Source organism: Microbacterium sp. DWRC1-3, assembly GCF_049896645.1.
In the GTDB taxonomy this organism is placed as follows: Bacteria; Actinomycetota; Actinomycetes; order Actinomycetales; family Microbacteriaceae; genus Microbacterium; species Microbacterium maritypicum.
Map to the genome: position 1 here is coordinate 796805 of NZ_JAFCUS010000001.1, position 56462 is coordinate 853266.

The window sequence follows — 56462 nt, forward strand, 5'->3', positions numbered from 1 at the left end:
TGCAGCATCCGGCGGTCTTCATCGTCGCCGTGGATGACGACGACCGCATCTGTCTCGTCACGATCGACCGCTACACCGTGGGCACCACCATCGAGGTGCCTGCGGGAGGCAGCGACGGTGAGGCTCCGCTCGTCGCGGCCCGGCGGGAACTTCGCGAGGAGACCGGCTTCGAGGCCGGTGACTGGGTGCCGCTGGGCACCATGCACGCGCTGAACGGTATCGCCGAGGCCGCCGAACACGTCTTCCTCGCACGCGACCTCCGACCTGCCGCAGAAGACGAAGAGGCATCCGGCGAGGGCGACGCGCGCACTGCTGAGACTCAGGCCGAAGAGGGCATCCAGGCCGTCTCATGGGTTCCGTTCGAGACCGTGCTGGGCATGATCGCGGACGGCACGATCACCGATGGGGAGTCGATCGCAGCGATCGCGAAGGCGGGGATCCGGCTCGGCCGTTTCCGCTGACCTCTGCGGATCGCACGCGCCAGGGTCAGACGCGGCCCCGACGCGCCACACCCGATGTCAGCGAGCTCGGCAGGACGCGCGTCAGCGCCACGAGCACCTTGTAGCGCAGCGACGGCACCGAGACGGACTTGCCGCGGGCCGCATCACGCAGACCGACGCGGACGACGTCGCGCGCATTCAGCCACATGATGGCGGGAACACCCTCCTCACCGACCGCGAGCCCCATGCGCTCGTGGAACGACGTATGAGTGAATCCCGGGCACAACGCCGTCACGGAGACGCCGTCACGGCCGTACTCGGCGTTCGCCCAGCGGCTGAACCCGATCAACCACGCCTTGCAGGCGGAGTACGTCGACCGCGAGATGAACCCCGCGACCGACGCCACGTTGATGATGCGCCCGCCGCGGCCGCGCATGGACTGCAGCGCCGCGTGCATGAGACGCATCGATGCTTCGACATGCACCCGCAGGTGACGCACCTCGTCGTCGATGTCGTTGTCGGCGAACTGCAGGGGAAGACCGAACCCGGCGTTGTTCACCAGGAGGTCGACCGGGTCAGCCGCGTCGCGCAGCCGCTCGGCGACCTTCTCCACACCGCTCTCATCCGCCAGGTCGGCGGCGATGATCTCGACCGCGACACCGTACTCGCTCCGCAGTTGCGCACCCAGCTCCGCGAGAGCCTCCTCCGACCTCGCCACCAAGACGAGATCGGCGCGACGCCGCGCGAGCTGACGAGCGAACTCTGCGCCCAGTCCGGCGCTGGCTCCGGTGATCAGTGCAGTGGGCATCAGCGCTCGTATCCGAGGAAGCGGTAGCGGACGCCGGTGCGTGAGGTGCGCCACTCCCCCTCGTCGACGAGCCGCCAGCCCGTCTTGGCCGGTGCGTAGGCGTCGCCGGCGACGTCGAGATCGAGTTCGGTGACCTCCAGCCGATCCGCGTCACCGATCACCTGGCGGAAGATCTCCGCACCGCCGATGATCCATGCCCTGTCGAGCCCGCGCACGGCTTCCGCGACCGTGGCCGCTCGGCGCGCACCGTCCTCGGACCAGTCCTGCTGCCGAGTCACCACGATGTTGTCGCGGCCGGCGAGCGGTCGGAAGCGCTCCGGAAGCGAATCCCAGGTCTTGCGGCCCATCACCACGGGCGCGCCGAGGGTGACGTCCTTGAAATGCGCCAGGTCTTCCGGCACGTGCCAGGGCATCCCGCCCTCGGCGCCGATCACGCCGCCGTGGGCCTCGGCCCAGATCAGCCCGACCCAGGTCATACCGCCACCGCCGCCCTGATCGGCGCGTGGTGCTGGTAGTTCTCCACCACGAAGTCCTCGTAGCGGTAGTCGAGGATCGATTCCGGCTTCCGCGCGAAGCGCAGCGTCGGATACTCGTAGGGGTCTCGGCTGAGCTGCTCACGCACCTGCTCGACGTGATTGTCGTAGACGTGGCAGTCGCCGCCCGTCCACACGAAGTCTCCGGGCTCCAAGCCGACCTGCTGGGCGATCATCATCGTGAGCAACGCATACGAGGCGATGTTGAAGGGCACGCCGAGGAACATGTCGGCGCTGCGCTGGTAGAGCTGGCAGGAGAGCTTGCCGTCGGCGACGTAGAACTGGAACAGGGCGTGGCAGGGGGCGAGAGCCATGTCGGGGATGTCAGCGGGGTTCCAGGCCGAGACGATGAGCCGCCGGGAGTCGGGCGAGCGGCGGATCTGCTCGATGACCTCGGAGAGCTGGTCGATGCTCCCACCGTCCGGGGTGGGCCACGACCGCCACTGCACCCCGTAGACCGGCCCCAGGTCGCCGGACTCGTCTGCCCACTCATCCCAGATCGTGACGCCGTTGTCGCGGAGCCACCCCACATTGGAATCGCCACGCAGGAACCAGAGGAGCTCGTACGCGATGGACTTGAAGTGCACACGCTTGGTGGTGATGAGCGGGAATCCCTTCGACAAGTCGAAGCGGATCTGTCGACCGAAGACGCTCGTCGTGCCCGTTCCGGTGCGATCGGACTTGTGCGTGCCGCTCTCCAGCACGTCGCGGAGCAGGTCTTCGTAAGGAGTCGGGACGGCTGCGCTCATGAAAGCCACGATACCGCCACCCTCACCTCCCACGGGCGGATGAGCTCCCGAGCGTGGGACGTTCGTCATGGTCGGAAACATCGGCCCTGGCCCTTCACCGCACGACATATTCTCGACCTATGTCGCCCGCAGCCGCCCTGGGGATCGCCGCCGCACTCCTCGTGCTCGCGACGATCGTCGGCATCGTGCTGCGCCGTCGCGATGGACGACGACGCGACGGCGGCGCCCTCCTCTTCGACCCCGCAGATGCCGCCGCCGAACTCGGTTCCCGCGCGACACTGGTGCAGTTCAGCACGGAGATGTGCGCACGGTGCCCCCAGGTGAGACGGTTGCTCGGCGCCTACGCAGCCGAGCACGACGATCTCCGTCATCTGGAGGTGGATCTGACGCACCGCCCGGATCTCTCGGCTCGCTACCGAGTCCTGCAGACGCCGACGACCTTCGTGGTCGACGATTCCGGCGCCGTCCGCGCACGATTCCACGGTGTCCCCGACCGCCACGCGCTCACCGACGCCCTCGCCGCCGTGTGAGCGGAAAGACTGGAGCCCCATGAGCATTCCCGCAGGCATCGACCCCCGAGGCCCACGATTCGCCGCTGCGATCACCGCGGTCCTGCTGCTGCTGGCGACGTTCCTGGCACTGATCGGGATCTCGACGGCCAGGGGCGGCACCGGTTGGTTCGCCTACCAGCCGCTCGCCGATGCCACCTTCACGCCGTCCGGATGGGCGATCGCCTCGGTATCCCTCGCCCAGCGTGCCTTCGACCCCGGTTTCCTCCTGGCACTCGTCATCGCGCTGCTGTTCCTGTGGGGGCTCGTGTCGCCGCGGACGGCGCCCTGGGGTGCGCTCTTCCGCTCAGTGGTGCGACCACGCCTGACGCCGCCCACCGAACTCGAGGATCCGCGTCCGCCGCGGTTCTCGCAGGGTGTCGGACTCGTCGTCGTGGGAATCGGCCTCGTCCTGCACCTCCTCGGCGTCGCGTGGGCTCTCCCGATCGCGACGGCGGCCGCGTTCCTGGCCGCCTTCCTCAACGCCGCGTTCGCGTTCTGCCTGGGCTGCCAGCTCTACCTCCTGCTGCAGCGCGCCGGCCTCATCGGACGTGAAGCGCCCGCCTCCTGACGACTGTTCCCCGGCAGAGGGACGATCGCTAGGCTGACCACGAGTCGATGCTGCGCCCGCAGTGCGAGAACCGGAGGAATCATGCCCGTCACCAGCGAAGCCGCCAGCACCTGGACCGGATCGCTCATGGAGGGATCCGGCACGGTCGCGTTCTCGTCGTCGAGCCTGGGCACCTTCCCGATCAACTGGAAGGCCCGCAGCGAAGGCAGCGACACCACGACGACGCCGGAGGAGCTCATCGCCGCCGCGCACGCGTCGTGCTTCAGCATGGCGCTCTCGCACGCCCTCGCCGAGAACGGAACCCCGCCGGAGCGCGTTAACACGACGGCATCGGTCACCTTCAAGCCCGGCGTCGGCATCACCGGCAGCCACCTCAATGTCAACGCGACGGTCCCGAACCTCACGCCCGAGGCGTTCCAGGAGATCGCGAACGGCGCCAAGACCGGATGCCCGGTGTCTCAGGCGCTCGCCGGGATCGACATCACCCTCGAGGCCACGCTCGCCTGAGCATGCCGTCGGGGTCAGCGTCGCGCGAGGCGGATCGCCTCGCGGATGCTGGCCCTGGCATCCTTGCGGCGGCCGGCCGCATCCTGGACGACGCCGAGCCGGTAGCGCGCACGCCAGTCGTCGCCTGCGGCATCCGCCTCCGCGGTGTACCGCGCGATGAGCGGATCCGCGTCGGCGCGAGCGATCCTCCCGCTGGGGGTCAACTCGGTCTCGACCGGTGGCATCCCGCCTTCCGCGTCGAGAAGGCGCCCCAGCCGGTCGGCACCGAAGCCGAACATCATCTCGCGGACGAGTGCCCAGGCTCCGATCGGTGCCAGCACGAGAAGAGTGATGCCCATGCCGATCGAGACCGGGGTGCCGACCGAGATGAACATCACGGCGAGCCAGATCGCGACGGCGAGGTAGACCAGCAGCGCCGCCGCCATGAGCGCGACGCCGATACGCGACATCACGACCGGATGCCGATGTCGATCATGTGCTCGAGACCGACGAACACACCGGTGGCCTTCACCGCGAACGGCACGGCGAGCCGGATGCCGGGGGCGTAGGCGAGCGCCGAGTCGATCGTGTCGTGCGTGAACGTGAGCGATTCACCGGGGCCGGAGAGGATGACCTCCTGCTTGGCGACGACACCGGGACGCCGCAGCGAATGGATCGGCACGCTGCCGACCTGCTGTCCACGTGCGCGCTGATCGGCGTGCGGTGCACTGACCGGGCCTTGATCCGCGCGAGCGGCGGCGATCAGCTCGGCGGTGCGCACGGCTGTCCCGCTCGGTGAGTCGATCTTGGTCTCACGGTGTGCCTCGATGATCTCCGCGGATCCGAAGAAAGGCGCTGCGGCAGCAGCCAGTGCGGATCCGAGGACCGAGCCCAGCGAGAAGTTGGGGATGAAGACCGCGCCGGTGCCGGCGGCTTCGACGAGGGGACGCACGAGGGCGATGCGCTCGGAGGACCAGCCCGAGGTGGCGACCAGCACGTTGATGCCGTGCTCGACCGCGGCCCGCACGACCTCGACGCTCACCTGGGGCGTCGACGCGTCGACCACCAGGTCGGCGCCGTCGAGTTCGGAGAGATCACTCGAGGAGGTGAGCACGCGGCTCACCTCGAAGCCTTCGAGCTCGTCGATCACCGCACGGATGATCGAGCCGAGTTTCCCGGTTCCGCCGACGAGTGCTACCTGCGTGGTCATGCGCTCAGTCTATTTCGCGGGCGACCGAGTCAGGCCCGGGGCGCGCGGGTCCGTCACGCAGTCGTCCGCCGCGAGCGGTCGGCTCAGACCAGGAGTGCGTCGGGGATGCCCGTGCGCAGTTCGACCGGAAGATGCCCGGTGTCGTTGTGGGTGAGCAGCGTCCACGGGCGCCCCTGCTTCTGGGCGATGACGGTCAGGCCGCAGTGCGACTGGTTCAGCGTCATCCATCGCCATTCGGGGGCAGCCAGCACCTCGCGGACGAACCAGGAGATGACGAAGTTGTGCGTGATGAGCACCTCGTGCACGTCGCCGGTCTTGCGCACGAGGAACTCGTTCACGGCGTCGGACATCTGCGCCCGGCCCGCCTCGATCTCCGCCTCGGTGATGGAGCCGAAGAACGGCTCGAACACGGACGGGGTCTCATCGGTCATACCGGTGGGCACGCAGTCGAACAGCAGTGCGGTCGGCTCCGGGTCGACCGACGGCAGACGAGCCGCGATCGCCCGCGCCGTCTCGTTGGCGCGCAGCAGAGGCGAGTGCCAGACCGCATCGAGAGGAAGCCCCGACAGCCGGTCGGCGATCAACTCCGCCTGACGCTGTCCCCGAGGGGAGAGGGGTCCGTCGGCGAGACCATGCTCTGCGTCCTGATGTTCACCGTGTCTGACCAGATATATGTAGTGCGTCACAACTCGCTCGCTTCATCGCCAGCATCCGCCGGGCCTCCCTTCCACCCTATGTCACGGGTGGGACGATGCTCAGTTCCCTGCCCGGGTGAGCTCGGCGACCTGGCTGCGTGAGAGCGACACGCCGGCTCCCTGCATGAGCTCGTCGACGTGATCGCTCGCGAAGGCGTTCACGATGGGGGCGGCGATCGTGCGCTGAGCGAGCAGCCACGCGATGGAGACCGCCGCGACGGGAGCGCTCACCTCTTCGGCGACCTGATCGAGCGCCCGCAGGATCTTGATCCCGCGACGGTTGAGATGCCCGCGCAGCTGTTCGCCCCGCACACCGCGTGAGGTCAGCGCCTTGCTGCGGTGTCGCCCGGAGAGGAAACCGTGCTCGAGCGCATGGGAGGGCGTCACGGCGAGGTTCTGCGCACCGGCGACGAGTCGAAGATCGCCTTCGAACGGCTGGCGACGGACGAGGTTGTACGGCGCGTCGATCACCTGGATGCGCGGATAGCCGGCCGAAGCGAGGATACGGGCTTCCACCAGACGCTCCGGCGCGAAGCCGAAGGCACCCAGGGCACCGATCTTCCCGGCCTCGGTCATCCATTCGACGGTCGCCAGCGTGTCCTCGAGGTTGGTGGTCGCATCGAGAGTGGCGTCGAGATAGAGGACGTCGATGCGATCGACACCCAGCCTCGTCAGAGAGCCCTCGACCGCGCGCACGAGGTTGACCGAGCCGAGACCCGGGTTGTCGGCATGCGCGCCGACCCGAACGCTGACGACGCTGCGATCACGTTGCCCCCGCGAACGCAGCCACTGCCCGATGATGTGCTCGCTGCGCCCGCCGGAGAAGCCGTCGGCGGTGTGGATCGCGTTGCCGCCGAACTCCACGTAGCGGTCGAGAATGCCGTGGCTGGTCTCGAGATCGACGTTCCAGCCGAATTCCGCAGCACCCAGCATGAGCGGGAACGTCTCGAAGCCGGTTTCGCCGAGGGCGACACGGATGGTCTCCCCTATGCCGGGACCGACGATCGGGATGGGTGCAGAGGGATGCTCGGCGACACCCTGTCGGGCGCGTTCATCCGACGCTCCTGCGCCTACGCTGAACAACCGCATACTCTCTCACCCCCGCATCGATCGGTGCGTGCCGACCTGCGTACCTGCTGGATCTGCACCCCCCGGTGCGTACTTCGAGAGTAGGCGAATTCGCCGAACGTCCCGACCAATCCAGGGAACGGCGCGGAAACGTCCGATAACGATTTGATCACACCACGGCGCGACAGAACCCGGGCCCCTCCTGTGCGGAGGAACCCGGGTTCCGGTTCAGAGCGTGCGCTTACTCGGCGGCAGCGTCCTCTGCGGGCGCTGCGTCAGCGGCCGGAGCGTCGTCGAGGACGGGCTCGAGCGAGAGCTTGCCACGGTCGTCGATCTTCGTGATCTTCACGAGGATCTTCTGGCCGACCGAGAGCACGTCATCGACGTTCTCGACCCGCTTGCCACCGGCGAGCTTGCGCACCTCGGTGACGTGGAGCAGGCCGTCCTTGCCCGGGAGCAGCGAGACGAACGCACCGAAGGTGGCGATCTTCACGACGGTTCCGAGGAACTGCTCGCCGATCTCCGGATTGGTCGGGTTGGCGATCGCGTTGACCTGGGCACGAGCGGCCTCGGCCGACGGACCATCGGTCGCGCCGATGTAGACGGTGCCGTCCTCCTCGATGGAGATCTGCGCACCGGTCTCGTCCTGGATCGCGTTGATCGTCTTGCCCTTCGGGCCGATCAGCTCGCCGATCTTGTCGACGGGGATCTGCACGCTGATGACGCGGGGCGCGGTGGGCGCCATCTCGTCAGGAGCGTCGATCGCGGCGTTCAGGACGTTGAGGATCGTCAGACGAGCGTCACGGGCCTGGGTCAGCGCGCCGGTGAGCACCGACGTCGGGATGCCGTCGAGCTTCGTGTCCAGCTGGATGGCCGTGACGAACTCGCTGGTACCCGCGACCTTGAAGTCCATGTCGCCGAGAGCATCCTCAGCACCCAGGATGTCGGTCAGCGCGGCGTAACGGGTCTCACCGTTGACCTCGTCGGAGACGAGACCCATGGCGATACCGGCGACGGCCGCACGCAGCGGCACACCCGCGTTGAGCAGCGACAGCGTCGATGCACAGACGGAACCCATCGAGGTGGAACCGTTGGAGCTCAGCGCCTCGGACACCTGACGGATCGCGTACGGGAACTCCTCGCGGCTGGGCAGAACCGGCACGAGCGCGCGCTCGGCGAGGAAGCCGTGCCCGATCTCGCGACGCTTCGGCGAACCCACGCGGCCGGTCTCACCGGTCGAGTAGGGCGGGAAGTTGTAGTGGTGCATGTAGCGCTTGCTCGTGACGGGCGACAGCGAGTCGATCTGCTGCTCCATCTTGAGCATGTTCAGCGTGGTGACACCCAGGATCTGGGTCTCGCCGCGCTGGAAGATCGCGGAGCCGTGCACGCGCGGGATGACCTGCACCTCGGCGTCGAGCGGACGGATGTCCGCGAGTCCGCGACCGTCGATGCGAGCGCCCTCGGTGAGGATGCGTCCGCGGACGATCTTCTTCGTGACGGACTTGTACGCGGCGGAGAACTCGAGCGGAGCCGCAGCCGGGAGCGAACCCGCCTCTGTGGCCTCGATGAGCTCTGCCTTGACACGGTCCTTGATCGCATCGTCAGCGGTCTGACGCTCGACCTTGTCGGCGATCTGGTAGACGTCGCTGAGCTCGGCGAACGCGCGCTCGGAGACGAAGCTGTAGACCTCGTCGCTGTATGCGGGGAAGACCGGGTACACGCCCGGCTCCTTCGACGCGGTGGCGGCGAGCTCGGCCTGAGCCTTGACGAGCTGCGCGATGAAGGGCTTCGATGCCTCGAGACCCTGGGCCACGACAGCCTCATCGGGCTTGGTGGCGCCGGCCTTGATCAGGTTCCAGCTGCCCTCGGTGGCCTCAGCCTCGACCATCATGATGGCGACGTCTTCCGAGCCATCGGACTTGGTGACGACGCGACCGGCGACGATCAGGTCGAACACAGCCTCACTGACCTGCTCCGCGTTCGGGAACGCGACCCACTGGTCGGCGTGCTCGCCCTGGCCGGGGATGAACGCGAGGCGCACACCGGCGACCGGGCCGGAGAACGGCAGACCCGAGATCTGGGTCGACGCGGAAGCCGCGTTGATCGCGAGCGCGTCGTAGAACTCGCCCGGTGCGATCGACATGACGGTGATGACGACCTGGACCTCGTTGCGCAGTCCGTCGACGAACGACGGGCGCAGCGGGCGGTCGATCAGACGGCAGACCAGGATCGCCTCGGTGGAGGGACGACCCTCGCGGCGGAAGAACGAGCCCGGGATCTTGCCGGCAGCGTAGGAACGCTCCTCGACGTCGACCGTCAGCGGGAAGAAGTCGAAGCCTTCGCGCGGGTGCTTCCCTGCGCTGGTGGCCGAGAGGAGCATGGTCTCGCCGTCGAGGTACGCGGCGACTGCGCCCTGAGCCTGCTGCGCGAGGCGGCCGGTCTCGAAGCGGATGGTGCGGGTGCCGAAGCGGCCGTTGTCGAGAACGGCCTCGGTGGCGGTGATTTCAGGACCTTCCAAGAGGTCTCTCCTTCTTTGTTTAGACTCGCGAATCCATGTGACGCGCGAGCGTGTTCAAAGGAGCGGAACGGAAGGGTTCGGGCGCGCGGGCACTCCCGCGAATCTCGCCTGCGCTGGCCACCAGTAGAAAGCCACCCGACACGCGCCGAGGAACCCACCACAGGGGACCAGCTTCTCCGCCGATCGCTCCATGAGTCGATGTGAAATTGTGCAGTTGACACACGTCAACCTCATCCACCCTACCAGCGCGGACCTCGAATCCTGCGCGTCGTCACGCATCGCGGATACGACATCGGCCGGTCACAGCCCGTTCACCGCGCGGATGCTCCAGCGTGGGGAGCATCCGCTGTGGTGGAGCCATGCGCTTGTCAGTGATCGGCTGCGGGTACCTCGGTGCCGTGCACGCCGCCGCCATGGCCTCGATCGGACACGACGTCATCGGCATCGACGTCGATGAGCAGAAGGTGAGCGCTCTGGCCGCCGGATCGGCGCCGTTCTTCGAGCCGCGGCTCTCGGAGCTCCTCGCCGACGGCCTGAGCTCGGGACGACTGCGCTTCAGCAGCCGGATGGCGGACGCCTCGGGTGCGCAGGTGCACTTCCTCGCCGTCGGGACCCCTCAGATTCCTGGAGGTCACGCCGCGGACCTCCACTACGTCCACGCGGCGCTCGACCGCCTGCTCCCCCACCTGCGTGCGGGAGACGTGGTGGCGGGCAAGTCGACCGTGCCGGTGGGAACCGCCGCAGGACTGGCGGAGCGCGTCGTCGCCGCCGGAGCCGCACTCGTGTGGAACCCCGAGTTCCTCCGCGAGGGATGGGCGGTGAACGACACCCTGACACCGGATCGCCTCGTGGTCGGCGCCGAGGCGGATGCCGCCGGAGAGCGCGCCGTCGGTGTGCTCCGAGAGGTGTACACCTCGAGCATCGACGCCGGGACGCCCTTCCTGGTCACGGACCTCGCGACGGCCGAACTCGTGAAGGGCGCGGCCAATGCCTTCCTCGCCACCAAGATCTCGTTCATCAACGCGATGGCGGAGATCGCGGAAGCGTCGGGCGCCGACGTCGCTCTGCTCGCCGACGCGCTCGGCCACGACACCCGGATCGGGCGACGATACCTGGGCGCGGGCATCGGCTTCGGCGGGGGCTGCCTCCCGAAGGACATCCGAGCGTTCACCGCCCGGGCGGAGGAACTCGGTCGAGGGGAAGCGGTCGGCTTCCTGCGCGAAGTCGACGCGATCAACCTCCGGCGTCGCGACCGAGCGGTGCAGATCGTGGTCGACGCCCTGGGCGGACTGGTGTTCGGCCGCAGGATCGCCGTGCTCGGCGCCGCCTTCAAACCCTTCAGCGACGACATCCGCGACTCCCCTGCCCTCGACGTCGCCGTCCGCCTGCGGGGGCTGGGTGCGGACGTCGTCGTGACCGATCCGGCCGCACTCGACAACGCGGCGGCTCTTCACCCTCAGCTCGGCTACGCCCGCGACCGTGACGACGCCCTGAGGGAAGCCGATGCCGTCGTCGTCGTCACCGAGTGGGACGAGTACCGCCGCGACCTCTCCCCCGAACATGCCGGCGCTCTCGTGCGCGGACGGATCATCGTCGACGGTCGCAACTGTCTCGACTCCGCGGCCTGGCGCGCCGCCGGTTGGCAGTACCACGGCATGGGGCGACGCTGACCGCCCGCCCTGGCCGAGGTCACCCCACGAACGCGGAACGCGCCGCGGACGACCGACCGAGGTAGACGTAGTCGTCGTGCTTCGCGACCCTCCCGTCACCGGCTGCCCGACCGTGCAGACGACGCCAGACCCAGGGCAGCGCGTGCCGACGCCACCACACCCCCGCGCCGATGGGCTCGTGCTCGTGCATCGCGGCATCGAGCGCTCCGAGCGCGTCGGCATCGGGCACCCCGAGCATCTCACCGGCCCGGTAGGCGAGGAAGCGGTGGCCTCGGCTGCTCAGGTGCACGAGGTCTTCCCCCCAGTTCGGACGCTCGGCCAGCGAGGGGTGCAGATCCGTATCGATCAGGATCGCCCCGGTGCGGGTCGCGATCCCCGTCAGCGCGGTGGCGAAGGCGGAGAACCGCCGGGTGTAGAGGGCTGCAGCGCGTCGGCCGGGCAGGAACGGGGTGACCAGGAGCACGTCGGCGCCGATCCCCCGCAGCTGCCGCACCGCCCCTTCGACCTCGGCGGCGAGCGCGGCGACATCGACACGGCGCTTCACGAGGTCGTTGGCTCCGATCAGGATCGACACGAGGTCGGGCCGCAGCTCGAGCGCCCTCGCCAGTTGGGGGCCGGACAGGTCCTGCACGCGCTTCGAGCGGATGGCCAGGTTCGCGTAGTGCAGGCCTCCCCTGGCAGCGAGCAGCAGCGCGAGGCGGTCGGCCCACCCTCGCAGGGCTCCGTCCGGGGCCGGGTCGCAGAGTCCTTCGGTGAGGGAGTCCCCGAGCGCGACGTAGCGCTGCCATCGGCGGGCGGCGACCGGTGCGGGCGACTCGGGGCGCACGATGCGGCGAGCGCGAGCCCCGGTGTCCGCCGCGTGCAGCCGTCGTGCCTCCGCGAAGTGGTCGAGGAGCTGATCGCAGACGCTCTCCCAGCTGCGTTCCTGCACGGCGTCGCGGCCCGCCTCACCGAAGGCGCGTCGCTTGCGCGTATCTCCGGCCAGGTCGGCCACGCGCATCCGCAGGTCGTCGAGGTCTCCCGGCCGATACAGCCATCCGTCGATCCCCATGCGCACGAGGTCGAGCGGGCCGCCGCGACCCGTGGCGACGACGGGGACGCCGCTCGCGTGCGCTTCCTGCAGGGTCTGCCCGAAGGTCTCACTCTCTCCCGGGTGCACGAACAGGTCGAACGACGCCATCGCCGCCGGCAGCGCTCCGCCTTCGAGGTGGCCGAGGAACAGGGCATCGGGGAGCCGGCTCTCCAGCCGCGCTCTGCTGGGTCCGTCCCCGACGATCACCAGACGCGTCCCCGGGATGCCACGGAGCGCGGCGAGGTCTTCGACCTGCTTCTCGGGAGCGAGGCGTCCGACGTAGCCGATCACGACTTCGGCGCCCCAGCCCGCGCGGAGAGCGCTCTCTCGCCGGGAGGGGTGGAAACGCTCGGCATCGACTCCTCTCCCCCAGCGTCGGACGCGATCGATGCCGAGCGCGGCGAGTTGCTGGGCCGCATCCGCCGATGGCGCCAGAGTCATCGTCGCGCGCCGGTGGAGACGGGTGATGTGAGTGTGGGCGATACCTGTGGTGGCGGCGATCCCGTAGCGCTCGGTGTACGCCGCGACGTCGGTCTGATACGCGGCGACGGCGGGGAGGTCCAGGCGTTCGGCCGCGAGCACCCCTCGCCAGCCCAGAGCGAACGGAGAGGCGAGGTGCACCACATCGGGCTGGAAGCGCGCGAGCGAGGCGGCGACGCGGCGGGCGCTCGACGTGCCGACCCTGACGTGACGGTACCCCGGGAGCGGGAGGCTGGGAATCGCTTCGATCCTGGTCCCGCTGATCTCAATCGGTGCGCCGACGGCGGCGGGCGCGATCACGTGCGCCTCGTGTCCTCGCCGTTCGAGGTGGCGAAGGATCTGCAGCACCGAACCGGTGACGCCGTTCATGTGCGGAAGAAAGGACTCCGTGACGATCGCTACTCTCACAGCCCCAGGATGACGGGCCTCGGGGGCCGTGTTCGCCGCAGACGCCCCTGCGCACCAGATGTTCACCGGATGCTGGAGAGCGGGTCACCGGCTATCCGGTCTTTGGTTCCCGTTCACCCGTTGCAGGCACAGTGGGCGACGTGCCGATGGATCTGCTGACCGCATCGCTCTCGAGCCCGTGGAGTCTGGTGCTGATGAGCCTGCTGGTGGTCGGGGATGCCTTCTTCGTCGTGGTGCCGGGCGAGGTCGCGGTGACCGCACTCGGTGCCATCGCGGTGACGACCGGTTCACCACCACTTTGGGCCGTGGTGTTGTGTGCCGCGGTCGCCGCGACCGTCGGAGACGCGTGCTGCTACCTGATCGGGCGGTCGGTGGGTACGCAGCGATGGCGGTGGATGCGGGTCCCCCGCGTGCAACAGGCTCTGGCGTGGGCCCGACGCCGATTGGACGGCGGGATGGCGACGGTGCTGTTCACCGCCCGGTTCGTACCCTTCGCGCGGCTGGCGATCAACCTGGTCGCGGGGGCCTCGCGCATCCCTCCTCCCCGCTACCTCGCCCTCGTCGCCCTCGCTGCGACCGGGTGGGCGCTGTACCAGGCCGCCGTGGGGGCGGCCGTCGCGGCGATCCTCCCCGGTGGACCGCTCGTCGCGGTGCCCGTGTCGATCGTGCTCGCGATCGGGCTCGGGGCGCTGATCGACGTGTGTCTGCGACGCCGGCGAGGGTGACCCGCCAGAGCGCGTGCTCTAGGCTCGGGGCATGAGCACCGAAGAAGGCGCCTCCTCCTCCGAGGAGATGAAGCGCAAGTTCAAGGAAGCGCTCGAGAAGAAGAACGCGCACCACCGGCAGGGCGAGGCACACCTCGACGGCGACTCCGCCGTGCACAGTGCGAACGCCCCGCAGACCCGGCGCGAGTTCCGACGCAAGAGCGGTTGACCGCGCGGATGCGGGAGCCGGCTCAGCCGGTCTCCCGCATCCCTCACCCTCTCCTCAGGCGCGTTCTGCGCGAGCTCTGGCCCGTTCCTCCTTCGCCGCCATCTCTGCGACGGCCGCCTCACGGAGCTCCTGCACGTCAGCGGCCTGCGGGGCATCCACCTGCCCGTGGGCGTCCACGCCGTCGAGCAGCGACTCGTCGAAGGGGACTTCGCCGCTGAGCACCCGACGCACGCGGTCGCGGTCGATCTGCTTCGTCCAGGTGCCGATGAGGAGCGTCGCCACCGCGTTGCCCGTGAAGTTCGTGAGCGCGCGCCCTTCCGACATGAACCGGTCGATGCCCACGATCACGCCGACGCCGTCCACCAGATCGGGACGATAGGCCTGGAGACCACCGGCGAGGGTGGCAAGACCGGCACCGGTAACCCCCGCTGCGCCCTTGCTCGCGATGATCATGAACACCAGCAGACCGATCTGCTCACCGATCGTCATCGGCTGCCCCATGCCCGTGGCGATGAACAGCGAGGCCATCGTGAGGTAGATCGCCGTACCGTCGAGGTTGAACGAGTACCCGGTCGGGACGGTGATGCCCACCACGGGCTTGGAGACGCCGACGAACTCCATCTTCGCGATCAGTCGAGGAAGCGCCGATTCCGACGAGGAGGTGCCGACGATGAGCAGGTACTCCCTGGCCAGGTACTTCATGAGGGCGAAGATGTTCACGCGGGTCACCGTCCACAGCAGCACCCCGAGGATCACGACGATGAACAGGATGCAGGTGATGTAGAACGCGATCATCAGCGTGCCCAGGCTCCAGATCGCCGCGACGCCGGTCTTGCCCACGACGGCCGCGATCGCACCGAACGCTCCGAGCGGCGCGAGCCACAGGATCATCCCGAGGATGCGGAAGACCAGCTTCTGGAGCTGCTTGACGGCCTCCATGATCGGGGCGCCGCGATCCCCGAGCCCCTGGAGGGCGAAGCCGACGAGCAGCGCGATGAACAGCACCTGCAGCACGCTCTCCCCGGTGAAGGCCGAGAAGAACGTGGTCGGGATGATGCCGAGGATGAACTCCTGCGTCGTCTTGGCCTCCGCTTCGACCGCGTCGTAGGTGGAGGAGGCCATGTCCAGTCCCGCGCCGGGGTGGATGATGTTGCCGACGACGAGTCCGATCGCGAGCGCGAAGGTGGACATGATCATGAAGTACAGCAGCGCCAGTCCCCCGATCTTGCCGACGGTGGCCGCCTTTGCGATGGAACCCACCCCGACCACGATCGTGCAGAAGATGATCGGCGCGATCATCATCTTGATCAGCGCGACGAAACCCTTGCCCAGCGGTTCGAACGCCTGTCCGACCTCCGGCCAGACGAGGCCGACGACGGCGCCGAGCACGACCGCGAGGAGCACGGACACATACAGCCACGTGTGCCGATCCCACGATTGCTTCCCTCGGCGCCAATTGAACTTCGGCAGTGAGAATCCTGTTGTGAGCGCCATCGCGTCCTCCTCGATCTTCGACGTCTTCGTCCGGGTGGGCGGCTGCTTCGCCGCCGATCAGTGATCACGGTGTCCGACTTCACGCATCGGGGCGAGTTGTGGTCGTATTGGTCACGGCACCTGAGCATCGACGATCGGAGGAAGCGATGGCGCACACCTCCCGCAGCCGCAGCACCGCCTCACGCGTCTTCGTGGTGCTGCTTGTCGCGGCGGTCGTGATCGGCGCCCTCGTGGCGGTCTTCCTCGTCATCGAAGCGCAACGATCGATCCGCGCCGAGGCCGAACGGGTGACGGCGGCCACCTCGGCCTCCTTCGCCGCCTCGCCTCTGGTGATCGACAGTCTGCGCTCGAACGATCAGGGCGCGGCGACCCAGGTGCTCGAGCCGTACTCCCTCGACGTGATCGCCGGCGCGGGGCTCGACTTCATCACGGTCATGACCCCGGACGGCACGCGGATCACCCACCCCGACGCCGACCAGATCGGCGGGATCTACCTGGGCACGATCCCCGCGTCACCGCAGACTCTGACCGAGGAGTTCACCGGAACCCTCGGACCCTCCGTGCGCACGATCACTCCCGTCACCGCAGCGGATGGAGAACTGATCGGCTGGGTCGCCGCCGGTGTGACGACAGAATCCATCACCGATACCCTGATCCGCCGCCTGCCGCTCACGCTCGGTATCACGGTGGGCCTCGTCGCGCTCGGCGCCGGCGGCGCGGTGATCGCCCGTCGGGTGACCCGTCGCATCGCCGGCGACCTGCCGCCCGGGCAGGTGCGCGACGCGGTGTCCTCGTACGAGTCGATCCGCACCCTCGGAGAGGCCCTGCGCGCACAGACCCACGAGCACGGGAACCGGATGCACGCGGCGGTGGCGCTGCTCGAGCTCGGACGCCGTGACGAGGCGATCGAGATCCTCACGGAGACGTCTCGACAGAGCCAGTCGCTCGTCGATCAGGTGACCGCGCGACGTCACGGTGATCCCGCTGTCGGCGCGCTCCTGCTGGGCAAGGCCTCCCAGGCCAAGGAGCGCGGCATCGACTGGCGGGTGCACATCGAGCCGGACGCACCCCGCACGCCGCTGTCGCCCGTCGATGCCGTCTCGGTGCTCGGCAACCTCGTCGACAACGCCATGGATGCCGCCGTCGAGTCGGACGACCGCTGGGTGCAGGTCTCTCTCCGCTCGCACGAGGGTGCGGGGATCGTGCTGGAGGTTTCGGACAGCGGTCCCGGAATCCCGCCGGCCGTGCGTGAGCGGATCTTCGACCAGGGCTACTCCACGAAGCCCGCCGATGCGCAGGGACGCGGCATCGGCCTGGCGCTCGTGCGTTCCGTGGTGATAGGAGCGGGCGGCTCGGTGACGGTGAGCGACGACCCGACGACATTCCGGGTCATCCTTCCGGCCGCGTCACCGCGGAGGTCGCAGCAATGATCCGCACCCTCATCGTCGACGACGATTCTCTGACCCTCGAACTGCATCGCGACTATGTGGCACGTCTGGAAGGGTTCGAGGTCGCCGGCGAATGCACGGGTGCCCGTGCCGCCGTGACGGCCGTGCTCGAGCGCCCTGGCACGTTCGACCTCGTTCTGCTCGACATCACGATGCCCGACGGCTCCGGCATCGATGTGCTCCGCGCGCTGCGCGGCCGCTCCGCCGCCGTGGACGTGATCGCCATCACCGGCGTGCGCGACGCGGAGGCCGTGCGGCAGATGGCGGCGCTCGGTGTCTTCCAGTACCTCGTCAAACCGTTCCCCTTCGCGGTGTTCCGCGAGCGGATGGAGCAGTACCGCACGCATCGGGAGCAGGCCCGGGCCACAGACGGCGAAGCCACGCAGGCGGAGATCGACGCGTTGCTCGGCCGCTCCACCGGAACGATCGTGCTTCCCAAGGGGCTCTCGGCGGCCTCGTTGGACAGGGTCACCGCAGAACTGCGCACCGACGGTCCCCTGTCGGCGAGCGAGGCCGCCGAGCGTCTGGGCATGTCCAGGGTGGCGGTGCGCCGCTACCTGGAGCATCTGGTCGCGGAAGGCGTGCTCACCCGGTCCGCCCGGTACGGCACGCGCGGACGGCCGGAGACCGAGTACCACTGGAAGCGGAGCCGCGGACCCGCGACCTGATCCTCAGCGGGGCAGGCGCCCGTCGTGCAGGACGGCGTCAGGATCGAAGCGCATCCGCAGATCGCGAAGCCGGGCGATCTCGTCGGCCGACCCGCAGTTCTGGAGCGTCTGCTCCGGATCGAGGAAGGTCGCCACGGTCTGCGGGGCCTCGTTCGGTGCCAGCAGCTCCCGGAACGCGACCAGACTCGCCTCTCCCGGTTCAGTGGGCACTCCCGGGATGATCGGCACGAGAGCGTGCAGCAGCCACCCCACGGACTCCAGAGAGGCGAGGCCCTGGCGTCGCGGTGCGTCGAGCGCGCCGCCGAGCATGCGGATGCCGATGCCCATGATCGGCCACTGCTCCGGGAGCTCGCGGAATTCGAGCAGCGCGTCGATGGTCGCATCGTCGAGGACGCTCAACGCCATCGATGCGCCGCCCCCGGGCGTCGGGTCCGTGGGTTCGCCGGAGGCGGCAGCGAGAGCCGCCGGCGAGGTCGGACCGGTGACGTCGCTGCGCACCTCGCCGGCCCGGCGCACCGTGTCGATCAGCTCCTCCTGCGGCCCGTCCGTCGACAGGGCCTGCACGGTGAGGAAGCTGCGCCCCCTGATCTGCTCGGGGAGCTGGGGGGCATCGGGCATGCGCATCGAGTCCAGGAAGACGTTCAGCGTGGGCGGAGCGGAGGCGGCGAGGTCGCGGACGGCACGGACGACCGCCGGGGCATCCGCGAGGTCGAAGGTGAGATTCGCACCCCAGACGGCGGGCGCGCTGATGAGGTCGATCTCGAGTGCGGTCACCACGCCCACGAGGCCGCCGGCTCCTCGCAGTGCCCACATGAGGTCGGGGTCGACATCGTCATCGACGCGTTCGTGCGTGCCGTCTGTGCGCAGCACCCAGGCCGCACGGAGGTTGTCCGAGCCGAGACCCGCCGTGCGACTGAACCACGAGTGTCCGCCGCCCAGGGTGTACCCGGCGACGCTGACGACGGGGCTGGTGCCGGCCGGTGCGACCCATCCGGTGCCTTCCAGGGCCTCGACGACCGATCCCCAGCGCACGCCGGCACCGATCTTCGCGATGCCGCTCTCGACGTCGATCTCCAGAGCGTCGAACGCACCCATGCGCACCAGCACGGCGCCGCGCAGAGAGTCGAGGGCTCCGTGCCCGCCGGGCTGGATCGCGATCCGCACGCCCGACTCCCGGGCGGCGATCAGCAGTGCGCGGAGGTCTTCGACGTCGGCGGGCGTCGCGACCGCCTCCGGACGCTGCTCGACAGCGAGGTTCCACGGCCGTCGAGCCTCTTCGTAACCGGCGTCATCGGGAAGGAGGAGGGTGCCGGAGAATCGTTCCTGGAGCGCGATGATCGCGGGGGGCGTGGGCATGACGCCACCGTACGACATCCCTCGGACATCGTCGATGGCGTCATGCGCGACTCACTCGCCTGCGAGACCGCCCAGCAGATGACCGAAAGAGCGTCCCTCGCCCAGGTAGGTCGCGGGATCGTACGGATCGACGACAGCCGAAGCCTCACGACGCACGATCGCCTCTGCGAGCTCTCTGGCACCCTTCTCGACGCGCTTGGCCAGCGGGGCGACGTCGTCACCGGCGCCACCCCAGTCGCTCGACGCCGCGAACACGCCGGTCGACACGGCCTCCGCGTGAAGATAGGCGAAGAGCGGCCGGATCGCGTAGTCGATCGCCAGCGAGTGCCGCGCGGTGCCGGCGTTCGCACCGATCAGCACGGGTGTGCCGGTGAGAGCATCGGGGTCGAGCACATCGATGAACGACTTGAACAGACCCGAGTAGCTCGTCGAGAAGATCGGCGTCACCGCGATCAGAGCGTCGGCGGAGACCACCGTGTTGATCGCCGTCTCCAGCGCCGGGGGCGCGAACCCCGTGAGCATGTTGTTCGTGATGTCGTGCGCGTAGTCGCGCAGCTCGATCACGTCAACGCTCGCGTCGACGTCGTGCCCGGCGAGCGCGTTCACGGTCTCCGCCGCGAGTCGATCAGCGAGCATCCGCGTGGAGGACGGATTCGACAGGCCGGCCGAGATGACCGCGATGGACGCGTGGTCATCTCACGCCTCCTTCCGGGCGAGCCCGAACGCCGCACCGGCGGGGGCCGGGCTGTCCTGGTAGGGCGAGTCGCCGGTCAGATTGTCGCCGCGGTTCGCACCGGGACGCGCCTGTCGGGTCGGGCCGTCGCCGAACTCGGCCGTCACCCGCGCCGCGTGGGTCGGCGCGTCGGGCACGGATGCCGGGCGGTCCTTCGCCAGCTCCTTGCGGAGCACCGGAACGACCTCCGAACCGAGGATGTCGAGCTGCTCGAGCACCGTCTTCAGCGGCAGACCGGCGTGGTCGATGAGGAACAGCTGACGCTGGTAGTCGCCGTAATACTCGCGCATGGCGGCGTAGCGGTCGATGACCTGCTGCGGTGATCCCACCGTCAGGGGCGTCATCTCGGTGAAGTCCTCCATGCTCGGACCGTGACCGTAGACAGGTGCGTTGTCGAAGTACGGCCGGAACTGGTTCACGGCGTCCTGCGACTTCGCTGCCATGAACACCTGGCCGCCGAGCCCGACGATCGCCTGCTCGGGCGTGCCGTGTCCGTAGTGCGCGTAGCGCTGACGGTACAGCTCGATCAGACGCTGGTAGTGCTCCTTCGGCCAGAAGATGTTGTTCGCGAAGAAGCCGTCGCCGTAGTAGGCCGCCTGCTCGGCGATCTCGGGCGTGCGGATCGAGCCGTGCCACACGAACGGTGCGATGCCGTCGAGCGGGCGCGGGGTCGAGGTGAAGCCCTGCAGCGGCGTGCGGAACTTGCCCTCCCAGTCGACGACGTCCTCACGCCACAGCTTGTGCAGCAACGCGTAGTTCTCGATGGCGAGCGGCAGTCCCTGGCGGATGTCCTGGCCGAACCACGGATACACCGGGCCGGTGTTGCCACGACCGAGCATGAGGTCCATGCGACCGTCGGACACGTGCTGGAGCATCGCGTACTCCTCGGCGATGCGCACCGGGTCGTTCGTGGTGATGAGCGTCGTGGAGGTGGACACGATCAGACGCTCGGTCTGCGCGGCCAGGGCCGCGAGGAAGGTCGTGGGGCTGGAGGACCAGAAAGGCGGGTTGTGGTGCTCGCCGATCGCGAAGACGTCGAGCCCGACCTCTTCCGCGTGCACCGCGATCGCCGTCGTGGCCTTGATGCGCTCCTGCTCGCTCGGGGTGATCCCCGTGGTGGGATCGCGGGTGATGTCGCTGACCGACATGATGCCGAACTGCATCGCCTGCGCGCCTGACTGCTCGCTCATGATTGCTCCGTGTCTCCGAACCGGACGACTCGCATCCGCTTCTATTCATTTGAATGTATCTGTGTCAACGCGCTCACAGCAACTTTATTCCCGGCCTGTACCCTCGAACGATGAGCAGTGCCGGCGCCGACATCGCAGGTCCCCCCACAGGATCGGTTCCCCGCAAGCGCAGGCGCGTGCCGTTCTGGGACAACGCCCGCTACGTCTGCATCGTCCTCGTCGTCCTCGGTCATGCCATCCAGCGCCTCATCTACGACTCCGACATCGCCTTCGCCTTCTACCTGGCGCTGTACGCGTTCCACATGCCGGCGTTCGCGATCATCTCGGGCTACTTCTCGAAGTCCGGCTCCCCCACCAAGACGCAGATGGCCAGGGTGATCACCGACATCATCCTCCCCTACGTCATCTTCGAGACGCTCTGGACGCTCACGAAGTGGCTCGTGGAAGGCCAGGCGGACCCGAACCTCACCCGGCCGAGCTGGACGCTCTGGTTCCTGCTCGCCCTCGGCATCTTCCGACTCGTGCTCCCCTACCTCGCCCTGCTGCGCTGGCCCCTGCTGTGGACCATCGTGATCTCGGTCGGCGTCGGCTACCTGCCCAACATCGACAGCACCTTCTCGCTCTCGCGCACCCTGGGTCTGCTGCCGTTCTTCACACTCGGCTGGTGGCTTCGCGAGCACGACATCGTCGACAGGTTCAGACTCCTCGACTTCCGTCCGTGGTGGCTGCGCGCCGGTGCCGTCGCGATCTTCGCGGCGATCGGCTGGGCCGCCTGGAACTGGCTTCCCGTGTGGCAGGCCATCGACCTGCGCCACTGGCTCTTCTACGAGGACTCCTATGCGGACCTCGGTGGTGAGCAGTGGTGGGCCGGCGGTGTCCGTATCCTCCTGATGCTGCTCGCCGTCATCCTCAGCGCCGCCTTCTTCTGCCTGGTCCCCCGAGGCGCGCACTGGTGGACGACGTTCGGTCAGTACACGATGTACGTGTTCCTGCTGCACTCGTTCGTGCTCTACCCGTTCCGGGAGAGCGGGATCCTGCGCGACCTGGAGCCCACCTGGATCTGGCTCCCGCTCGTGACCATCCTGTCGGTCGTGATCGCGCTCGCGTTGGCGACGAGACCGGTGAGACGGGTGTTCCGCCCGCTGGTCGAACCGCGGCCGGGCTGGCTGTTCGCCGATCCGGAGCTCGCCTCCAAGGAGGGCCGCAGGAATGACCCGACCGGATCGCGGCGACCGCGCTAGAGGCGGGCGATAACCTCGAGAGCGTGACCCGCGCGCAGACCGTCCGAGACCGCATCGTCCAACAGGTGGAGTCCTCGGGATTCGGCGCCCACGGCCTGCATGTGCGCGTGGCGTCCGACACCGCCCAGCACCGGTGGACCGCCGATGTGCGCGAAGACGTCCACTCCATCGCGAAAGGCGTCTGCGTGCTCGCCGCGGGGATGGCCGCGGACGAGGGCGCCGTGTCCCTCGACGAACCCGTGTCGACGTATCTTCCCGGCTTCGAGCTCGGAGAGGGCAACGACGAGGTCACTCTGCGGCACCTGCTCTCGATGACGAGCGGCGTCGACCTGCCCTGGTCCGAGACGATGATGACCGACTGGCCCGACCTCGCGCGCGAGTTCCTGCGGCGGCCATCGCGCGGACGGACGTTCCAGTACTCCAATGCGAGCACCTACACCGCGATGGCCGCCCTGGCCGCACGCGTGGGCGACGTGGGCGACTATCTGGTCCCCCGTCTGTTCGCTCCGCTCGGCATCGACGACGTGGAGTGGGAGCGCAGCCCCCGCGGTCGCATCGTCGCCGGGGGCGGCCTTCCTCTGCGCACGGAGGAACTGTCCCGTCTCGGCCTGCTGATCCGCGATCGCGGCGTATGGGAGGGGCGCCGGCTGGTCGCTTCCGGGTGGATCGACCAGATGCACAGCGACTGGGGCGCCGCCGGCGAAGGTGCGATCTATGAGAGATACGCTCTCGCGGGGTGGGGCGGCCCCGGCCCGGCCTGGCGACTGCACGGCGCCCACGGTCAGCTGCTGATCTTCCTCGACGACGCTGTGGTCACGATCACCGCCGACGACCACTTCGGCGCCGACGACATCGCCGCCTTCGCGGTCGAGACGCTCACCCGCGCGTCTTGACCCGTCAGGCGAACAGGGCCTCGCCCACGAAGGATCCCGGCTTCGCCCCCGCCGGCACAGCCCAGATCCCGGAGCCGACGTGGCGGATGTACTCGTTCATCAAGTCGGTCGAGAGCCGCCGCTGCAACGAGATGAACTGCGCAGGGTCGCGCTGATAGGACAGGAAGAAGAGTCCGGCGTCGAGCCGACCGAGCGCATTGTTCCCGTCGACGTAGTTGTAGCCCCGGCGGAGGATGCGGATGCCGTCGTTCTGATCGGGATGCGCGAGGCTCACGTGGCTGTTCGCATCGATCGCGGTGGAGTCGAAGACCGGGGCGGTGAACTCGTCCCCGCCCGAGAGCGGCGCCCCCTCGCCTTTGTCGCGACCGATGATGTTGTCCTGCTCGGAGAGACGAACACGATCCCAGGTCTCGATGAGCATGGCGATCTTCCTCGCCACGAGATACGAGCCGCCGGCCATCCACGCAGGCTCGTCGTTCGAGGACACCCAGACGTGGTCGGCGAGCGCTTCGGTGTCGTCGGCCAGGATGTTCGCCGTGCCGTCCTTGAACCCGAAGAGGTTGCGCGGCGTCGCCTGCGCCGCTGTGGTGCGCGAGGTCTTGCCGAACCCGAGCTGCGACCAGCGCAGGCGTGCGCGCCCGAAGGCGATGCGACTGAGGTTGCGGATCGCGTGCACCGCGACCTGCGGATCGTCGGCGCACGCCTGGATGCAGAGGTCGCCGTGGGAGGTCTGCGGATCGAGATCGTCTCCGAGGAAGGCGGGCAGACGTTCGAGGCCTGCCGGACGCTGCGCGGCGATCCCGTAGCGGTCGCCGTCCTCGTTCTCGAAGAGTCCGGGCCCGAAGCCGAATGTGAGCGTGAGTCCGGCCGCCGGAAGCCCGAGAGCCTCTCCCGTGTCGTCCGGCGGAGCCTCGGCCGGCCCGCCCACCGCACCCGTCGCGCTCACTTCGAGGCCCTGCACCATGCGCGATGCGGCATAGGACCAGTCCTGCAGCAGCGAGATCAGGTCTTCGCGATCGGTCCGCGGCATCATGTCGAAGCTCGCGAAGTGCAGATGATCCTGCACCGGAGTGGTGATGCCCGCCTGGTGGGCGCCGAAGAACTCGTACGCGGAATGCGCGTCTTCCGCTGCGCGCGCCCGGCCGATCGCCACCCCACCGGTGAGCCCGGCGCCGGCGCCGACTGCAAGCCCTGCGACGCCCCCGCCGATGGCGAGGCCCAGAAGGCCTCGCCTGCTCAGCCCGGAGGGAGCGGATGCCGCGCCCGTCGATGATTCCTCGGGTGCGGCACCCGCTTCTGGTTCGTTCACGTCCGTGATCGTACTCGGTCGGTCCAGCGCGACGCTGGTCAGTCGAGGACCGTGCTGGTGAGCTGCGACAGCGGCTCGGCCAGGGCGTTGATCAGATCGGTGAACTCGCGCTTGTCCGCCTCGGTCAGCTCCGAGTAACCCACGAAACCGTCGGTCAGGGAACCATGGGCGGCGAGGGACTCCTCGAGGGCGGCGTAGCCCGACTCGATCTGAGCGACCAGAGCCTCGCCGTCATCACCCTGCGCGACGGCGAAGTCCTGCACCAGCGAGAACGCCATCTTCGAGCCCTCGACGTTCGCGGCGAAGTCGTAGAGGTCGGTGCCCGACCACCAGTCCTCCTCACCGGAGATCTTCCCGGTGGCCACCTCGTCGAGCAGCGCGATCGCTCCGTTCGAGATGCCGCCGATGCCCTGATCGTCGAGCGCGGTGGTGAAAGCGTCCGAGTGCACGTAGTCGTACAGCTCCTGCACGTCCGCGAGCAGCAGGTCGCCGTAGTCGGCGCGCTCCTGCGGCGTCGACGGCGCCCAGTCCTGCCATGCCGGGGTCTCGCCGTCGGCGTTCAGCGCATCCTGCGCCGGGACCCACAGGTCCTTCTCGATGCGGTGGAAGCCCGTCCAGTCCAGCCCCTCGGCCACCGCGTCGACCTCGCGGTAGTCGATGCGCGGGTCGAGGTCGCCCAGCGCCTCGGCCACGGGCTCGATGCGCTCGTAGAACGCGCGGGTCTGCGGGAAGAGCGTGCGCGCGGTCTCGTCGTCACCGGACTCGTAGGCGGCGACGAAGTCCTCGACGGCCGGGACGAGCTGACCCACCTGGTCCTTCACGAACGCGGCGTAGAGATCGACGGCCTTCTGCTTCTGCTCGGCATCAGGGCCGTCCACCGCGACGCGGTCTCCGGTGACGGTGAACGCCGTCTTGCCGACGCCGTCGCCGATCATGCCCGGCTTGCAGAGGGTGAAGTAGTCTCCCGGCTGCGCGACGACCGTGAGCGTGCGCGATGCCGCGGGGGCGATGTTCTCGACCTCTCCGACGATACGCAGCCCGTCCTCGGCCAGCAGGTAGAACTCCGAGACCTGATCGGTGTCGTTCTTGACGTTGAAGGTCAGCGTCCCGCTCTTCGCCGTCGCCGCGGACACGGCGCAGTCGGTGGCGGTCGACGAGACGTCGAAGGCCGCGGTGGCCTGCGCGTCACTCTTCGCGACGCAGCCGCTCAGGACGAGGACGGCTGCTCCCGTGGCGGCGAGCACCCCCAGGATCCGGTGCGAGGTGGTCATGCTGCTCCTTGTTGTGAGAGAGAGGGGGATTCGGATGAGGGTTCGGTCGAGCCGTGCGGCTTCGACGGACGCCTCGAGCGGAGACCGCGGATGTAGAGCCATCCGACGATCGAGATGTAGAGCACCCATCCGATGACCTGAAGCCACGTCATCGCGGGCATGAAGCCGACGGTCGCCTGCAGGATCGAGGCGAGCGGCCCACCGGGGGCGATCGTCGCCGAGACGTCGAACGCCCACCCGAAGGGGAACGCGGCCCAGCCCACGGCCACGCCGCCGGTCACGGCGTCGATGGGCGCCAGCGCCGTGAACGGCCCGGGAAGGGCCCCGGCCTCCTGCAGGTCCATCAACGCGTAGGCCAGGACGCCGGCCGCGACGATGACGAGGAAGCCGCCGGTCCAGGCGAAGAAGCGACGCAGATCGAGGCGCAGCGCACCGCGCGAGATCAGCCAGCCGATGATCACGGCTGCGACGAGCCCGAGCAGGGCGCCAAGGAGCGCCGAGGGGGCATCGCCGAACGACTGGACCATCGACCACAGCAGCAGGGTCGTCTCGATGCCCTCGCGAGCGACGGACACGAAGCCGATGGCGATGAGCGCCCACAGGCCGCCCGCGGTGAGGGCGCGGTCGATACCGCCCTCCAGGGTCGCCTTCATGCTGCGACCGGCACGCTGCATCCAGAAGATCATCCAGGTGACCATCGCGACGGCGAGCAGGGAGAGCCCTCCCCCGATCAGCTCCTGCGCCTGGAACGTGAGCTCATAGGCGCCGAAGGTCAGTACCGCGCCGATGCCCAGCGCCAGCGCGATCGCGAGGCCGACTCCGGCCCACATCTTCGGCAGCGCATCCTGCCGGCCGAGGCGACGGAGGTAGGCGACGAGGATGCCGACGACGAGCGCGGCTTCGAGACCCTCGCGGAGCCCGATGAGAAAAGTGGCGAGCACGGAAGAACACTCTCTGGCGGTGACTGAGGTAAGGCAGCCCTTACCTCAGAGACTCTAGCACCGTCACGACAGCGCTCCGAACGCACGCACCGGAAGTAACGGAGCGCAACAGAGGATCGCACCCCCGGGCGAGCGACGTAGCCTCTGTCCATGGCTGAACTCTCGCTCCCCATCCTCGACCTCTCGCAGCTCGACGAAGGCCCCGACGCCGCGGCACGATTCCGCGACGACCTCCGTGCGGCGACGCACGACGTCGGATTCTTCTACCTCACGGGAACGGGGATCTCCCCCGAACTCGAGGAGCGACTGCACCGGGCGGCCCTGGACTTCTTCGCGCTTCCCGACGAGGAGAAGCTCGCGATCGAGAACGTGAACAGCCCGCACTTCCGCGGCTACACCCGCATCGGCGGCGAGCGGACACAGGGGAAGGTCGACTGGCGCGAGCAGATCGACATCGGCCCCGAGCGCCAGCCCGTCGACGACGGCCCCGCCTTCAACCGGCTCATCGGCCCCAATCTCTGGCCGTCGGCGCAGCCCGAGCTCAAGGACGTCGTCGCCGAGTGGCACGAAACGCTGTCCGAGGTCGCGCGCAAGCTCCTGCGCGCCTGGGCGCAGACTCTGGGCGCGGACGAGTCCTACTTCGACGAGCATTTCGGTGAGCCGTCGACGCTCATCAAGATCGTCCGTTACCCGGGAACCCACGAGCCGGAGCCGCAGCAGGGCGTGGGTGCACACAAGGATTCCGGCGTGCTCACCCTGCTCTGGGTGGAGCCGGGCAAGGGCGGCCTGCAGGTCGAACGCGACGGAGCGTGGGTCGACGCTCCCCCGGTGCCCGGCGCGTTCGTCGTCAACATCGGAGAGCTGCTGGAGTACGCCACCGGCGGCTACCTGAAGGCCACGAACCACCGCGTGGTGTCGCCGCAGGCACCGGACGAGCGGATCTCCATCCCGTTCTTCTTCAACCCTGCGCTCGACAAGCGCCTGCCGCTGATCGAGCTGCCGGAGGAACTGGCGGCGGAGGCGAAAGGGGTGACCGAGGACCCGAGCAACCCCATCCACGCCCTCTACGGGGAGAACGCGCTCAAATCACGTCTGCGCGCGCACCCCGACGTCGCCGCCATCCACCACGCCGACCTCGTGGGCGCCCCGGTCTGACCGAAGGGTCACAGCATCTGTGCGCCGCCGAGGGCGACGATCTCGCGCAGCGCCTGGAGATGCGCCGCGAAGGCGTCACGTCCCGTCTTCGTCGACCGCACCCAGGTGCGCGAACGGCCCCCGACGGTGCCTTTGCGCGCGAGCACGTAGCCGGCTGCCTGCAGATGCGTGATGGCCTTGCTCAGGGGCGAGTCGCCACACTGGAGGATGTCGCGGAGCGCCGGGAAGTCGAGCTCCATGCCGTCACCGAGCGCGGCCATGAGCGAGAACCGGATCGGTGAGGCGAAGTTGTCGTCCAGCTGCGTCCGCGGATGAGGCCTCGGGGGCGACTCAGCCACGGCTCGCCCGCCCGGGGATGAAGGACGCGACGATGACGAGCACCATCACGACCGCGCCGCCGACGACGCCCGCGAGCCCCCGATCACCGAGCACGTCTCCGCCGAGCACGAGTGCCACGGGGACGCAGGCCGCCAGAAGGAAGGCCGTGACGTGCGGCCAGCGCCACGAGGCCCCGACGGCGGGCAGGCCCACGGGTGTGTTGAACACCACCAGCCAGGTGAACAGCGCCAGCATCACCAGGAGCGTGATCACGCTCCTGAGCACACCGTCGGGCGCTCCGGCGAGCATGGTCAGCACACCGAGCACGACGCCGACGAGAATGGTCCCCCACCGAAGGGCGGTGGGGAGCGCGAGGGGTGAAGGCCGCGGAGGTCGCGGATCACCGGCCGCGCGCACGAGCTGAACCGCGCCGTAACCTCCTATACCCACCAGGACCAAGCCCGCCGGGATGAGCACCATGCCGACGGGGAGCCTCGTATCCAACGCCACGAATCCGAACACGAGGACCGCGCCGACGAGAACGACGCCGCCACCCAGAAGAAGCGGCCACCGTGAAGCACTCCAGCGCCACTGCATCCCGTGGCGCTGAGCCATCCCGCTCGCCAGCTGCCCCCACACCAGGAACGTGAACAGGATCACCTGGGAGGCGAGGACGTCGTCCTGCCGGAGGACGAGCGCGAACGCCACGAGATACCCGGCCGTGACAGCCGCATTGACCATCTGGAGCCCGGCGAGCGCGCGTCGGTCGATGGCACGGTCCCGGCGCTCCACCACCGCATCCGCGGCCGCCAGATACTGGCGCGCGACGTCGGCATCGGGCGGATCGAGGGCATCCTGACCGGGAACCGGCTTCTGCTGCACGTCGAACCTCCTCCACTTTCCGTGTGGAAAGCTTTCTACTTTCCTATCGGAAACCCGGGAGGGGGTCAACCCCTCGTGACATGACGAAGGCCGCCCCACACCGTGGGGCGGCCTTCTCAAGAATGTTCTGCGCGATTGTACGCAGGTCTGCAGTGCCTTAGCGGCGGAGTCCGAGACGCTCGATCAGCGAGCGGTAGCGCGCGATGTCGATGTCCTGGAGGTAGCCGAGCAGACGACGGCGCTGACCGACGAGCAGGAACAGCCCACGACGCGAGTGGTGGTCGTGCTTGTGCTCCTTGAGGTGCTCGGTGAGGTCCTTGATGCGCTGCGTCAGCATTGCGACCTGCACCTCGGGGGATCCGGTGTCACCGGGGTGCGTCGCGTACTCTTCGATGATCGCCTTCTTGACGTCTGCTTCCAGTGCCATAGATTCGATCCCCTCTCTGCTTGTTGCGCGGCGCCCGACGCCTGATACGTGGGCTCTCTTTATCCGCGGCCGATCAAACGGCAACCTGACGAGTCTACCAGCCGGCGACTGCCTCCGGCGCCACCGGCCGGGAGGGAGGCCCGCACGGTTCAACTAGGCTCGAAAGGTGCAGAAGAAGTTCGACGAGTGAGCGCCCGCCGCGGCCACCTGATCGACCTCTCCCCCCTGAGGTCCAGCCCGGCATTCGCCCGGATGTGGATCGGATCCACCCTCGCCGGCATCGGCGGCCAGCTCACCATCGTCACGGTGATGCTCCATGTGTTCGCCCTGACGCAGAACACCTTCGCCGTCTCCATGATCGCGGTCGCCGGCCTCGTGCCGATGATCCTCGCCGGGTTGTACGGCGGCATGCTCGCTGACGCGTTCGACCGACGCCGTGTGGCCCTGATCGCGGCGACGATCACCTTCGCATCCACCGCCCTGCTCGCCGCGCTCACCTGGACGGGCATGGAGACGATCTGGTGGCTGTACGTCCTGAGCATGATCAACTCAGCGGCCAACTCGGTGGGCATGGCCACGCGCACCGCCATCGTGCCTCGCCTCATCCCTCGCGACAAGCTCGCGGCCGCATCCGCCCTCAACGGTGTGGCCTTCGGACTCACGGTGATGGCGGGGCCGGCGCTGGCCGGCCTGCTCGTCGCCCTCACCGGCTACGGGTGGACCTACACGATCGACGTCGTGCTGATGCTGTCGATGTTCCTCGGGCTGTGGACACTGCCGTCACTGAGGCCGGAGGGCGCGGTCGTCCGTCCGGGACTCGAGTCGCTCGTCGACGGCTGGCGATTCCTGCGCAAGGCCGGCAACATCCGGATGCAGTACATCATCGACATCATCGCGATGACGTTCGGACAACCTCTCGTGCTCTTCCCCGCCCTCGGCACGGTCCTCCTCGGTGGCGGTGCACTCACCACCGGTATCCTCACCGCCGCCGTCGCGGTCGGCACGTTCGCCTCGAGCCTGTTCTCGGGCCGCGTCGTGCAGTACCGCTGGCACGGCCGCGGCATCGCTCGGGCGGTGCAGGCGTACGGCGCGTCGATCCTGCTCTTCGGCCTCGTGCTGCTCATCGGAGCCTTCTCCGCGCCGGCGAGCGAGACCGCGCCGCACGTCGCGCTGATCGTCGCCGCGTGCGTCGCGCTCGCCCTGTCCGGCGCCTCGGACAACGTCAGCTCCATCTACCGCAACACGATGATGCAGGCCGCGGTCCCCGACGCGATGCGCGGACGCCTCCAGGGCCTGTTCATCGTCGTCGTCGCCGGGGGCCCGCGAGTCGGGGCTCTCTACGCCGGGACGCTCGCGACCCTGACCACCCTCTGGTTCCCGCCGCTTCTCGGCGGGGTCCTGGTCATCGCACTCGTCGCCATGCTCGCGCGCCGCAGCCGTCGGTTCCACGACTACGACGCAGAGAACCCCGAGCCCTGACGGGCTCGGGGTTCTGGCGACCGCGCGAACGGGGTCAGTCCTGCTGCAGCGCGCCCTGCAGGTCGAGGCTGATCGTGACGTCCTTGCCGACGAGCACGCCGCCGGTCTCCAGCGCCGCGTTCCAGGTGAGGCCGAAGTCCTCACGGTTGATGACCGTCTTGGCCGAAGCACCGGCCTTGTAGTTGCCGTACGGGTCGGTGCCGAAGCCACCGAAGTCGAGCTCGAAGCTGACCGGCTTGGTGATGCCGCGGATGGTGAGGTCTCCGTCGACGTACAGGTCATCGCCCTTGACGCGCGCACCGGTGGAGACGAACTCCATGGTCGGGAAGTTCTCCGTGTCGAAGAAGTCGCCCGAGCGCAGGTGCGCATCGCGGCCCTCGTCGTTGGTGTCGATCGAGGTCACGTCGACCGTCGCCTCGACCTTGGCCTCGAGGGGGTTCTCCGGGGCCACGAGCGTCGCGCTCTTGACGCCGAACGTGCCGCGCACCTTCGAGATCATCATGTGACGCACGCTGAAGGTGACCTCGCTGTGCGAAGGGTCCAGAACCCAGGTGCCGGGACGGTAGCCGGGGATGTCGATGCTGGTCATTGCTTCTCCTCTGGAGACTTCAGCCGCTGCTGCGGCAAGGGACAGGGGCCGCGTTGCCGCGACCACTGTGACAACTTACATTCAGTCGCATGTATTCCCCTGAATGGAGAATCTCTTCCGGAACGCCACGAGGCGCCCCTTTCCCGAAGGAGAGGGGCGCCTCGTGGAGAAGATCGAAGTCAGCCGACGGCGACGAGATCGATGATGAAGATCAGCGTCTTGCCGGAGAGGAAGTGCCCTCCACCGGCCGGGCCGTACGCGAGGTGCGGGGGGATGATCAGCTCGCGGCGCCCGCCGACCTTCATGCCGGGGATTCCGTCCTGCCAGCCCTGGATCAGGCCGCGCAGGGGGAACTGGATGGTCTCGCCGCGACCCCAGGAGGAGTCGAACTCCTCGCCGGAGTCGAACTCCACACCGGCGTAGTGGACCGTCACCGTGTCGCCGGGCTTCGCCTCGGCGCCGTCACCCTCGATGATGTCGCGGATGACGAGGTCCGCCGGAGCGGGGGTGCTGGGGGCGTCGAACTCAGGCTTTGTGCGTTCAGTCATGTCTCCATCAAACCCGAGGCCGACGGACGGGGTCAACGCGCGCGCACCTGCTCACAGCGAACACCTCATGCACGAACCGTCGAACCTCTCGTGCACGCACCGTCGAACCTCGGCAAGACGCTCTTGACACCCGCACGGGGCCGGGTGCACCCTGTTTACAGATCAACTCAGCGCCCGGGAGACTCGCAGGCATCGCCGCAGCACCGGGCGCTGAGTCTTGCCGGGGGCGGGCCCGCTGCCTCGCTCCGTGTCAGTAGGAGAGCAGAGCCGCCCTGGTCGCCCTGGTGCGGATCAGGAGAGCGCGCTCGTCGTCCACGGCCAGAGGATCCCGACCGGTGATCGCGCGCTGGCGCACGGCGGCGAGTGCGGTCGCGTCCTTTATGAACGCGCGCATCAGAGGCCGTCGGTCCCCGCGCAGCTGCGAGGCCCAGGCCAGTCCCACCTTTCGTCCGGCGGGGGTCGCGAGCATCGTGACCTCCTCGGGCGTGAACCACCCCGCGGCGGCGTAGTCCTCCAGGCGTGCTCTGGTGAGCCTGGCCTCCTCGCGACGCAGGGCGACGATGCACAGGATGAATCCGACGAACAGCGGCACCTGGAGGGTGAAGTAGAGCCCGAAGAAGTCCGCGAACGTCGCGGAGCCGTTCCAGAGCGCGTGCAGGAGGATCGCCCCGACCAGGCCCAGCGCCCCGGCGCCGAGCGCCGCCTGGGCCGAACCGTGCCGACGGGCGACGAGACCGATCGCGAAACCGGTGATCGCGGTGAACATGGCGTGCGCGAAGGGCGAGAAGAGCCCACGCACCACGAACGTGACGGTGAGCTGTTCACCGCCGCCCTCGATCAGGCTCAACCCGAAGTACTGGATGTTCTCGGTGAACGCGAATCCCGCCCCGACCAGTGCCCCGTAGACGATGCCGTCGACGGGGCCGTCGAAGGCTCGTCGGGCGAGCAGGAAGATGAGGAAGACGCCGAGCCCCTTCCAGAGCTCTTCCACGATGGGTGCCTGCACAACGGCGGTGAACTCCTCCGATCGGATGTCGAGCAGGAGGGTCAGTGCCGTGTCGACGAGAAGGGTGAGCCCGACCGCCGCCACCGCACCCCAGGCGATGGCGAACGCGACGAGTCGCTTGGGCTCGGGCTCCCACCGGTCGATCAGGCGTACGCCGAGGAACACGATCGTCAACGGAATGAGCGCGAGCACAAGGCCGACGACCGATGCGAAGGATCCGAGCGCCCAGACGAAATACCCCACGAGGGCGATCAGCAGGAACCCGAGCACTCCGAAGAGCCAGAGCGACACGGTGCGCCCCTTCCTGGTGGGCACGGGCAACGCGGGAAGCGACTCCGCCGGCGACGGGGCCACGGGAGCCGGTGGCGTGTACGGGGTCGGTTGCGCGAGAGACGAGGCGTACCCGGTGGAAGGCGCCCCGTTCGCAGGCGCGGGAAGGGGGCTCGCGGATGGCGCGGGCATGTAGGGCTGCCGCGACACCTGCGGCGATGCCGGCGGAGGGGCGTAGGGCGAGGGCTGCTGCGGCTGGGACGGTCCTCCGGAACTCATAGGCAAAGCTTATGGGCACAACGCAGACGGTCCGGATATGGCGACGCCCTCCACCCGGCGACCACCAGCCACCCGGTAGCGTAGAAGCATGCGGTTCGCTCACCTGCGCCGTCCTGACTCCCCTCTCGCGGTTCTCGCCGTGGTCGAGGGCTCGGACGCCATCCTCGTCTCTGACCTCCTGAACGACCCTCCTGCCACGCTGCAGCAGCTGATCGAGGGAGGAGACGACGCGCTCGAGGCCCTGCGCGCAGCGCTGGCGACCGGTTCCGCCCGGCGGCACCCTCTCGACGGCTGGGCGTTCGCCTCGGCCGTGCTCGCTCCCCCGGCTGTGCTGGCCGTCGGCCTCAACTACGCCGCGCATTCCAGCGAGCTGGGCCTGAAGACGGATGCCGCACCCACGGTGTTCACGCTCTGGCCGAACTCGCTCACCGGACACGAGCAGACCACGTCGTGGCCGCGCGCTCTCAGCGAAGCCGTCGACTACGAGGCCGAGCTCGGCGTGCTCATCGGCTCGCCCGCGAAGGACGTCGCCGAAGCCGACGCCCTGTCGCACGTCTGGGGGTACACGGTGGTCAACGACATCACCGCGAGGAACATCCAGTTCTCCGAGGCGCAGTGGTCCCGCTGCAAGTCGTTCGACGGCTTCACCCCGACCGGACCCTTCGCCGTGACCGCGGACGAGATCGCCGACCCGCAGGACCTCCACATCTGGACCGTCGTCGACGGTCACACCGTGCAGGATGCGAGCACCGACCAGATGGTGCGCTCGGTGGCGAAGCTGATCACGCACCTCTCGCAGTCGCTCACCCTGCTCCCCGGCACGCTCATCTCGACCGGCAGCCCCGGAGGTGCCGGCTACTCGCGCGACCCGCAGATCTTCCTCCGCGACCACTCCACCGTCACGGTCGGCATCGACGGCATCGGTGAACTCACCACCCACTGCCGGATCACCGACTGACCTCACCGGCACGAAGAGAGGGACGGATGCCGGAGCATCCGTCCCTCTCTTCGTCTCCGCGTGATCAGATCTCGATCAGGTCCTCCGACGCGATCACCGGGATCGCCGCCGTGATGGTCTCGAGCCCGGACAGGCGTGCGGGCGAGAGCTGCTTGACGACCTCTTCGCGGGACATCAGACCGGCTTCCACCACCAGATCGGCGACACTGCGGTTGGTCAACAGCGCGGTCTTCGCCAGGGCTGCCGCTGCTGCGTAGCCGATGAAGGGCGTCAGTGCGGTGATGACACCGACCGAGGCTCCCACCATCGCCCCCAGGCGGTCGCGGTTGGCGGTGATGCCGTCGACGCAGTTCACGCGCAGGGTCCACATGGCCTGACGCATCCAGGTGATCGACTGGAAGATCGAGTGCGCGATCACCGGCTCGAAGGCGTTCAGCTGCAGCTGCCCGGCTTCCGCCGCCATCGTCACCGTCATGTCGGCACCGGCCACGGCGAACGCCACCTGGTTCACGACCTCGGGGATGACCGGGTTGACCTTGCCGGGCATGATGCTGGAGCCCGCCTGCATGGCGGGGAGGTTGATCTCGCCGAAGCCCGCCTGGGGGCCCGACGAGAGCAGCCGGAGGTCGTTGCAGATCTTCGACAGCTTCATCGCGTTGCGCTTGAGCGTCGAGGAGAACGACATGAACGATCCGGTGTCGCTGGTGGCCTCGACGAGGTCGCCGGCGGTGCGCAGGTCGAGTTCGGTGATCTCACGCAGGTGCTTGAGCACAGCGGGCGCGTAACCGGGGTGGGTCGTGATGCCGGTGCCGATAGCCGTGGCGCCCATGTTGATCTCGAACATCAGCGAGGCGTTCTCGGTGAGGCGCGTGTGGTCGTAGCCGAGCGTCGTGGCGAAGCCGTTGAACTCCTGGCCCAGCGTCATGGGCACGGCGTCCTGCAGCTGGGTGCGCCCGACCTTCAGAACGTCGTGGAACTCGCGCGACTTGCCCAGGAACGACAGCCGCAGCAGGTCGAGCTCTTCGAGCAGCGAGCGCAGCGTCAGCGAGAGGCCGATCTTCACTGCCGTCGGGTACACGTCGTTGGTGGACTGGCTGCGGTTGGTGTGATCGATCGGCGACAGGAAGGCGTAGTCGCCCTTCTCGCGTCCGGCCATCTCGAGCGCGATGTTGGTGATGACCTCGTTCGCGTTCATGTTGGTCGAGGTGCCGGCGCCGCCCTGGATGACACCGACCGTGAACTGCTCGTGGAACTCGCCGTCGATCACACGCTGCGCCGCACGATCGATCAGGTCAGCGCGCTCGGGGTCGAGCACTCCGATCTCGCGGTTCGCGCGGGCGCTGGCCTGCTTGACCATCGCGAGGCCGACCACCAGGTCGGGATACACCGAGATGGGTCGCTTCGTGATCGGGAAATTCGCGTCGGCGCGGGCGGTGTGGATCCCCCAGTACGCGTCGACGGGAATCTCCATGCTCCCGAGCGAATCGGTCTCGGTGCGGGTCGGGGTAGGCGCGGCAGAAGCCATGTCACATCCTCGTGGGTCGTGGCGGGTGAGAAGGGTGGGGGATGCCCCCAGTCTACGCCGCTCAGCGTCCGGGTTTGCGGGAGAAGGCCTCGAGTCGCCCTTCCGGGCTGAGCTTCGCCATGCGCTCCAGCCAGGCCTCGGAGAAGTAGTCGCCGGTCGGGGCCTCGGTCACCGGGACCACGGTGTGCGTGATCGTGTCGGGGTAGACGTGGACGATCTGGAAGGCCTGCGCGGCGTCCATGCCGTTGACCTCGGCCGACGGACGCGCGACGTTCATCGTGTAGCACGTCGCCGAGGCGACGCTCACGGGAACCCCGGCGAAAAGGCCGTGGGAGGAATAGTGCAGATGTCCGGCGAGGATGCCGCGCACATCGCTCCTCCGCACGATGTCTGCGAGCTCGTCCTGATGCCGCAGCTCCAGGATGTCGAACAGCGGCAGATGGCTCGGGATCGGCGGATGATGCATCGCCAGCAGCGTCCCGTGCGGGGCGGGCTCGGCGAGCACCTCCGCCAGCCAGGCGAGCTGACCGTCGTCGAGATCTCCGTGATGCCACCCCGGGACACTGGTGTCCAGCGCGATGAGTCGGAGGCCGTCGAGGTTCCAGACACCGGTCACCGGCTCCTCGGTCGGCGTCAGATTCAGCAGGCCCTCTCGCAGAGCCGGCCGCTCATCATGGTTGCCTGCCACCCAGATGACCGGGGCCCGCAGCGCCTCGGCCACCGGCTCGACCGCGGCCCGAAGGCGACGATAGGCGTCGGGCTCCCCCAGGTCGGCCAAGTCCCCCGTGACGACGATGGCCGTGGGGTGCGGATGCACGGTGCGGATCGCCTCCAACGTGCGGGCGAAGTTCTCCTCGACGTCGTAGCGTCCGCCCAGCCGCACTCCCCCGGCGAGGAAATGCGGGTCGCTGACGTGGATGAGCACGTGCGACGCGGGCTCGTGCCTGCCGAAGACGTAGGGAGTGCCGGTTCCTGCGGACATGACATCAGCCTATGGCCGCACCGGCCCCCGCACCGGGCCCCCGTTCCGCCGTCGTCAGTGACCGATGACGAGGAGCAGGATGCCGCTCACCACTGCGGCGGCGCAGAGCGCGAAGCAGCCGTAGGCCCCGACGAGGGCCAGCGACTTCTGCCCCTCGGTCAACGGACTCTTGCGCGCGGCCTTCGCCGCCTGCTTCTCGGCGCGCTTGAGCTCCTTCTCGGTGATCACCGTGATGGCGTCCGTGAACTCCGCCGGGCTCACCACCGGAGCCCGACCGCTGCGCACGAGCAGACGCAGACCCAGCGCGTAGAACGTGACGATGGCCGCGGCGCCGATGAGGGCTGCCGCGAAAACCTGGAGGAACGCGAACCAGTCGATCACGACGTTCATGCGGACTCCCCGTTCCGATCGGCATCTGTTTTCTTCTTCGATGCCGCAGACTTGGACGCACCGGCGCCCGCCTTGGCCTCCGCCTTCTTCTTGGCCTTGGCCGCGGCATCCTTCTTCGCCTGCGCCTTCGCCTTCTCCCTGGCCTCGGCACGGGCCCTGGCCTCAGCCTTGGCCTGCTCGATGCGCTGTTGACGACGCGTCGGCGGGGGCGTGTCGGGAAGCTCGATGGCCATGCCGGACTCGGCGACATCACTCATCGCGTTGGCGGGCGTGACGGCGTTGCGACGCGAGCGCATGTACAGACCGAGGATGATCAGGACCGCGATCACGGCGTCGATCGCGACGCCCCAGTTGCCCAGCCAGACCACGAGCAGCGCAGCGAGCGCTCCCACTCCACCGGCGGCGGGAAGCGTCAGCAGCCAGCCGATGCCGATGCGGCCGGCGGTCCGCCAGCGCACCGTGGACCCGCGGCGACCGAGGCCGGATCCGATGACCGATCCGGAGGCGACCTGCGTGGTCGAGAGCGCGAATCCGAGGGCGCTGGAGGCGAGGATGGTGGCGGCTGTCGAGCTCTCCGCTGCGAAGCCCTGTGCGGGCTTGACGTCGGTCAGGCCCTTGCCGAGGGTGCGGATGATGCGCCAGCCGCCCAGGTAGGTGCCGAGCGCGATCGTGAACGCACACGCGATGATGACCCACAGCTCGGGCTCGTGGTGAGCGCCGGACTGCCAGCCGATCGTGATCATCGCGAGGGTGATCACACCCATCGTCTTCTGGGCGTCGTTGGTGCCGTGAGCCAGCGCGACCAGCGAGGAGGTGAAGATCTGCCCCCACCGGAATCCGTCGCGACCGTCGGGCTTTCCGTCGTAGCGACGGGTGATCGAGTAGGCGATCTTCGTCGCGGCGAAGGCGATCAGGCCTGCCGTAACCGGAGCGATCAGCGCGGGGAGCACGATCTTGGAGAGCACCATGCCGAAGTCGATGCCGCCGATGCCTGCGCCGACGAGGGTGGCCCCGATGAGTCCACCGAAGAGCGCGTGCGACGAGCTCGAGGGAAGACCGAGAAGCCACGTGAGCATGTTCCAGGTGATCGCACCGATCAGACCGGCGAAGATCAACGATAGGAACAGATCCGCCCCGGCCTCGATGATCGCATCCTCACGGATGATCCCGCCGGAGATGGTCTTGGAGACCTCGGTCGACAGGAAGGCGCCGACGAGGTTGAGAACGGCGGCGAGGAGGACGGCTGTCTTGGGCTTCAGCGCGCCGGTGGCGATCGGCGTCGCCATGGCGTTCGCCGTATCGTGAAAGCCGTTGGTGAAGTCGAAGAAGAGTGCCAGCGCGATGACAAGCACGACGATGAGGGCTGCGGTTTCCACCGTTCGCTTTCGGTCGTTTGAGGAAGAAGGAGATGTCGACGTGATCGACGTGATGAACGAAGAGTTCACCGTGGGTTTGACTTCCGTTAACCGGCCCCGGTAGATCCTCCCACCCTCCCCCGTGCCGGTCAACTCGACCTGGGATAGCGTGAGACGGTGACTGACGCTCCTACCGCCGACCGCCGCTCCTCCCTCCGCACCCACCACGGTGACACCTTCGACGATCCGTACGAATGGCTCCGCGCAAAGGAGTCCGCGGAGGTCGTGTCCCACCTCGAGGCCGAGAACGCCCACACGGAGGCCGAGACGGCACATCTCGCCGCTCTGCGCGAGCGGCTCTTCGAAGAGATCAAGGGCCGCGTGCAGGAGACGGACCTCTCCGTTCCCACCCGCCGCGGCCACTGGTGGTACTACAGCCGCACCGAGGAGGGCGCGCAGTACGGCATCCATTGCCGCGCCGCGGCCGAGCCCGACGACTGGACTCCTCCGCGTCTCGAGCCCGGTGTCCCGGTTCCCGGCGAGGTCGCGCTCCTCGACGGCAACATCGAGGCGGAGGGGCACGAGTTCTTCTCGCTCGGAGCGTTCGACACGTCCGACGACGCCACGAAGCTGCTGTGGTCCACCGACTTCGAAGGTGACGAGCTGTACACCGTGCACGTGCGCGACCTCACCACCGGCACCACGCTCGACGACGAGATCCCGAACACGGGCGGCGCTTTCTTCACACCAGACGGTCGGGGTGTGATCTACACGACCCGCGACGAGGCGTGGAGGCCCGACACTTTGTGGCTGCACCGCCTCGGCACGCCCGTCACCGACGACGTGAAGCTCTTCCACGAGCCGGATGAGAAGTTCTGGCTCGGTGCCGGGATCACCCGTAGCCGCCGGTATCTGGTCATCGCGGTCGGTTCGAGCATCACGAGCGAGGAGTACCTCGTCGATCTGACGGGCGAGCTGACCGCGGAGCCGCAGCTCGTGTGGCCGCGTCGTGAAGGCGTGGAGTACTCGGTCGAGCATGCGGTCGTAGACGGCGAGGATCGCCTGCTCGTGCTGCACAACGACGGAGCGCTCGACTTCGAGCTCGTCTCGGTGTCAGCGTCCCAGCCGCAGGGCGAGCGACACGTGGTGCTCGCGCATGAGCAGGGCAGACGACTCCTCGGTGTCGATGCGTTCCGCGACTTCGCCACCGTGGAGTACCGCAGCGAGGGACTCGAGCGCGTCGGTCTGCTCGACTACGCCACGGATGCGGTCGATGAGCTGGTGTTCGACGAACCGCTCTACTCGGCCGGCGTGAGCGGGAATCCCGAGTGGCACTCGCCGTTCCTGCGTCTGGGCTACACCTCATTCGTGACGCCGGGGACCGTGTACGACCTCGACCTCGTGACCCGGGAGCTGGTGCTGCGCAAGCAGGTGCCGGTGCTGGGGGGCTACGACCCCGCCGACTACGGCCAGCGACGCGAGTGGGCGACCGCATCAGACGGCGTGCGCGTGCCGATCTCGCTCGTGTGGAAGCGCTCGTTCGGCGAACCAGGCGTCGAGCCGCGTCCGGTGCACCTGTACGGCTACGGATCGTACGAGCACTCGATCGATCCCGGCTTCTCCGTGGCACGCCTTTCCGAACTCGACAGGGGTGTGATCTTCGCGGTCGCGCACGTGCGCGGAGGCGGCGAGATGGGCCGGCAGTGGTACGAGGACGGCAAGCTCCTGCACAAGCGCAACACGTTCACGGACTTCGTCTCCTGCGGCGAGCACCTGGTCGAGTCGGGTGTGACCACGCCGAGTCGGATGGTGGCCGAGGGCGGCAGCGCCGGCGGCCTGCTGATGGGCGCGGTGACGAACCTCGCGCCCGAGCTCTTCGCCGGCATCCTCGCCGGTGTGCCGTTCGTGGACGCCCTGACGACGATCCTCGATCCGTCGTTGCCGCTGACCGTCATCGAATGGGACGAGTGGGGTGACCCGCTCCATGACCCGGACGTCTACGCCTACATGAAGTCGTACAGCCCCTACGAGAACGTCCGCGACGGCGTGGACTACCCTCGGATCCTCGCCGTGACGTCCCTGAACGACACGCGCGTGCTCTATGTGGAGCCCGCGAAGTGGGTCGCACGCCTGCGCGAGGCCGGGGCGAAGGACGTGCTCCTCAAGTGCGAGATGGTCGCCGGGCACGGTGGGGTGAGCGGGCGCTACAACTCCTGGAAGGAGCGGGCGTTCGAACTCGCCTGGCTGCTGGACACGCTCGGCCTCGCCGAGGCGTGAATCGCTGAGGCTGAGCTCGTCCTGCGAGGGGCGGACTCAGCCTCAGGCGGCTCAGCCGAAGAGCGCCGCCGCCTCGTCGTAGCGGTAGCGCGGGACCGTGTTCAGTTCGCCCAGTGCATCGGCGAACGGCACCCGGACGATATCCGTGCCCTGCATGGCGACCATCTGGCCCCAGGCGCCGTCGACGATCGCGTCGGCAGCGTGCAGACCGAGTCGTGTCGCGAGCACGCGGTCGAACGCCGAGGGCGATCCGCCGCGCTGGATGTGACCGAGGATCGTCGCCCGCGTCTCGATGCCGGTGATGCGCTCGATCTCGGGCGCGAGCAGGTCGCCGATGCCGCCGAGGCGGGGGCGGTTGAAGGCGTCGAGGCCCTTGTCGCTGTAGGCCTCGTCCATTCCGAGGAGCTTGAACCCCTCGGAGACGACGACCAGCGGCGCGCGACCGCGATCATGCGCGCTGGTCACCAGCTCCGTGATCTCGTCGATCGACATCGGCACCTCGGGGATGCAGACGACGTGAGCTCCGGCAGCCATTCCGGCGTGCAGTGCGATCCAGCCGACGTGACGGCCCATGACCTCTGCGACCATGCAGCGCTGGTGCGAGTCGCCGGTCGTGCGCAGTCGATCCATCGCATCCGTGGCGATGTTCACCGCGGTGTCGAAGCCGAACGAGTAGTCGGTCGCCTGCAGGTCGTTGTCGATCGTCTTGGGGACGCCGATGACCTTGATGCCGTCCTTGGCGAGACGGTCCGCTGCAGCGAGCGTGCCCTCACCACCGATCGCGATGATGCCGTCGATCTTGTGCCCGTAGAGGGTCTTGGCGATGTTGTCGGCTCCCCCGCGCTCGCCCTCGTACGGGTTCGTGCGGCTGGTGCCGAGGATCGTGCCGCCGACCTTCGACAGCCCCTTCACCTCGTGTCGGGTCAGCGGCATGAAGTCACCGTCGACCAGGCCCCGCCATCCGTCGCGGATGCCGACGAACTCGAGGTCGTATGAGGTCGTGCCCTTGAGCACGATGCCGCGGATGACCGCGTTGAGGCCGGGGCAGTCGCCGCCGCTCGTCAGGATGCCGATCTTCATGCTGGTGCCTTCAGACGTTCGGGAGATGGGGGGAACAGGCGACGCTGCCTTCGATCGACACTAGCGCCCCGGCACGCTCGGGCGCCATTCGGGAGCGGCGAAAAACGTCGATCTTGACGACCCGATTCACCGATATCGTCGAACTTCCCGGTCTCGAGTGTTCTCGCACCGGATCCGACGTTAAGAACGGTGATTCTTGACGCCTATGCTCCGCCCAGCGCCTGTCGCAGCAGGTGCATGAGTGCCGCCAGCTGCACCGGCTCTGCGGCCGACTCCTCGACCGCTTCACCGTCGAGAGCGCGCGCCGCGAGCCCCTGCTTCTGGTCGATCAGCTCCGCGATCTTCGTGTCGATCGTGTGCGCGGCGATGATCCGCCACGCGGTGACCGGCTCGCCCTGGCCGATGCGGTGCACACGGTCGATCGCCTGCGTCTGCTCGGCGGCCGTCCACGACAGCTCGGCGAGCACGACGTTCGACGCGGCCTGCAGGTTGAGCCCGACGCCTGCCGCGGTGAGCGAGCAGACCGCGATGCCGACCTCGGGGTCGCCGTTGAAGTCGTCGATGGCCTGCTGCCGGACCGTGGAGGTCTGGTCGCCACGGATCGACACCGAGCGGATGCCCGCCGCGGCGAAGTGCGCCTCGGCCTGGTCCATGACGTCGATGTGCTTCGCGAAGAACACGACCTTGCCGACCGAGCGCTGCAGCTGAGCGGCATAGTCGGCAGCCAGCGGCGCCTTGGCCTGACCGATGCGACGGACCATGGTGAAGACGTTGTCTCCCCCGGTGCCGGCGGCCTTGGACTCCTCGAGCTCGTTCTGGGCGACCAGCCGCACGATGTCCTCGTCGATCTCTCCCGACGCGAGCCCACGGTCTCCGCGAGCCTCGATGATACGGCGGTAGCGAGCGGCGAGCCGCTCCCCCAGCTCGCGCTCGGCCTGGCGGATGCTGCGCCCGAACTCGTCGTCGAGCTGCACCGGCAGATCGGCGATCAGCTTGTCCGGGAGATCGGCGGCGACGTCCTTCTTCTTGCGACGGACGATCCCCATGGAGATCACCGCATCGCGGGCCTCGGGATAGAACGCCTTGTCTGCCGGGGTGAACCCTGTGGCGTCGAGCTTCTCCATGAGCTCAGGACCCGGCTTCTCACCGGTGGTCCAGCCGAGGAAGCGCCAGATCGCGTCGAAGTCCTCGACGTCGTTGATCAGCGGCGTACCGGTGAGGGCGAGCATCAGAGGATCATGCCCCGGAGTGCGCTCGCGCACCTGGGCGGCCAGCGACAGCACGTTCTGCGACCGCTGCGAGGAGAGGTTCTTGATGAAGTGCGCCTCGTCGACGACCATCCCGCGCAGACCGATGGAGGCGAGCCACGACATGTGCCGGTCGAGGATCTCGTAGTTCACGATGAACACGTCGGCGAACGCGTCGATGTCATCGCCGTCGCCCTGGATCACCGTCGCCCGGCGCTGGGGCGTCCAGCGCTCGACCTCGCGCGCCCAGTTCATCTTCACGACGTTGGGCACGACCACCAGCAGCGGATATGCACCCGCGACGGAAGCGGCGAGAACCGACTGCGCGGTCTTGCCGAGACCGGGCTCGTCGGCGAGGAGGAAGCTGCGGTGTCCGGCCTTGACGGCCTCGAGGAACCGGGACTGATGCACCATGACCTCGAGGCCCTTGGGCGAGATGTGGTCGAATTCCGGCGCCGGCGGCAGATCCATCGACGCGGCGGACCCACCGGCCCCGGTCTCGAAAGCCTTGTACAGCGGACCCATGAGCTCCCAGCCGTCGAGACGGCGGCGCGGCGTGGCCGTCGAACGCGGCGTCAGGTCGGGAGCGAGGAAGGGGTTGGCCAACTGTCGCGCCTCGACGGACGGCGGGGTGACCTGGCGCTCCGCGATCGCTGCGGGGATCGCGGAGATCTGCACCGGTGCGGCGTCGGCGATGATGAGCTCTTCCGGGGCGAGTTCGGCTCCGGATTCGAGCAGCCAGTCCCGGCGCATGCGCTTGGCCACCGGCGATGTCGCCTGGTCGGCCTCCAGGAGCTGGATTAGTGAGGTGTCGCGGGCGGCCGTCTTCGCGAGGATCGTGGCCACGCCGTCGAGCCGCTTCAGCAACTCGGCGCGTGCGGGATCGCCGATCTCGGCATCCGCCTTCACCCTGGCGCGCTCTTCGCGCACCAGGAAGGCGATCACCTGGAACTTCACTCGATTCGTGGGACCGAGCTTCCCTCGCTGCGACTTCGCCTCGATCTCGCGCACCTTGCGCGCGAGGATCGGGATGAGGGGTGCCTCATCGTCGCGACGGGACGTCTTCTTGCGCCGCGTGGCGGCGGTTGCCGTAGTCGGCATGCTCCTCCTGAGCGTGAAGGCTCCGGCTTCCCCAGGAAACCATGAGCCGTTCTCGTTGTCCGCGTGTGGCGTGAGCCAGGACCGTACGAACAGTGGATCTTCTTCCCGCCGGGGAACGCGAGAGTCGCGAAGTTCGGCGGGAGCCGATGATCATTCTATGCCATCTCGCTCGCTCAGCGGAGATCGCCCACGCCGAGCCGTCCATCCCGCACGGTCGAACCGGCGATCCGCTCTCGGCTAGGAGGAGAGCCCGAGAGCCCGCGCCGCATCCGTGACATCGGCACCCATCTGCACCATCAGCTTGTCGATGCCCTCGAAGGCCACCATGCCCCGCAGCCGCTCCACGAACTCGACCGTGACGTCGTGCCCGTAGAGGTCGAGACCCGTCTCTCCCAGCACGTGAGCCTCGACCTGTCGCACGAGGACGTCGTCGAAGGTGGGATTGGTCCCGACGGAGATCGCCGACGGATGCCGGATCCCGGTGTCGTGGTCGACGAGCCATCCCGCGTACACGCCGTCCGCCGGCACGAACGCATCGACGATGGTCGAGAGGTTCGCCGTGGGGAACCCGAGTTCCCGCCCGCGTTTGAGTCCGTGCACGACGACTCCGCGCACATCGGGATGGCGTCCGAGCACGGTCGTCGCCGCAGCGACGTCGCCCTCCATCAGCAGCTCGCGGATCCAGCTCGACGACACGCGTCGCGTGGAGCCGGGGAGGTACACGTCGTCGATGACCTCGACCGAGAAGCCGTGACGAGGACCGAGCTCGCGCAGAAGCTCGGGGGTGCCGGCTCCCCGAGCGCCGAACCGGAAGTCCTGCCCGACGAGGACCGTGGAGACCCGAAGGGCTCCGACGAGGATGTCGACGACGAAGTCCTCAGCGCTGCGGGCGGCGAGTTCCTCGTCGAACGTGAGCACCAGAGTGGCGTCGAGCCCGAGCTCGCCCAGGAGGTCGAGCTTGCGCTCGACCGTGACGACGTTCTCCGGGCAGCGGTCGGGGCGGATCACCGCCAGCGGGTTGCGGTCGAACGTGACGGCGACCGACCGGCTGCCCGTCGCTGCGGCCGCTTCCTCGAGGCGCTCGATCACGGCTCGGTGGCCGGCATGGACGCCGTCGAACTTGCCGATCGCGACCGCGCTCGGTCCGAAGTCGTCCGGCACCTCTTCCGGGCTGCGGAAGACGATCACGCGCCGACCTCGACCGGACGCACGACGTCGGCCGGGCGGTGCGTGCGCAGCCACCAGATGCCGAAGAGGGGCAGAACCAGCGGAATGAACAGGTAACCGCGCCCGAACAGCGACCACACGGTCTCATGCTGGAACAGGTCGGGCATCAGAAGGCTCAGCACCCCCACCACGAGGACGCCGGTGAGCTCGAAGACGATCGCGACCCAAGCGACCGAGTACCAGCCGCGGCGGCGGGCCAGGACGAGGGCGAGTGTGGCGAGGATGTACACGACGGCGGCGAGTGCGGAGAGCGCGTACGCCAGCGGCGCCTCGTCGAAGCGACGGACGATCTGCACGAAGCTGCGTCCGGTCGCGGCCAGCGCCATCACGGCATAGACGATCACGAGGACGCGACCGATTCCGGTCATCCGAGAGGAGGGGGCGGTGGAGCTCATAGCGCATTCCATCCTAGAGCCGCAGGAGAGGTCGGGTCTGCGCTCCGACCCGCCGCGTCACGCGATCTGGACGGACCAGATGACCTGCATACGCCACAGCATCACCGCGATCGCGAGCGCCGCCACCCCGAGGATCACCGTGCTCCAGCGACTGCGCTCCATGAGCGCCCACAGCACCGCGCCGACGGGCAGGAGCACCGCGGAGACCAGGTAGACCCAGTACTCGAGCAGGTCTCCGGTCGGAGGGTTCCCGGTCAGCGGCGCAACGATGGCGACGATCACCTGCACGATGAGCAGCACCTCGACGAGGGCGAGGGCGCCGACGCTGAAGTCGCTCGGCCGTCTGCCGATCAGACCCGCGACGAGACAGAAGATGCCGGCGGCGACGGCGATGACGATCTGCGCGATCGTGAGCCACAGGATCATCGGTCGCCCTCCGGCATGTTCATGGCGCTCTTGAGGTCGGCACCGCGCTTCTCGACGATGCCGATCAGGAGCCCCTCCGGGTCGATCGCTGCACCGATCGTCTCTTCGAGGCGCGCGGCCTGGCCGCTCAGCCGCTTGCCGTGACGGAGGTCGCGTGCCTCGTCACCGGACATCTCCAGCACGGGGAGGATCCGGCCGGCCGCCTCGCCCGGGGTCAGAGTCGCGGCGCCCTCCAGCGCGTCGAGACCGACCGCATCGGACACATCGAACGGACCGACCCGCGTGCGGCGCAGCGCGGTGAGGTGACCGCCGACGCCGAGCGAGGCCCCGAGATCGCGGGCGAGGGAGCGGATGTACGTTCCGGACGAGCAGTCGACGACGACGTCGAGATCGAGATGGCCGTCACCTCGCCTGGTTGCGAGCAGGTCGAAGCGCGACACGACGACATCGCGTGCGGCGAGCACGACCTCTTCGCCGGCGCGCACGCGCTCATAGGCGCGACGACCGTCCACCTTGATCGCCGAGACGGCGCTGGGAACCTGGGAGATCTCACCCGTGAGCTGCGTGATGCCGGCCGACACCGCATCATCGGTCACCGCGTCCCACGCTTCGGGCGCGGCCGTGGTGAGGATCTCCCCTTCCGCATCGTCCGTGCCCGTCGTCTGGCCGAGACGGATCGTCGCCACGTAGGTCTTGTCCGCACCGACGATGTAGGTCAGGAGCCTGGTCGCGCCTTCGATGCCGATCACCAGCAGTCCGGTCGCCATCGGGTCGAGTGTTCCGGCGTGCCCCACCTTGCGGGTGCCGAACGCGCGTCGCGTGCGAGCGACGACGTCGTGACTGGTCAGCCCTGCGGGCTTGTCGACGAGGAGGATGCCGGGCGAGACCATCCCCCCAGCCTACCGAGCGCGCGAGCGGGATCTGCGCGTGCGGATGCCCGGTGGCTCCCCTCTCCTGGCCGTCGATCCGCTCGCATAGGCTGGACGGGTGCCTCTCCCACCGGCCTCTCTCGAGCTGATGTCGCCCCTGCCGACGTGGTATCGAGCGACCGCTCGCGACCTGCCGTGGCGTCGATCTTCCTTCCATGACGAGTTCGGCGCCTGGGGCGTCCTGGTGAGCGAGTTCATGTTGCAGCAGACGCCCGTGACGAGAGTCATCCCTCACCTCGAGGCGTGGTTGGAGCGGTGGCCGACACCCTCGGAGATGGCCACCGCATCGACAGCGGACGTCGTGCAGCAGTGGGCGAACCTGGGATATCCCCGGCGCGCGCTGTGGTTGCACCGTGCCGCGGTCGAGATCACCGAGCGGCACGGGGGGATCGTTCCGCGAGAAGTGGACGCCCTGCTGGCCCTTTCCGGTATCGGCGACTACACCGCTCGCGCCGTCGCGGTGTTCGCCTACGGCGACCGGCATCCCGTGGTCGACACGAACACCCGACGGGTGCTCGCGCGCGCCGTCGAGGGCAGAGCGCAGCCGGGACCCCCTTCGCGCCGGGACCTCGACCTGATGGCCGACCTGCTGCCGGACGATGTCGCCGAAGCTGCGGTGTTCAATGCCGCAGCGATGGAGCTCGGCGCCACGGTGTGCACGTCCCGGGCGCCGCGGTGCGAGCTGTGCCCTCTCGCCGGGAGCTGCGCATGGCTGGCCGCCGGGAGACCGGACACGGGTGATGAGCGCCGACGCCAGGCCGCATACGAGGGGTCCGACCGACAGGCCCGCGGCGCGGTGCTGAAGCTGCTGCGGAACATCGACCCAGACGCCGTCCCGCTCGACGCCGTCCTGCCGGACTGGCCCGATCCCGGGCAGCGTGATCGGGCTATCGACTCGCTCATCGCCGACGGACTCGCCGAAGCCGATGGGGCGTCTCTGTTTCTGCCGCGGTGACGACGGCAGACTCAGGCGCGACGGCTCAGAGGTGCTGCTCTGTGCGGTGGGCGAGCACCGTCAGCTCGACCCGGCTCCGCACGCCGAGCTTGGTGAAGACCCGGCCGAGGTGGACCTCGACGGTGCGGACGGAGACGTTCAAGGCTTCGCTGATCTCGCGGTTCGCCGCACCGCCGACCGCGCGCATCGCCACCTCCAGCTCGCGCGCCGTGAGCTGAGGCGACCAGGCCGCGCGGCACGCGGAGAGAGCGCCGACCGAGGAGACGATGCTCCCCTCTCTCGCATCGAGCCGATCCAGTCTGCCGCGCACCGCCCTCGCCCACGCCGTCGCACCCGAGAGCTCGAACAGCCGTTCGGCGTGCTGGAGGTGGATCCTCGCCGAGGAGTGATCGTCGCGAATCGCATGCTGTGTTCCGAGCATCGTCTCCACTCGCGCCCTGGCGAACGGCGAGGTCAACGTGCGTGCGATGTCGCGGACCTCATCGCTCTCGGCACGCCACCGCCCGTCGCCTGCCGTCGCGACACGGATCCGCAGGCGCTGGGCGAGCGCGATCTCCGGAGGCTCGATGGACGCCTCCGTCGTGGTGCGACCGGCAGAGATGAAGGCCAACTCGTCCAAACCCGGTACCGCCATCGTGGTCTGCGGCCCACCGAGATCGGACCACAGCCGAACCGTGGCGGCGGCATCGTCGAACGAGCCGGCGAGGAATGACTGGATGCCGCGGTCCACGAGGAGGTCGATCTTCGCTCCCCCGGGCAGGGCGACGGTGAGTGATCGGGCGAAGGGTCCCAGCTCGCCGAGCACCGCCAGATCGAGGCGTCTGGCGAGCACCACTCCCAATCCGGCGAACGGCATCGCGATCGGGAAGGAGAGCGCCGCCTGGATCAGCCGGTCCCGCGCGACACCGATGTCACCCCGCCACACGAGCAGCAGTACCTCGACGACGGCGCGATACGCCTGAACGACCGGGCTGTGCTCGTATCCCGGCACGAACGGGTCGGGCTCGCCGGACAACGCAGATTCGTCGGTCGCGATGAGACGCAGCGCCAGATCGACATCCCCCTCCACGGCGGCGCGCAGCGTGCGCAGCATCCCGCCGCTCACCGGGCCGGACCCCGCGACTTCTTCGATGTCGCGGTCCCCCACGAGGAGCCAGCTCAGCGCCACCACGGGATCCCTCAGCTCATGCTCGGCACCGATCCGGGATGCGCCGTCGCGGAGCGCGTCGAGCCACGTGCGCATACCGCGACGGTCGCCGCGTTCGGCGCAGAGTATCGCGGCGAGGGCGGCCGCCCTGGTCCAGTGATGCCAGTCGTGCTCGTCAGGTGTCTCCGGCCGCAGCGACGTCGGATCGACCTCGGGAACAGCACCCTGCACGACGGTCTGGGCGACGATCAGCGCCCCCAGACCTGCCAACCGGTATCGCTCGGTACCGTGCGGGTACAGGGCCCCCAGCCACGCGGCCGCCTCCGCAGCGAACCCGGCGCCCACCGCCGACGCGCCGGCGACGAGGCGCGCCTCGTCCTGGTCTTCGCCCACCGCATGCTCGCAGGCCTCCCTGGCGAGCAGCAACGCACGATCCGGGTACCCCGCCTCGCTGAGCTCCCTGGCGATGAGGGTGAGTTCCGGCGCGGTGGTCGGCTCTGCCTCGAGCGACGCCCGCGCCCGATGCCAGTCCGCGCTCACTCGTTCGCCGCGACGGCGGAAGACCGCGCTCAGTCGCCCGTGCACCGCCGCCGTCTCTGCCGCACTGGTGGTCGCCCGCAGCCAGATCGCCAGTCGGGCGTCGATGAAGCGCATCCGACCGGCGTGCACGGCGAGGTGGGCACCGACGCGGGCGGAGGTGACCTCGGCCGCCGAGCGCCCATCGAATTCGAGAATCGGATCGAGAGCATCGTCCAGGCACACCGCGAGTGCGAGAAGCAGCCTGCGATCGCGTTCGTCGAATGCCACTCCCTCGAACCTCTGCGCGATCGCAGGCACCAGCGGCAGGGGCGTCGGCGCCGGGCGCAGACCGTGTCGTTGATCCGGCGTCAACCGCTGGACGACCTCACGGATCGTCGCCGCGTCCGCGTCCAGATCGTCGGCGAGGCGAGCGAGCACGTGGGGCGCGCAACCGAGATCCTGCTCGAGCAGCTCCTCCAGGAGGAGCCCGACGGCAGCGGGCGCGATGAACGGCCCCCCAGACGTGTTCGCACCCTCGATGCCGATCCCCCTCAGCTTCGCGGGACGCCGTCCCGCGAAGCCGAGCGTATCAAACGGCGCTTACTCCGCGTCGTCGTCGGTACGGTACGGGTCGGCGTCGCCGGCGTGGGAAGCCGAGGACGCGAGCTTGGCGACGTCGGCATCACGCTGCTGCGCTTCACGCAGCAGCGCGCCGATGTGGTCGGCGTTCTCCGGAAGCGCGTCGGGAATGAACTCGAGGGTCGGCACGAGCCTGGTGCTCAGCTGCCGTCCGACCTCGCTGCGCAGCATTCCGGTCGCCGAGGTGAGCGCCGCACCGCTGGAGATGCGCTCCTCCTCCGTGCCCAGCACCGTGTAGAACACCGATGCGTGCTGGAGGTCGCCGCTCACGCGGACGTCGGTGATGGTGACGAAGCCGAGGCGCGGATCGCGCAGCCCCTTCTCCAGCCGTTCGGCGAGGATCACGCGGATTCGATCCGCGAGACGGGCCTGTCTTTCGCCTGCCATTGTTCTCTCCCTGTCCAGGAACCCTCAGGGCGTCCCCCGTCTCCGTGCTCCGGAAGGAGCAGGAGAGGGAGACGCCCGAAGGTGTTTCGAATTGATCAGCCGCGAGGCTTCTCGACGAGCTCGGTCGTCTCGATCTCATCACCGATCTGGATGTCGTTGTACTTTCCGAGTCCGATACCGGCCTCGTAGTCCGTACGGACCTCGGTGACATCGTCCTTGAAGCGACGCAGCGACTCGATGGCAAGGCCATCGGCCAGCACGACGCCGTCGCGGATGACGCGGGCCTTGGCGTTGCGCGTGATCGTTCCCGATCGCACGATGACACCGGCGATGTTGCCGAACTTCGAGGAGCGGAACACCTCGCGGATCTCGGCCACACCCGACTGGATCTCTTCGTACTCCGGCTTGAGCATGCCCTTGAGCGAGCTCTCGATCTCGTCGATCGCGTTGTAGATGACGGAGTAGAAGCGGATGTCCACGCCTTCACGGGCGGCACGCTCGCGTGCCTTCGTGTCGGGGCGCACGTTGAAGCCCACGATGATCGCGTTGTCGATCGTCGCCAGGTTCACGTCGGACTCGGTGATCGCACCGACACCGCGGTGGATGATGCGCAGCTGCACCGAATCATCGACCTCGATCTTGAGCAGCGACTCCTCCAGGGCCTCGACGGCACCGGAGACGTCACCCTTGATGATGAGGTTGAGCGACTCGACCTTGCCGTCTTCGAGAGCACGGGTGAAGTCCTCGAGCGAGATGCGCTTGCGGGCCTTGGCCAGCTGGGCGTTGCGCTCGACTGCTTCACGCTTCTCAGCGATCTGGCGGGCCATGCGGTCTTCCTCGGTGACGATGAAGACGTCACCGGCACGGGGCACCGAGTTCAGACCCTGCACCTGCACCGGACGCGACGGGTAGGCCTCGAGGACCTGCTCGCCGTTCTCGTCCGCCATGGCACGCACGCGGCCATAGGCGGTGCCTGCGACGATCGCGTCACCGATCCGGAGCGTTCCGGACTGGATCAGCACCGTGGCGACCGAACCGCGGCCCTTGTCGAGCTTCGCCTCGATGGCGACACCGCGAGCACCCTTGTTCGGGTTGGCGGTGAGGTCGAGACCAGCGTCGGCGGTGAGCAACACGGCATCCAGCAGTTCCTGGATACCGGTGCCGGCACGAGCGGACACGTCGACGAACATGACGTCGCCACCGAACTCCTCGGCGACCAGGCCGTACTCGGTCAGCTGCTGACGCACCTTCGAGGGGTTGGCGTCGGGCTTGTCGACCTTGTTCACCGCGACCACGATCGGCACGTTCGCCGCCTGCGCGTGGTTCAGCGCCTCGACCGTCTGCGGCATGATGCCGTCGTCGGCTGCGACCACGAGGATCGCGAGGTCGGTGACCTGCGCACCACGGGCACGCATGGCGGTGAACGCCTCGTGACCCGGGGTGTCGATGAACGTGATGGCGCGCTCGATGCCCTCGTGCTCGGTCCAGACCTGGTAGGCGCCGATGTGCTGGGTGATGCCGCCGGCTTCTCCCTCGATGACATTGGTCTGACGGATCGCGTCGAGCAGTCGCGTCTTACCGTGGTCGACGTGACCCATGACGGTGACGACCGGGGGACGGATCTCGAGGTCGTCTTCGCTCTCGGCTTCCAGCTCGGCCTCGAGGTCGAGACCGAAGCCCTCGAGGAGCTCCTTGTCCTCGTCCTCGGGCGAGACCATCTGGATCTTGTAGCCGAGCTCGGCACCGAGGACCTCGAACGTCGCCTCGTCCAGCGACTCGGTGGCCGTGGCCATCTCGCCGAGGTTGAAGAGGATCGTCACGAGGGTTCCGGGCTGCACCGTGTAGCCGGTCAGCGTCTCGATCTTGTCGGCGAAGTCCGCGATCGATGCGCCGCGACGCATGCGGATGATCTCTCCGTTACCGCGGGTGACGTTGACGCCACCGACGACCGGAGCACTCCGCATCTCGAACTCTTGCCGCTTCGCCCGCCGCGACTTGCGCTGCTTGCTCTTGCCGCCGCCCTTACCGAAGGCACCTGCGGTACCACCGCCGGGGCCGCGGCCACGACCGCCGCCGCCACCAGGACGACCGGCGAAGCCGCCGCCGCCACCGGGACGTGCTCCGGGACCACCGGCACCGCCGGGTCCACCGGCACCGCCGGGGCGACCGGGGCCGCCGGGACGCTGCTGGAACGGAGCACCGGGACGACCGCCCTGGCCACCACGAGGGGCACCGGGACGAGGCGAGCCGGGACGCGGTGCACCCGGACGGGGTGCGCCGGGACGCGGGGCCTGCGGACGGGGGATGTTGCCAGGCGTCGGACGCTGGCCCATGCCCTGTGCGGACGCGAAGGGGTTGTTACCCGGACGGGGACCGGCCGGACGCTGGCCCATGCCCTGCGCGGAGGAGAAGGGGTTGTTGCCCGGACGCGGAGCGCCGGGGGTGGGTGCGCCGCCTTCAGCGGGCGCGGATGCCTCCGGGGCTGCCGGCGCAGGAGCCTCTGCCGCGGGGGCAGGAGCGGGCGCGGCAGGCGCGGGCGCCGCGGGGGCCGGAGCCTCCGGGGCAGGCTTGGGACCGGGCTTCGGACCCGGGGTCGGCGCCGGCTTGGCAGCGGAGCCCGTACCGGGCTTCGTCGCGGACGCCGCGGCAGGCTTCGCCGCAGGAGCGGCGGGGGCTGCGCCCTTGAGCGAGCTGTCGGCCTCGATCGCCGCGCGCAGCTTGCGCGCCACCGGCGGTTCGATGGTCGAAGACGGGCTCTTCACGAACTCGCCGAGTTCCTTGAGCTTTGCAAGTGCGATCTTGCTGTCGACGCCGAGTTCGGCGGCGATCTCATGTACGCGTGGTTTACCAGCCACAATTCTCCTGTCTGAGTCGGTCCACCCAGACAGGGCAGACCACTAGTCGCGGACGGGTCTCATTTCGAGCCGTTCACTTTGTTTCCATAGCTGTTCAGCCTTTGTTTCTTGGTGGGTGCTGTTCGAAGGTCCGTGTGTCCAGCTGAGTGGTCACACGCAGTGCTCGTCCGAAAGCTCGTCGCCGCAGAGCGGCCTGGATGCAATCAGGTGTCGGATGCACCCACGCGCCGCGCCCCGGCAGGACAGCACTCTCATCGGGGATGAGGGTGTCGTTCTGGGCCACCACCCGAAGAAGGGCGGAGCGGGGAGCACGCGTGCGACAACCGACGCACGTTCGTACGGGTTCCATCTTACACCTGCGTTTCACCCCGCCTCGCCCGTTCCCGGGCGCGGCGGAAGGCCGAAGGGGATCAGTCGAGGACGCTGTCCGGCTGGATGTCGATCTTCGCACCGGTGAGCTTGGCGGCCAGACGCGCGTTCTGACCCTCCTTGCCGATCGCCAGCGACAGCTGGTAGTCGGGCACCAGGGCGCGGACGGCCTTGGTGCCGGCATCGAGCACGAAGGAGCTCGTGACCTTCGCCGGCGAGAGGGCGTGGGCGACGAAGGTCGGCAGATCGGCGTCGTAGTCGACGATGTCGATCTTCTCCCCCGCGAGCTCCTCGGTCACGGCGCGCACGCGACGACCCATCTCGCCGATGCAGGCGCCCTTGGCGTTGATCGACGGGTCGTTCGCCTTGACCGCGATCTTCGTGCGGTGGCCGGCCTCGCGGGCGAGCGCGACGATCTCGACCAGTCCCGCCGCGATCTCCGGTACCTCGAGCGCGAAGAGCTTGCGCACGAGCCCCGGGTGGGTGCGGGAGACGGTGATCTGCGGGCCCTTGAGTCCCTTGGCGACGCTCGTGACGTACACGCGCAGGCGTGAACCGTGGGTGTACTCCTCGCCCGGCACCTGCTCCTCGGGGGGCAGGATCGCCTCGACGGCTCCGAGATCGACGTGGATCATGCGGGGGTTCGGACCCTGCTGGATCACGCCGGCGACGATGTCGCCCTCTTTGTCCTTGAAGTCACCGAGCACGACGTCGTCCGCGATGTCGCGCAGACGCTGGCTGATGACCTGCTTGGCGGCGAAGGCCGCGATACGCCCGAAATCGTCCGGCGTGGCGTCCTCTTCGCCGATGATCGCGCCCTCTTCGTCCTTGACGACCTGCAGCACGGCGACGTGGCCGGTCTTGCGGTCGAGGTCGACGCGAACGCCCTCGGGCGTGACGCCGTCGGCGGCGACGTGCTTGGAGTACGCGGTCAGGATCGCCTGCTCGATGATGGCGACGAGTTCTTCGAAGGGGATCGCCTTCTCCTTCTCGATCCCTCGCAGCAGACTCAGTTCGATGTCCATGACGGCCTCTCTATTCAGCTCTCGTCGCGCCTGTTCGCACGCGCGACATCCGTACCACGATACCCTGTGCCCACCGGCTCCCGCACGGCGGCGGCGGCGTCGGGATACACGAGCCGCTCGAGGAGGAGCACGTGAGCACATTCGACACGATCGTGATCGGCGCCGGGATGTCGGGGCTCACGAGCGCCCGGATGCTCGCCGACGCGGGCCAGAGCGTCGTGGTCCTGGAAGGACGCGACCGCATCGGCGGTCGGATGCACACCGACCGCGGCGCCGGATTCCCGGTCGACCTCGGCGCGTCGTGGATCCATGGGATCGAGGACTCGCCTCTGTGGAACCTCGTCCACGCGCTGAGGATCCCGGCGATCGAATACACCGTGGGGAGCTTCCAGGTGGGCGGGCGCCCGATCGAGAACTTCGACGGCGACGGGCATCCGATGGACGAGGGGGCCACCGCGCAGTGGATCGCCGACGTCGACATGGCCGATCGTCTGCTCGTGGAGGAGATCGCCGCCTCCTCCCCCGGCGACACCTACCTGGATGTGACCGAGCGTGCCCTCGACCGGTCCGGATTCGCCCCGGAGCGCATCGACAACATCCGCGAGTTCTTCCGCCATCGGGTCGAGGAGCAGTGCGGCGCCTGGATCGGCGACCTCGACGCCCATGGCCTCGACGAGGACGCGATCGAGGGCGACGAGGTGATCTTCCCCCGCGGGTACGACGAGCTGCCCCGACGCATCGGCTCCGGCCTCGATGTGCGCCTGGAGACGGTCGTGACGCGGGTGAGCCGGTCGGGCGACGGCGTCGTCGTGCACGCGGGCGAGACGCAGTACCGGGCCGCCAGGGCGATCGTGACCGTACCCCTCGGGGTGCTCAAGGCGGGGACGATCGCGTTCGAGCCGGCACTGCCCGACGCGGTCGCAGGCCCCGTCTCTCGGCTCGGGATGGGCGTCTTCAACAAGGTGTTCGTCCAGTTCCCCGAGCGCTT

The 56462-nt window shown here is 68.6% G+C and carries 54 protein-coding genes (2 of these 54 running past the window's edge); 17 read left to right on the forward strand and 37 right to left on the reverse strand.

Annotation, left to right across the window (positions count from 1 at the left end):
- Positions 1–461 carry the 3' portion of an NUDIX domain-containing protein gene (locus tag ACP699_RS03845; protein WP_127482471.1) on the forward strand. It extends 115 nt beyond the left edge of the window, so the window shows 461 of its 576 coding nt (coding positions 116–576); its start codon lies beyond the left edge, outside the window; its stop codon occupies positions 459–461.
- A gap of 25 nt (positions 462–486) precedes the next feature.
- Here ACP699_RS03845 and ACP699_RS03850 read toward each other — a convergent pair whose 3' ends face one another.
- The 3 genes from ACP699_RS03850 to ACP699_RS03860 are packed head-to-tail and all read right to left on the reverse strand — an operon-like array spanning position 487 to position 2530.
- Positions 487–1248, reverse strand: a complete 762-nt coding sequence (locus ACP699_RS03850) for an SDR family NAD(P)-dependent oxidoreductase (protein WP_288968082.1) — start codon at positions 1246–1248, stop codon at positions 487–489.
- The gene (locus ACP699_RS03855; RefSeq protein WP_017830910.1) at positions 1248–1724 is read right to left on the reverse strand and encodes a dihydrofolate reductase; all 477 of its coding nucleotides are present in this window, start codon (positions 1722–1724) and stop codon (positions 1248–1250) included. Before ACP699_RS03855 ends, ACP699_RS03850 begins: the two co-directional genes overlap by 1 nt.
- Positions 1721–2530 carry a thymidylate synthase gene (locus ACP699_RS03860; protein ID WP_055873172.1) on the reverse strand — a complete coding sequence of 270 codons (810 nt, stop codon included), beginning with the start codon at positions 2528–2530 and terminating at the stop codon, positions 1721–1723. Before ACP699_RS03860 ends, ACP699_RS03855 begins: the two co-directional genes overlap by 4 nt.
- A gap of 119 nt (positions 2531–2649) precedes the next feature.
- Between ACP699_RS03860 and ACP699_RS03865 the strand changes: the two genes are divergently transcribed.
- The 3 genes from ACP699_RS03865 (at position 2650) to ACP699_RS03875 (ending at position 4156) form a co-directional block, all read left to right on the forward strand.
- Positions 2650–3060, forward strand: a complete 411-nt coding sequence (locus ACP699_RS03865; RefSeq protein WP_055868733.1) for a thioredoxin family protein — start codon at positions 2650–2652, stop codon at positions 3058–3060.
- 19 nt (positions 3061–3079) lie between these two features.
- Positions 3080–3649 carry a DUF4395 family protein gene (locus tag ACP699_RS03870; protein ID WP_055872740.1) on the forward strand — a complete coding sequence of 190 codons (570 nt, stop codon included), beginning with the start codon at positions 3080–3082 and terminating at the stop codon, positions 3647–3649.
- 81 nt (positions 3650–3730) lie between these two features.
- Positions 3731–4156, forward strand: a complete 426-nt coding sequence (locus tag ACP699_RS03875; RefSeq protein WP_017830914.1) for an OsmC family peroxiredoxin — start codon at positions 3731–3733, stop codon at positions 4154–4156.
- A 14-nt stretch (positions 4157–4170) separates the two neighbouring features.
- Here the strand turns inward: ACP699_RS03875 and ACP699_RS03880 are convergent, their stop codons facing one another.
- From ACP699_RS03880 to ACP699_RS03900, 5 genes are all read right to left on the reverse strand, one after another.
- Positions 4171–4605, reverse strand: coding sequence for a hypothetical protein (locus ACP699_RS03880; protein WP_017830915.1), 435 nt, complete (start codon positions 4603–4605; stop codon positions 4171–4173).
- Positions 4605–5345 (reverse strand): 4-hydroxy-tetrahydrodipicolinate reductase, encoded by a 741-nt coding sequence (gene dapB / locus ACP699_RS03885; protein WP_055872742.1) that lies wholly within the window; start codon positions 5343–5345, stop codon positions 4605–4607. Before dapB ends, ACP699_RS03880 begins: the two co-directional genes overlap by 1 nt.
- Positions 5346–5428: 83 nt before the next feature.
- On the reverse strand, positions 5429–6031 hold the full coding sequence (locus ACP699_RS03890) for a histidine phosphatase family protein (RefSeq protein WP_055868738.1): 603 nt from the start codon (positions 6029–6031) through the stop codon (positions 5429–5431).
- Between the two features lie 69 nt (positions 6032–6100).
- Positions 6101–7129: an aldo/keto reductase gene (locus ACP699_RS03895; RefSeq protein ID WP_127482475.1), complete on the reverse strand. Its 1029-nt coding sequence runs from the start codon at positions 7127–7129 to the stop codon at positions 6101–6103.
- A gap of 220 nt (positions 7130–7349) precedes the next feature.
- Positions 7350–9626: a polyribonucleotide nucleotidyltransferase gene (locus ACP699_RS03900; protein WP_141386351.1), complete on the reverse strand. Its 2277-nt coding sequence runs from the start codon at positions 9624–9626 to the stop codon at positions 7350–7352.
- A gap of 359 nt (positions 9627–9985) precedes the next feature.
- Between ACP699_RS03900 and ACP699_RS03905 the strand changes: the two genes are divergently transcribed.
- The gene (locus ACP699_RS03905) at positions 9986–11296 is read left to right on the forward strand and encodes a UDP-glucose dehydrogenase family protein (RefSeq protein ID WP_426169325.1); all 1311 of its coding nucleotides are present in this window, start codon (positions 9986–9988) and stop codon (positions 11294–11296) included.
- A 19-nt stretch (positions 11297–11315) separates the two neighbouring features.
- Here the strand turns inward: ACP699_RS03905 and ACP699_RS03910 are convergent, their stop codons facing one another.
- The gene (locus tag ACP699_RS03910; protein ID WP_426169328.1) at positions 11316–13256 is read right to left on the reverse strand and encodes a GDSL-type esterase/lipase family protein; all 1941 of its coding nucleotides are present in this window, start codon (positions 13254–13256) and stop codon (positions 11316–11318) included.
- A gap of 146 nt (positions 13257–13402) precedes the next feature.
- Between ACP699_RS03910 and ACP699_RS03915 the strand changes: the two genes are divergently transcribed.
- Together ACP699_RS03915 and ACP699_RS03920 are read left to right on the forward strand one after the other, a co-directional pair.
- Positions 13403–13981 carry a DedA family protein gene (locus tag ACP699_RS03915; RefSeq protein ID WP_426169331.1) on the forward strand — a complete coding sequence of 193 codons (579 nt, stop codon included), beginning with the start codon at positions 13403–13405 and terminating at the stop codon, positions 13979–13981.
- 31 nt (positions 13982–14012) lie between these two features.
- A complete protein-coding gene (locus tag ACP699_RS03920) occupies positions 14013–14189 on the forward strand; it encodes a DUF5302 domain-containing protein (RefSeq protein WP_017830923.1) in 177 nt (58 codons plus the stop codon).
- Between the two features lie 54 nt (positions 14190–14243).
- Here the strand turns inward: ACP699_RS03920 and ACP699_RS03925 are convergent, their stop codons facing one another.
- On the reverse strand, positions 14244–15683 hold the full coding sequence (locus ACP699_RS03925; protein WP_055868747.1) for a cation:dicarboxylate symporter family transporter: 1440 nt from the start codon (positions 15681–15683) through the stop codon (positions 14244–14246).
- 146 nt (positions 15684–15829) lie between these two features.
- Here ACP699_RS03925 and ACP699_RS03930 point away from each other — a divergent pair, with 146 nt between their 5' ends.
- Positions 15830–17113, forward strand: coding sequence for an ATP-binding protein (locus tag ACP699_RS03930; RefSeq protein WP_426169336.1), 1284 nt, complete (start codon positions 15830–15832; stop codon positions 17111–17113).
- Positions 17110–17799: a response regulator gene (locus tag ACP699_RS03935; RefSeq protein ID WP_055868751.1), complete on the forward strand. Its 690-nt coding sequence runs from the start codon at positions 17110–17112 to the stop codon at positions 17797–17799. The genes ACP699_RS03930 and ACP699_RS03935 overlap by 4 nt, the downstream gene beginning before the upstream one ends.
- A 3-nt stretch (positions 17800–17802) precedes the next feature.
- Here the strand turns inward: ACP699_RS03935 and ACP699_RS03940 are convergent, their stop codons facing one another.
- The 3 genes from ACP699_RS03940 to ACP699_RS03950 are packed head-to-tail and all read right to left on the reverse strand — an operon-like array spanning position 17803 to position 21078.
- On the reverse strand, positions 17803–19155 hold the full coding sequence (locus tag ACP699_RS03940) for an FAD-binding oxidoreductase (RefSeq protein WP_426169340.1): 1353 nt from the start codon (positions 19153–19155) through the stop codon (positions 17803–17805).
- Between the two features lie 51 nt (positions 19156–19206).
- Positions 19207–19791, reverse strand: coding sequence for a CE1759 family FMN reductase (locus ACP699_RS03945; RefSeq protein WP_426169343.1), 585 nt, complete (start codon positions 19789–19791; stop codon positions 19207–19209).
- 60 nt (positions 19792–19851) lie between these two features.
- Entirely contained in the window at positions 19852–21078 is a 1227-nt protein-coding gene (locus ACP699_RS03950) for an LLM class flavin-dependent oxidoreductase (protein WP_426169346.1), read from the reverse strand.
- A gap of 110 nt (positions 21079–21188) precedes the next feature.
- Between ACP699_RS03950 and ACP699_RS03955 the strand changes: the two genes are divergently transcribed.
- Positions 21189–22319 carry an acyltransferase family protein gene (locus ACP699_RS03955; RefSeq protein ID WP_055868758.1) on the forward strand — a complete coding sequence of 377 codons (1131 nt, stop codon included), beginning with the start codon at positions 21189–21191 and terminating at the stop codon, positions 22317–22319.
- Positions 22320–22342: 23 nt separating this feature from the next.
- Positions 22343–23212 carry a serine hydrolase domain-containing protein gene (locus tag ACP699_RS03960; protein WP_426169350.1) on the forward strand — a complete coding sequence of 290 codons (870 nt, stop codon included), beginning with the start codon at positions 22343–22345 and terminating at the stop codon, positions 23210–23212.
- Positions 23213–23216: 4 nt separating this feature from the next.
- On the opposite strand, the gene efeB is transcribed toward ACP699_RS03960, so the two are convergent.
- From efeB to efeU, 3 genes are read right to left on the reverse strand one after another with little or no spacing between them, the layout of a single operon-like run.
- Positions 23217–24521: an iron uptake transporter deferrochelatase/peroxidase subunit gene (efeB, locus tag ACP699_RS03965; protein WP_200935134.1), complete on the reverse strand. Its 1305-nt coding sequence runs from the start codon at positions 24519–24521 to the stop codon at positions 23217–23219.
- Positions 24522–24559: 38 nt separating this feature from the next.
- Entirely contained in the window at positions 24560–25792 is a 1233-nt protein-coding gene (gene efeO / locus ACP699_RS03970) for an iron uptake system protein EfeO (RefSeq protein WP_141386362.1), read from the reverse strand.
- Complete coding sequence (gene efeU, locus ACP699_RS03975) at positions 25789–26733, reverse strand: iron uptake transporter permease EfeU (RefSeq protein WP_055872763.1); 945 nt, start codon at positions 26731–26733, stop codon at positions 25789–25791. Before efeU ends, efeO begins: the two co-directional genes overlap by 4 nt.
- Before the next feature lie 150 nt (positions 26734–26883).
- Here efeU and ACP699_RS03980 point away from each other — a divergent pair, with 150 nt between their 5' ends.
- Positions 26884–27888: an isopenicillin N synthase family dioxygenase gene (locus ACP699_RS03980; protein ID WP_055872765.1), complete on the forward strand. Its 1005-nt coding sequence runs from the start codon at positions 26884–26886 to the stop codon at positions 27886–27888.
- An 8-nt stretch (positions 27889–27896) separates the two neighbouring features.
- Here the strand turns inward: ACP699_RS03980 and ACP699_RS03985 are convergent, their stop codons facing one another.
- The 3 genes from ACP699_RS03985 to rpsO all read right to left on the reverse strand — a co-directional run bounded on the left by ACP699_RS03985 (position 27897) and on the right by rpsO (position 29515).
- A complete protein-coding gene (locus ACP699_RS03985) occupies positions 27897–28226 on the reverse strand; it encodes a transcriptional regulator (RefSeq protein ID WP_017830936.1) in 330 nt (109 codons plus the stop codon).
- Positions 28219–29088, reverse strand: a complete 870-nt coding sequence (locus tag ACP699_RS03990; protein ID WP_426169358.1) for a hypothetical protein — start codon at positions 29086–29088, stop codon at positions 28219–28221. The genes ACP699_RS03985 and ACP699_RS03990 overlap by 8 nt, the downstream gene beginning before the upstream one ends.
- A gap of 157 nt (positions 29089–29245) precedes the next feature.
- Complete coding sequence (gene rpsO / locus ACP699_RS03995) at positions 29246–29515, reverse strand: 30S ribosomal protein S15 (RefSeq protein WP_017830938.1); 270 nt, start codon at positions 29513–29515, stop codon at positions 29246–29248.
- A gap of 186 nt (positions 29516–29701) precedes the next feature.
- On the opposite strand from rpsO, the gene ACP699_RS04000 reads away from it, so the two are divergent.
- Positions 29702–30994 (forward strand): MFS transporter, encoded by a 1293-nt coding sequence (locus tag ACP699_RS04000; RefSeq protein ID WP_055868772.1) that lies wholly within the window; start codon positions 29702–29704, stop codon positions 30992–30994.
- 34 nt (positions 30995–31028) lie between these two features.
- On the opposite strand, the gene ACP699_RS04005 is transcribed toward ACP699_RS04000, so the two are convergent.
- From ACP699_RS04005 to ACP699_RS04015, 3 genes are all read right to left on the reverse strand, one after another.
- Positions 31029–31583, reverse strand: a complete 555-nt coding sequence (locus tag ACP699_RS04005; RefSeq protein ID WP_017830940.1) for a YceI family protein — start codon at positions 31581–31583, stop codon at positions 31029–31031.
- A 179-nt stretch (positions 31584–31762) separates the two neighbouring features.
- Positions 31763–32131 (reverse strand): FKBP-type peptidyl-prolyl cis-trans isomerase, encoded by a 369-nt coding sequence (locus ACP699_RS04010; protein ID WP_017830941.1) that lies wholly within the window; start codon positions 32129–32131, stop codon positions 31763–31765.
- 250 nt (positions 32132–32381) lie between these two features.
- Entirely contained in the window at positions 32382–33452 is a 1071-nt protein-coding gene (locus ACP699_RS04015; protein WP_200935142.1) for a PrsW family intramembrane metalloprotease, read from the reverse strand.
- Between the two features lie 322 nt (positions 33453–33774).
- On the opposite strand from ACP699_RS04015, the gene ACP699_RS04020 reads away from it, so the two are divergent.
- Entirely contained in the window at positions 33775–34644 is an 870-nt protein-coding gene (locus ACP699_RS04020) for a fumarylacetoacetate hydrolase family protein (RefSeq protein ID WP_055868776.1), read from the forward strand.
- Positions 34645–34708: 64 nt separating this feature from the next.
- Here the strand turns inward: ACP699_RS04020 and ACP699_RS04025 are convergent, their stop codons facing one another.
- The 4 genes from ACP699_RS04025 to ACP699_RS04040 form a co-directional block, all read right to left on the reverse strand.
- Positions 34709–36169: an aspartate ammonia-lyase gene (locus ACP699_RS04025; protein ID WP_055868778.1), complete on the reverse strand. Its 1461-nt coding sequence runs from the start codon at positions 36167–36169 to the stop codon at positions 34709–34711.
- A 61-nt stretch (positions 36170–36230) separates the two neighbouring features.
- Positions 36231–37151, reverse strand: coding sequence for a phosphodiesterase (locus ACP699_RS04030; RefSeq protein WP_426169366.1), 921 nt, complete (start codon positions 37149–37151; stop codon positions 36231–36233).
- 54 nt (positions 37152–37205) lie between these two features.
- Complete coding sequence (locus ACP699_RS04035; RefSeq protein ID WP_017830946.1) at positions 37206–37541, reverse strand: hypothetical protein; 336 nt, start codon at positions 37539–37541, stop codon at positions 37206–37208.
- On the reverse strand, positions 37538–38917 hold the full coding sequence (locus ACP699_RS04040; protein WP_127482490.1) for an inorganic phosphate transporter: 1380 nt from the start codon (positions 38915–38917) through the stop codon (positions 37538–37540). The genes ACP699_RS04035 and ACP699_RS04040 overlap by 4 nt, the downstream gene beginning before the upstream one ends.
- A gap of 156 nt (positions 38918–39073) precedes the next feature.
- On the opposite strand from ACP699_RS04040, the gene ACP699_RS04045 reads away from it, so the two are divergent.
- Positions 39074–41173 carry a S9 family peptidase gene (locus tag ACP699_RS04045; protein ID WP_426169370.1) on the forward strand — a complete coding sequence of 700 codons (2100 nt, stop codon included), beginning with the start codon at positions 39074–39076 and terminating at the stop codon, positions 41171–41173.
- Between the two features lie 51 nt (positions 41174–41224).
- Here ACP699_RS04045 and ACP699_RS04050 read toward each other — a convergent pair whose 3' ends face one another.
- From ACP699_RS04050 to truB, 6 genes are all read right to left on the reverse strand, one after another.
- Positions 41225–42253 (reverse strand): 6-phosphofructokinase, encoded by a 1029-nt coding sequence (locus ACP699_RS04050; protein WP_017830949.1) that lies wholly within the window; start codon positions 42251–42253, stop codon positions 41225–41227.
- A gap of 203 nt (positions 42254–42456) precedes the next feature.
- Positions 42457–44601 carry a DEAD/DEAH box helicase gene (locus ACP699_RS04055; RefSeq protein ID WP_055868785.1) on the reverse strand — a complete coding sequence of 715 codons (2145 nt, stop codon included), beginning with the start codon at positions 44599–44601 and terminating at the stop codon, positions 42457–42459.
- 237 nt (positions 44602–44838) lie between these two features.
- The gene (locus tag ACP699_RS04060; protein ID WP_055868787.1) at positions 44839–45789 is read right to left on the reverse strand and encodes a bifunctional riboflavin kinase/FAD synthetase; all 951 of its coding nucleotides are present in this window, start codon (positions 45787–45789) and stop codon (positions 44839–44841) included.
- Positions 45786–46223, reverse strand: a complete 438-nt coding sequence (locus ACP699_RS04065; RefSeq protein WP_373695298.1) for a hypothetical protein — start codon at positions 46221–46223, stop codon at positions 45786–45788. Before ACP699_RS04065 ends, ACP699_RS04060 begins: the two co-directional genes overlap by 4 nt.
- Before the next feature lie 57 nt (positions 46224–46280).
- Entirely contained in the window at positions 46281–46649 is a 369-nt protein-coding gene (locus ACP699_RS04070; RefSeq protein WP_017830953.1) for a hypothetical protein, read from the reverse strand.
- Positions 46646–47539 (reverse strand): tRNA pseudouridine(55) synthase TruB, encoded by an 894-nt coding sequence (truB, locus tag ACP699_RS04075; RefSeq protein WP_426169377.1) that lies wholly within the window; start codon positions 47537–47539, stop codon positions 46646–46648. The genes ACP699_RS04070 and truB overlap by 4 nt, the downstream gene beginning before the upstream one ends.
- 127 nt (positions 47540–47666) lie before the next feature.
- Here truB and ACP699_RS04080 point away from each other — a divergent pair, with 127 nt between their 5' ends.
- The gene (locus ACP699_RS04080) at positions 47667–48533 is read left to right on the forward strand and encodes an A/G-specific adenine glycosylase (protein ID WP_302794634.1); all 867 of its coding nucleotides are present in this window, start codon (positions 47667–47669) and stop codon (positions 48531–48533) included.
- A gap of 25 nt (positions 48534–48558) precedes the next feature.
- Here ACP699_RS04080 and ACP699_RS04085 read toward each other — a convergent pair whose 3' ends face one another.
- The 5 genes from ACP699_RS04085 to nusA form a co-directional block, all read right to left on the reverse strand.
- Positions 48559–50637, reverse strand: a complete 2079-nt coding sequence (locus ACP699_RS04085; protein WP_426169380.1) for a response regulator transcription factor — start codon at positions 50635–50637, stop codon at positions 48559–48561.
- Between the two features lie 162 nt (positions 50638–50799).
- A complete protein-coding gene (rbfA, locus tag ACP699_RS04090; RefSeq protein ID WP_021199404.1) occupies positions 50800–51225 on the reverse strand; it encodes a 30S ribosome-binding factor RbfA in 426 nt (141 codons plus the stop codon).
- A 95-nt stretch (positions 51226–51320) separates the two neighbouring features.
- On the reverse strand, positions 51321–54080 hold the full coding sequence (gene infB, locus ACP699_RS04095) for a translation initiation factor IF-2 (RefSeq protein WP_400645100.1): 2760 nt from the start codon (positions 54078–54080) through the stop codon (positions 51321–51323).
- A 94-nt stretch (positions 54081–54174) separates the two neighbouring features.
- Positions 54175–54429, reverse strand: coding sequence for a YlxR family protein (locus ACP699_RS04100; RefSeq protein WP_081603931.1), 255 nt, complete (start codon positions 54427–54429; stop codon positions 54175–54177).
- Between the two features lie 61 nt (positions 54430–54490).
- Positions 54491–55474 carry a transcription termination factor NusA gene (gene nusA / locus ACP699_RS04105; protein WP_055868799.1) on the reverse strand — a complete coding sequence of 328 codons (984 nt, stop codon included), beginning with the start codon at positions 55472–55474 and terminating at the stop codon, positions 54491–54493.
- A 131-nt stretch (positions 55475–55605) separates the two neighbouring features.
- On the opposite strand from nusA, the gene ACP699_RS04110 reads away from it, so the two are divergent.
- Positions 55606–56462, forward strand: partial view of a flavin monoamine oxidase family protein gene (locus ACP699_RS04110; protein WP_426169387.1) — the 5' portion only. It continues 499 nt past the right edge of the window; 857 of the gene's 1356 nt are visible here — the first part of the coding sequence; the start codon lies at positions 55606–55608; its stop codon lies beyond the right edge, outside the window.

What these genes read in the sequence shown, in the direction of transcription:
- ACP699_RS03850 (WP_288968082.1), bottom strand. Translation starts at nt 1,248, where the DNA reads ATGCCCACTGCACTGATCACCGGAGCCAGCGCCGGACTGGGCGCAGAG.
- ACP699_RS03855 (WP_017830910.1), bottom strand. Translation starts at nt 1,724, where the DNA reads ATGACCTGGGTCGGGCTGATCTGGGCCGAGGCCCACGGCGGCGTGATC.
- ACP699_RS03860 (WP_055873172.1), bottom strand. Translation starts at nt 2,530, where the DNA reads ATGAGCGCAGCCGTCCCGACTCCTTACGAAGACCTGCTCCGCGACGTG.
- ACP699_RS03865 (WP_055868733.1), top strand. Translation starts at nt 2,650, where the DNA reads ATGTCGCCCGCAGCCGCCCTGGGGATCGCCGCCGCACTCCTCGTGCTC.
- ACP699_RS03870 (WP_055872740.1), top strand. Translation starts at nt 3,080, where the DNA reads ATGAGCATTCCCGCAGGCATCGACCCCCGAGGCCCACGATTCGCCGCT.
- ACP699_RS03875 (WP_017830914.1), top strand. Translation starts at nt 3,731, where the DNA reads ATGCCCGTCACCAGCGAAGCCGCCAGCACCTGGACCGGATCGCTCATG.
- ACP699_RS03880 (WP_017830915.1), bottom strand. Translation starts at nt 4,605, where the DNA reads ATGTCGCGTATCGGCGTCGCGCTCATGGCGGCGGCGCTGCTGGTCTAC.
- dapB (WP_055872742.1), bottom strand. Translation starts at nt 5,345, where the DNA reads ATGACCACGCAGGTAGCACTCGTCGGCGGAACCGGGAAACTCGGCTCG.
- ACP699_RS03895 (WP_127482475.1), bottom strand. Translation starts at nt 7,129, where the DNA reads ATGCGGTTGTTCAGCGTAGGCGCAGGAGCGTCGGATGAACGCGCCCGA.
- ACP699_RS03905 (WP_426169325.1), top strand. Translation starts at nt 9,986, where the DNA reads ATGCGCTTGTCAGTGATCGGCTGCGGGTACCTCGGTGCCGTGCACGCC.
- ACP699_RS03915 (WP_426169331.1), top strand. Translation starts at nt 13,403, where the DNA reads ATGGATCTGCTGACCGCATCGCTCTCGAGCCCGTGGAGTCTGGTGCTG.
- ACP699_RS03920 (WP_017830923.1), top strand. Translation starts at nt 14,013, where the DNA reads ATGAGCACCGAAGAAGGCGCCTCCTCCTCCGAGGAGATGAAGCGCAAG.
- ACP699_RS03925 (WP_055868747.1), bottom strand. Translation starts at nt 15,683, where the DNA reads ATGGCGCTCACAACAGGATTCTCACTGCCGAAGTTCAATTGGCGCCGA.
- ACP699_RS03930 (WP_426169336.1), top strand. Translation starts at nt 15,830, where the DNA reads ATGGCGCACACCTCCCGCAGCCGCAGCACCGCCTCACGCGTCTTCGTG.
- ACP699_RS03935 (WP_055868751.1), top strand. Translation starts at nt 17,110, where the DNA reads ATGATCCGCACCCTCATCGTCGACGACGATTCTCTGACCCTCGAACTG.
- ACP699_RS03940 (WP_426169340.1), bottom strand. Translation starts at nt 19,155, where the DNA reads ATGCCCACGCCCCCCGCGATCATCGCGCTCCAGGAACGATTCTCCGGC.
- ACP699_RS03945 (WP_426169343.1), bottom strand. Translation starts at nt 19,791, where the DNA reads ATGCTCGCTGATCGACTCGCGGCGGAGACCGTGAACGCGCTCGCCGGG.
- ACP699_RS03950 (WP_426169346.1), bottom strand. Translation starts at nt 21,078, where the DNA reads ATGAGCGAGCAGTCAGGCGCGCAGGCGATGCAGTTCGGCATCATGTCG.
- ACP699_RS03955 (WP_055868758.1), top strand. Translation starts at nt 21,189, where the DNA reads ATGAGCAGTGCCGGCGCCGACATCGCAGGTCCCCCCACAGGATCGGTT.
- efeO (WP_141386362.1), bottom strand. Translation starts at nt 25,792, where the DNA reads ATGACCACCTCGCACCGGATCCTGGGGGTGCTCGCCGCCACGGGAGCA.
- ACP699_RS03980 (WP_055872765.1), top strand. Translation starts at nt 26,884, where the DNA reads ATGGCTGAACTCTCGCTCCCCATCCTCGACCTCTCGCAGCTCGACGAA.
- rpsO (WP_017830938.1), bottom strand. Translation starts at nt 29,515, where the DNA reads ATGGCACTGGAAGCAGACGTCAAGAAGGCGATCATCGAAGAGTACGCG.
- ACP699_RS04005 (WP_017830940.1), bottom strand. Translation starts at nt 31,583, where the DNA reads ATGACCAGCATCGACATCCCCGGCTACCGTCCCGGCACCTGGGTTCTG.
- ACP699_RS04010 (WP_017830941.1), bottom strand. Translation starts at nt 32,131, where the DNA reads ATGACTGAACGCACAAAGCCTGAGTTCGACGCCCCCAGCACCCCCGCT.
- ACP699_RS04020 (WP_055868776.1), top strand. Translation starts at nt 33,775, where the DNA reads ATGCGGTTCGCTCACCTGCGCCGTCCTGACTCCCCTCTCGCGGTTCTC.
- ACP699_RS04025 (WP_055868778.1), bottom strand. Translation starts at nt 36,169, where the DNA reads ATGGCTTCTGCCGCGCCTACCCCGACCCGCACCGAGACCGATTCGCTC.
- ACP699_RS04030 (WP_426169366.1), bottom strand. Translation starts at nt 37,151, where the DNA reads ATGTCCGCAGGAACCGGCACTCCCTACGTCTTCGGCAGGCACGAGCCC.
- ACP699_RS04035 (WP_017830946.1), bottom strand. Translation starts at nt 37,541, where the DNA reads ATGAACGTCGTGATCGACTGGTTCGCGTTCCTCCAGGTTTTCGCGGCA.
- ACP699_RS04050 (WP_017830949.1), bottom strand. Translation starts at nt 42,253, where the DNA reads ATGAAGATCGGCATCCTGACGAGCGGCGGCGACTGCCCCGGCCTCAAC.
- ACP699_RS04055 (WP_055868785.1), bottom strand. Translation starts at nt 44,601, where the DNA reads ATGCCGACTACGGCAACCGCCGCCACGCGGCGCAAGAAGACGTCCCGT.
- ACP699_RS04065 (WP_373695298.1), bottom strand. Translation starts at nt 46,223, where the DNA reads ATGAGCTCCACCGCCCCCTCCTCTCGGATGACCGGAATCGGTCGCGTC.
- ACP699_RS04070 (WP_017830953.1), bottom strand. Translation starts at nt 46,649, where the DNA reads ATGATCCTGTGGCTCACGATCGCGCAGATCGTCATCGCCGTCGCCGCC.
- truB (WP_426169377.1), bottom strand. Translation starts at nt 47,539, where the DNA reads ATGGTCTCGCCCGGCATCCTCCTCGTCGACAAGCCCGCAGGGCTGACC.
- ACP699_RS04080 (WP_302794634.1), top strand. Translation starts at nt 47,667, where the DNA reads ATGTCGCCCCTGCCGACGTGGTATCGAGCGACCGCTCGCGACCTGCCG.
- rbfA (WP_021199404.1), bottom strand. Translation starts at nt 51,225, where the DNA reads ATGGCAGGCGAAAGACAGGCCCGTCTCGCGGATCGAATCCGCGTGATC.
- ACP699_RS04100 (WP_081603931.1), bottom strand. Translation starts at nt 54,429, where the DNA reads ATGGAACCCGTACGAACGTGCGTCGGTTGTCGCACGCGTGCTCCCCGC.
- nusA (WP_055868799.1), bottom strand. Translation starts at nt 55,474, where the DNA reads ATGGACATCGAACTGAGTCTGCTGCGAGGGATCGAGAAGGAGAAGGCG.